We start from the raw sequence: 43,285 nt of genomic DNA on the forward strand, positions 1-43,285 counted from the left end.
CGACCAGGAGGCGACCGGAGGGCCGGAGGCATCGGTGCGGGCGCAGGTGTAGCCGATCAGGCGGGAGGGCTCGGCCTTCGCGGGGACGGTGGCGGCGTCGTTGCACACGAACGTGTACGTGATGGAGGTGCGGGGCACGTCGTGGAGCCAGGCCCGGTCGCCCTTGCCGGGGTTGATCTGCAGGCCGGAGTGCGCGACGGCGTCGGTCTGGGTGTGCGTGTGGGAGAAGACGACCAGCGCGCCGCCGTCTGCCGTCTTGAGGGCGTAGGCATCCGTGAAGCGGTTGTCGGCTCCGTCGAAGACGCTGGTTCCCTTGTCGCCGAAGCGCGTTGCGGCATCGCTGTGGACCTTGAGCTGCCGCTTGCTGGCCTTGGTCGGCTCGAACACCTTCGTTCCGGTGTTCGTGCCTCCGGTGGCGAAGTTGTCCAGCACGGCAGTACGCAACAGGTCGGCGTCGGCGGCCAGCTGCTTGTTGTCGTTGGCGGCGACGGTCGTTGCGTATCCTTCACGGTCGAGGGCGACGTCGGGCAGCTTCTGGCTGTCCAGGTCGACGACGGAGACCATCTCCCAGCGCTTGTGCTGGGGCCGTTCGGTGAACACGGCCAGTCGCGAGGGGGCCTTGCCCTTCTCGCTGGAGAGCGCGGCGGCGAACCAGCGTTCCTGCCCGTCGGCCAGGCGGGGGATGTACAGCTTGGCGCCGGCGACGTCGTAGGACCATGCCTCGTAGGGCTTGCGGTCCTTGGCGGGGAGCCCTTCGGCCTCGGTGTAGTCCGAGACGGACATCGCGTACAGCGGTCCGTCCTCGACGGTGTTGAGCAGGCGCCGGTCGCGGTCGGCGTTGGCCTCATTGTTGATCTTGGAATAGCGGGTGATGACGTCGCGGGCCTGGGCGGTGCTGAGGGCGGGCGCGAGCTTCAGGGCGGTGCTGGCGCTGGGCGTCGGCCGGGCCTGGGCGGTGCCGTCTTCGCCGGCGCACCCGGTGAGGGCCAGGGCGAGGCAGGCGGCGCCGATGATCAGCGGCAGGGTACGGCGGGCGGTGCGGATGGAGGCTCCAAGGGTTCGCAGGGGTAAGGAATCAGGGCGTGCGTCTGCCCGGTGGGGCGGCTTTCGGCGATGCCGGCGGGAGGGGCCATGGCGGGAGGGGTGACGCGTTGGCCGGGGTAGAGGGCAGTCGCGGTGCCGGTGTGAACGGAGTGAGGGCTCGCATGCGGTCCTCGGCTACGTGCAGGACCTCGGAGAGGTTGCGGATCTCAGCGGCTGCGTCGGCGAGGTCGTAGGACAGGTCGAAGCCGTCGTCCTCCTCGGCCTCCTTGGCCTTCTCACCGGCTGCTTCGAAGAACTCGCCGAGCTGCGCCAGCAGGCCGTTGATGGGATCCAGGATCTGGTGCAGCAGGGCGGCGGCATCCGCGTGTGACTCGGCTCCGTTGAGCCGGTCGGTCAGCTCGCGCAGCGCGTCGCCGTAGACGTAGACGGGGCCACCGCGTGGTGTGCCGGGAGCATCCCGGGCCTCGGGTGGAGGTGTCGGTCGGGCTGGGTGCACGTGTGGGCTTTCGTGGGGGAAGGCAGGGTGCGGTAGCAGTCCGAGCTGGGCGAGGCGGTGGTCGATCGCCTCGATCAGAGGTGGGGCGCTGCCGCCGTGGTGGACTTCGGGCCGCTGATGAGCACCGGGGTCGTTGGTGGGAGCCGAGTCGTAGACGACCTCGAACAGCGTCTGGTCGTCGGGGTGCTCGCGAGTGGCGATCCAGCCCTCCGGGTCTCCGGGCGGTCGCTCGGAGGACGGTTCCTGCGGCGGACTGATAATCAGGTAGCTGTCGTCGGGGAGTGAGACGCGCACGTTGTAAGTGTTGAGGCCGAACTCGATGTCGCACTGCAGTCCGCGTGCCCGCAGCGGCGTGATGACGTGTGCGTGCCGACGCCACAGCTCCTGCCACCACGTCGTGTGCACGTTGCGGTGGTCGGGAAGAGGCGCGAGCGGTACGGGGCGGGGTTCCGGGGTGGTCGTTTCGTCAGCGGCCATGGCTCCTCCTGCGGCTGCCGCCGCTTGCGGGCCGGAGGTAGGGGTGCGGGGTGAGGTAGTGCCGGTCGGTGGGGTTGGCGGTCCGGGGCAGGGCCAGGGCGTTCTCCGCGGTCTCGGTGAAGTGCGGGGCTGCGTGGCTGGAGATGGTCGCCGCCGAGGCGAGGTGCTTCAGGACGGTCCGGCCGGTCCGGGTGGTGTGGTGGGGGCTCCGGGCGAAGCCAGCGGCCAGCCGGAGGACATCGCGGGAGAGGTTCTGCGCGTCGGTGGCGTGCTGGAGCAGCGCGGTGCAGGACGGCGCGGCCGGAACGTACCCGTTCTCGTCGAGCAGCTCCCACCGCTGGGCGGCGTCGTGCAGTTTGTCCTTCACGGCGTGGAGTGCGTGGATGAGGTGCAGGGCGTCGTCGCACGGGAAGTCGGGGTTCACGGTTCTCTTGGTCAGTGCATGCGGGCGTCGGTGTCGAAGAGCGCCAGTTCGTGGCTGTGCAGGAGGTGCTGCACGATGAAGCTGCGTCCTGCGACCTTCCACAGGCCCCGGCCTCGGTTGAGGTGGGCGATGGCGTCCATCTCGACGGAGGTCAGGCCGAGCAGGGAGGCCGCGGCGTGGAGCTGGTCGGTCTCCTGGCGGTAGATGATCCGGGTGGAGCAGTCCGCCAGCAGGCCCTCGGCCAGGGCGCGGCCCTGTGATCCGGCGTCGCCGGCGGTGAGCAGGTCGGACAGCCGGTGGATCACCATCAAGTTCGCGATGCCCAAGCCCCGGGAGAGCTTCCACTGGGCCTGCATCCGCTGGAGCAGCCCGGCGTGACGCATCAGACGCCATGCCTCGTCGTACACGATCCAGCGCCGGCCGCCGTTCGGGTCGGAGAGTGCGGATTCCATCCAGGCGGAGGCGCAGGTCATCGCGAGGACGAGAGCGGTGTCGTCTCCAGAACCGCCGAGGCGGGACAGGTCGATGGTGAGCATCGGCGCGTTCGGGTCGAAGCTCACAGTGGAGGGGGCGTCGAACATGCCGGCCAGGTCGCCGTGGACCAGTCGCCGCATGGCGTGGGCCAGGTCGCGGGCTGCGTCGCCGAGTTGGCCCGACATCATCCCGGCGGCCTCATTGAGCGCGCTCGGGTTGTTGAGGGTGGCGGCGATGTCGCCGAGGAGCGGGGTGCGGTGTGTGTCGGCGGCGCGGGTGACGACGGCGTCGAGGGCGACGTCCAGGGCGGTGTGCTCCATGGGCATCAGGTCCCGGCCCAGGACGGTCCGGGCCAGGGAGCCGAGCAGGAGCAGGCGCCGCTTGCGGATCTCGCCGACCCAGTCGGCCTGGGCCACGCTGTCCGGGCGCGGGGCTGCGTCCAGGGGGTTCAGGCGTCCGGGCAGTCCCGGTCCGAGGGCGACGGACCGGCCGCCGAGGGCTTCGGCCACCGGAGTCCACTCGCCCTTCGGGTCGCACGGGACGTAGACGCGGTATCCGAAGGCGACCGACCGCAGCGCGAAGGACTTGGCCAGCGCGCTCTTGCCCTGGCCGATCACGCCGGCGAGGAGCAGGTTCGGGTTGGTGAACCCCTCGACCTTGCCGTACAGAGCGAACGGGTCGAAGACGAAGGATGCTTCGGCGTGAACGTCGCGGCCGATGTAGATGCCCTCGGCGCCGAGCCCGCCTTCGGCGAGGAAGGGGTAGGCGCCTGCCGCGACGGCGGTGGTCATACGGTGGGCGGGAAGTTTCAGCCGGTTCGCGCGGGCGGAGGCGGGCCCGGGGCGCCCGCTCGGTGGGTAGAGCGGGGCGGGCATCCGCTGCTCGGGGCGGGTGCTTTCGCTCTGATGGGCGCTGGCTTCCGCGCGGGCTTTGGCGGCGGCCTCAGCGAGCTGGCGGCGGGCGGCCTTGCGGCTGGCGCGGTCGGTGCCGTGGGGGGTGAACACAGGTGACGCGGACGCGCGGCGGGCGCGGCGGGCGGGCCGGTGGCTCATCGGGGGCCCTCGTTTCTGCGGGTGGTGCTCATCGCGCGCAGGCTGTGGTGTGCGGGCGGAGGTCGGTGGGGGTGGTTTTGCGGCGGATTGCGTGTCCGGCGGCGAGGTGGCGTTGGCAGATCGTCAGCACGGGCGGGCCATCGGGGACCCGTTCTGGATTGCAGGTGCTTGTCTCGGCGTCGGCCTGGGGTGTGCCGGGCAGCAGGTGGAAGGCGGCGTGGACTTCGGTGGTGGCCTGCCAGAGCCAGGTGTGGGCGGTGGCCAAGTGACGTCCGGCGGCCGGGTGGGGTGGCCGGGTGTGGTCGGCGAGCCGGTCCAGGAGCTGGAGCAGAGCGGCGAGGTGGGCGTGCAGTACGTCGATGTGCAGGCGGTCCATGGGCCTGGGCGGGTCTACGTCTGACGGGGCCAGGGCTCGCGCGTGGTGGCGGATTCCGGCGCTCGCGGCGCGGAGGTAGGGGTGCGCGTCGTCGGGGCGCGGGGGAGAGGTCAAAGGTGGTGGTCCTTCCTGCCGGTCGGCAGGGCGGCGACGGGCGTCCCGTCGCGGGTGAGTGCAGTGGCCAGGGCGCGTACGGGCGCGGCTGGCTCACAGGGCGGTGCGGGCGAGGGGGAGCGCGGAGAGGGCGAAGGCGTCCGGCTGCTGGTAGTTGAGTCTGCGGAGATCGACTCCGGAAGTGACGGCGTGGGTCTCTATTTGTGCGCAGGCGGCGTCCAGGAGGGCGTCGGTCTCGGCGGTGACGGTGACCAGGCCGGTCAGGGCCACGTCCGCGTGCCCGGCGATGAGCTGGCGTTCGCGGGTCTTGACGTCGGCGTACTCGACGGAATCCTCTTCGGAGTCGACCTGCCCGCGGCGGGCACGTTCGTTGGCGTCGGCGATGATCGCGGCCTTCTTGCGCTGGACGTCCCGCAGTGCCGACTCGAGCCCCTGCGGCACGTAGATAAGGGAGAGGCAGCGACGCACGCCGGCCGTGAACATCAGCCCGTGCAGGAACCCGGCCCCCATCTCGGTCCTCGGCCAGTTCTCCACCCAGTACGTCGCGTGCCGCGCGCTGTCGGTGGCGAGGCGGTCGTACTCCTCGAACTGCACAACGGGGCCGGCGGCGGCAGGGTCGGCCTCGGCACGACCGGTCTCGGACCACTGCTGGAGCGCAGCGAGCACCTTCGGGTCGTAGGCGGTGCGGATGACGGCGGCGATCTCCCGCGCGCTCAGCCATCCGGTGACCATCAGGCCGGCGTTGCGGGCGGCCTGGGCGATGGAGGCGGTGGTCTGCTCCATGACGGTGAACGCCCCGGGCAGCCCTCCGCCGGCCTGAGAGATCAGGCGGCGGGCGGCCTTGAGGTCGAGGGAGATGGCGAGGTAGGTCTCGTGCGGAGCGGCGGCCGGGCCGGCAGAGGCGACCAGTTCGGAGTAGACCTGTCCGGCGACGGGGGCCTGGGGTTGCCCGTTCTGGGTCCAGTGGCGGGTGAGCGTGTCACCGCTGTCGGGCACGGTGCGCTCCAGAACCTGCACGGTGGCGACGTTCCCGGTGCGGGCGATACCTGCCAGCGCGCGCCCCCAGCTGTTCACGTTGTGGTTCTGGGTGGCCGGGTCGAGGAGGGCGAAGGCCCGGCTGGTGACGCGGGCGATGGCGGTCAGGGTCTGCTGGTGCGGGTCATGGACTGCCGCAGCCTGGTTGGCGGAATCGCCGGGGGTGACGACCTTGAGGGAAGCGGCGGTGCCGGGCAGATGGAGGACGCCGTCCTGCCGGGGACGGGTGACGGGACGGGCGAGCCACAGGGTCTGGCCGGTACGGCGGCGGTGCGCGTACCGGGTGACGATCGGTGCCCAGTCGATCAGGGAGCGGCCGTGCCGACGGATCGCGACCAGCGCACCGGATGCCGCCCACAGCGGTGCCAGGGCGAGGGCGCCGAGCAGACCGGTGGAGATCACCGTCATCAGCAGCAAGGCCAGCGTGCAGGAGACGAGGACGAGCTGGGGCAGGGAGAGGCCGAGGAGGATGCCGCGGCGGCTCCGGTGTGGGAACTTCACCGTGACCGGGGCGACAGAAAGATCAATCATGGGCGGGTCCAGGAGGCGCGGGTGGAGCCCGGAGGCGGGAGGTAGCGTGCACGTCCCGCCCCCCGGAGTCGGGCAGAGGTCAGAGACCGGTCGAAGGCGGCGGCGGAGCCGACCCGCTCGACGCGGCGTCCTGTGAGCCGGAGGACGGTGGTGCGCCCTGCGGAGGTGGTGCCGTCGTCGGAGGAGTGGTCTGCCATCCGCCGCCCTGGCGGGACGCGGCGTGCGCGCTGGATCCGCCAGAACCTGGGGTGCCTCCCACCTGGCCGCTGGTGTCGTCGGACACGCTGGTCGGCGCGGGCTGGACGGCCTTCTCCAGGCCGGACTTGACGGCATTGCCGCCGGGCGAGCCTCCCGTACCACCGCCCTGCGCCCCGTCCTTGCCTTCTGTGCCTCCGCCGGTCGGGTTGGCGGCGACGTCGCCGGGGAATCCGCCGTCGGGGCCTTGCGGTGCGGCACTACCCATGGCGGCTGCTCCGGCTGCGGCGCCACCTGTTCCGGCGGTGGCCGCGGCCGCAGCGGTCTTGCGTGCCGCGTTTTCGGCGTGGGCCTTTGCGATTTGTGCTCCGGCGCCGCCGGCACGGTGGATGGACTCGCCGTCGGTGCCGTCGGCAGCCCAGTGCACGAACTTGAAGACCGCGTACGGGCACAGCAGCACAAGAATCATGATCACAATGCCGGACATGACGTCGGCGAGTGCGGCGATGCCGTCCTTGGACTCGGTCTTGCCCATGGCGGCGATGCCGAGGACGAAGATCACGGTCATCAGCAGTTTGCTGACCACGAGGGTGGCGGTGGCCTCGATCCAGCCCCTGCGCCACCGGCGGGCGACCTCCCAGCCGCCGCCCGCGGAAGCGAAGACGGCGAGGGTGACCATGACGAGGATGCCGACCTTGCGGACCATCATCACGCACCAGTACAGGACGGCGCCGATGGCGGCGCCCAGTCCGGCGACGACCGCGACGAGCCAGCCGAGGCCGGCCAGACCGGGGATCTGGTTGACCTTCACGATGCGCCGAACGGCGGACGCGATGTCGAGCTTCGCGGCTTTGAACAGGCCGTCGGAGATGGCGTCGACCACTTCGATGGCGACTGTGGTCAGGGCGATGGCGCAGAAGGCGAACAGGACACCGCTCATGGTGCCGGTGAAGGCTTGCGTCAGGGCTTGTCCGTCACGCCGGATAGCGGCCCGGACGAGCTGCGCGCAGAAGGTGGCGACCAGTAGGACCAGGCCCAGGGGCAGCAACATCTCGTAGTTGTCGCGGAACCATCCGGCGTTGAGGTCCACCTTCGTGGTGGTGTTGACCGCCTCGGCTGCCAGATCGGCTGATGCGGCAGCCAGTTCACCGGCAGACTTCGCCATCCAGTCACCGATGGCCTTGCCGGGGTCCGAGGCGAAATCGACCGCGTCGCCGACGGCGCACAGTTTGCCAGCCAGGGGGATGTCACAGAAACCCACGAGGAGTTACGCCTCCTTTCTCTTCTCAGGCGCGGGTCACTGCGTGACACTGGGGGCGATGGCGGCCAGGGTGCAGTCGTGGTTCGGGCGGCACTGGACGGCGAGAGTCACGGCTCGTTCCTCGGCTCCGCCGCCGCCCTTCTTCCAGCTGAGGGTCTGCTTGCCGTTGACGGTGACGACGTAGACGTACGCCTCGGTGATCGCCGACGGGTCGTCGGCCAGCGCCTGCTTGAACGCGGAGGGGTAGTGGCCCTCGGTGACGTGGGCGGTGGCGTGCTGATCCTGGTCGGCCATCCGCGACCACAGCACCGGATCGGGGACCTGGCCGGCGACCGAGGCCCAGTCGGCGTACTTGGTCTCGGTGGTCATCCAGGCCCGCATGCCGGCGAGCTGCTGGTCGCGGCTGGTGTCGCGGGTGTCGTAGGACCAGAGCATCTGAGCCGCTGCCTTGGCGTAGGCGACTGGCTCGGCGATCTGCGGAGGCTTGGGCACCGACCCGGGCCCGGAGGAAGGCTTGGGAGCAGCCTCGGAGTGGGACGGGGTGCCAATGGGAGCCGGTGGCGCGGCATCGTGAGTCTGGTGGCCGTTGCCGCCGCCGGTCAGCAGGGCAACGGCCCCGGCGAGGGCGAGCAGGACGGCGACAACGGTGGCGCCGATCGCGATGCGCTGGTTCGTCGACCAGCCCGAGCCGTACGAGGACAACGAAGAGGAGGGGAAGCGCTTCCGCATCAGTGGACCTGCGATCCCAGGCCGGAGAAGAAGGCCACGATGCCGTTCGCGGCACCCAGACCGAGGGCGGCGCCGGCGGCGACGACCGCGCCCTTCTTCCCGTTGGACTCGGCCTGGTGGCCACCGGTGTGGTGCCCCCAGGCCCATACACCGAGCGAGACGGCGAGGGCGCCGACGACGGCGATGATCCCGAACATGTTGATCGAGTTGACGACGTTCTTCAGCACGCTCAAACCGGGCAGGCCGCCGCCCTTGGGCGAGATTCCTGGGTCGTAGGCGAGCTGGATGACGCGGTCTGCGAGAGGGACGGACATAGGTGTGGCGGGGCTCCTTGCATACGCGGGCCCGGCGAGGGCCAACGGGAAGGTGAAAGCGAAGGGGGAGGCGCGCGAAGAGCGCGGAAGTGGCCGCGGTGCCGGGTCGTTCGGTGTGATGCCGGGCGGGGCGGCGTCAGAGGACGCGGCGGGCGGCGAGGATCGTCCAGTCCTTGATCGGGGTGATCCGGACCGGCTTGGTGGTGCGCGGCGCCTCGATGACCAGGCCCTCGCCCATGTACATGCCGACGTGCTCGGGCCGAGCGGCGGTGCCGCGGCTGAAGATCAGGTCGCCGGGCTTGAGGTGAGCGGGCGAGACCGCCTTGCCCTCGTTGACCTGCGTGTACGTGGTGCGGGTGAGCGTGATGCCGGCATGGGCGTACGCCTGCTGCATCAGGCTGGAGCAGTCGCAGCGGTCCATGGGGTCGGAGCCGTGCGCGTTCGTGCAGGATCCGCCCCACTGGTAGAGCGTGCCGAGTTGGTGCATCGCCCACTCGATGGCCTTTCGGGCCTTCGGGTCGGCCTCCTTGGGGATCGAGTAGCCCTTGGGGACGCTGCCTTCGGGGATGCGGCCGAAGCCGGAACCGTCCCGGCCCGGCGCGCAGCCGGTCGTGCTGGTCGACGGCTTCTCGCCCTGGTTCGTGTCCTTGTCGTCTGCGTCATCGCCGGTCCCTGGGAAGGTCTTGACGATGGCGCTCTGCAGCGCGGTGGCCAGGGTTTCCCACTGCGCGTACGCGTCTGGAAGACCGGACTTCTGCACGGCTTGGGCGGCCTGAGTGACGGTCATCTGCTGCCAGCCGTCCACCTTGAGCAAGTGCTTGTAGAACTGCTCGGAGGCGTAGACCGGATCGTGGATCTGCTGGGCGCTGCCCCAGCCCTGGGAGGGACGCTGCTGGAAGAGGCCGAGGGAGTCGCGGTCGCCGTAGCCCAGGTTGCGCAGTCGGCTCTCCTGCATCGCCGTGGCGAGCGCGATGATCTGTCCCTTCTTGGGGACGTCGAGGGAGAGGCCGGCGGCCACGATCGTCTGGGCGTTGGGGACCTGCTCGGCGGGCAGGTCCAAGCCCTCGACATGTACGTCTTTGCCGGAGGCGCCGTCGAGGATCTTGGTTACCTGCTCGGCGACCTTGTCGCTGTCGATGCCGGTCAGGCAGCCGCTGAAGGAGCCGCTGCTCTGCACGGCGTCGGCGGAGGAGGCAAGCATCATGCCGGTGCCGGCGAGCAGGATGGGGGAGAGGAAGACGACGCCGATGCCGGCGGCGAGCCCCTTCAACCTGAGCGGACCGCTTGCCGGTCAGCGGTTTCGGGCATGGGTGGGTAGCGAGACGTCATGAACGGCTCCTTGAAGGGTGCGGTGTCCGGCGTGCCGCGTGCGCGAGGCGTGGTGGAAGGCGCGGCGGCCGGGGAGGGCGATCGGAGGCGGGCCGGTGTGGGCGAGTTGCCGCTCGCTCCGTGTGTGGCCGTGCCGTGAGCTAGGTGTGCCGGGGCAGGGGGTACCTCCGTGAGATGTGGCAGGGGAGTAGCCAGCGGCGGTGTGCGCCGGGCGGTTCAAAAACAGTAGGCGGGGATCGGAGGTTGACCAAAAAGTTCGGCGGGAGGTGCCGGAAACCGGCACCTCAGCACGGCACTTCTTGGTCGTCGGCGGATTCGGCTCTACAGTTTTTGAACTCCTCCTCGCCTTCCTCCGCCTGTGGCCATGGGCTTCTGCACGCCCATTTCCGGCCCGCGAGGACTCCTGCGCGAGGCGGGGCTTCCCTCCGCGTTTCCATACCCGAATTGGGGTTCCTCTTTGCCTTTTTCCCTACACCAGGGCGACGCTCTGGCCGTTCTCTCCGGTCTCCCGGACGGCTGTGTCGACTCCGTCATCACCGACCCGCCGTACAACAGCGGCGGCCGGACCGCGAAGGAGCGCACCACGCGCTCCGCGAAGCAGAAGTACACCTCCGCCGATGCCAAGAACGACCTGGCCGACTTCACCGGCGAGAACATGGACCAGCGGTCCTATTCGTTCTGGCTGACGCAGATCATGACTGAGGCCCACCGGCTGACGAAGACAGGCGGGACCGCGCTGCTGTTCACCGACTGGCGCCAGCTCCCCACGACGACGGACGCCATTCAGGCCGCCGGATGGCTGTGGCGTGGTGTGTTGGCCTGGCACAAGCCGCAGGCCAGGCCCCAGAAGGGCCGGTTCACCCAGAACTGCGAGTTCATCGTCTGGGCGTCCAAGGGGCCGATTGACGGCTCCCGGAACCCGGTCTACCTGCCGGGCATGTACTCGGCTTCCCAGCCCTCCGGCGCGAAGCGCCGGCACATTACGCAGAAGCCCGTCGAGGTGATGCGCGAGCTGGTCAAGATCAGCCCTGAAGGCGGCACGGTCCTCGACTTCTGCGCCGGCTCCGGCTCCACGGGCGTCGCCGCCCTGCTCGAAGGCCGGGACTTCATCGGCGTGGAGAAGACCGAGCACTACGCGTCGATCGCGGCCGACCGGCTCACCGAGACGATCCGCGCAACGCTCATACAGGACGACGTGATTCTCGCAACCTGATCCGCGTCCTCTTGTGCCGCCAACGCAACCGGCTCCCTGCTGAGCCGCTGTCGGAGCACCGCCGGAGCGGACGTGCGCTTTCGCTGTCCGGTCCGTGCAAGGACGCTCTCGCCCTTCTCTATCCCGTGTCTCGTAGGAGGCCGAACTATCAATGTCCGAATCCGCAAATCCCTCTGACAGTGGAGAGTTGGAGCCGGTTCGCATTCCGGATCCGCAGTTGGAGGGAATCGAGGCGAGCGTACGGCGGCTCATGGAGCAGTCGGCGCAACAGGCTCAACAGCTCGACCACCTCGCCTCCGCGCCGGCGCCGAGCGGCTCCCCGTTCGCCGCGTTCGGCATGCCAGGACTCGGCGGGCCTTCGGCGCCCGCTCCGCCGGAGCCGCGCCCGATCCTGGAACTCGACGGGGAGGAACGGGAAGACGAACTCGACGCCCTCTCGGACTGGGTCGACGACTTCTTCCTCCCGGTCTACGGGGCGGAGGTCACCACCGCGGCGCCCTGGTGCCTGCAGTGGCAGGAGCACGACGACGTCGTGGCCTGGCTCCACGCCCTGTGGCTCGCCTACCAGCAGCACAAGGACCCCGAAGCCGGGCTCTCCGGGCTATTCGTGTGGCACCGCGACTTCCTCACCCACGCCGTCGCCGCTATCCGCGCGCCGGGCGGACCGCTGTCGGCCTGCATGACCTCCCCCGACCGGCCCGCTCACCGTCTCCTGCCCGGCCCACCGCCCTCCGTGCGTACGGAGACGGCAGCCATGGCGGAAGCCGCCGAGCCGGACGAGCCGACGTCATGACCGCGGGACAGGGCCAGCCCGCCTTCGCCCTGAGCTTCGACCCTCGCGCGCTGACCGATCTCCTCCAGGCCCCCAGCGATATCCGCGACCTCACCCTCGCCTACCTGCAGGAAGTCGTGAACGCGCAACGCTTCGGACAGCGCCTCGACGGCGACCTGGAGGGATTCCGGAAGCTGTTCGTGGACCGCCGCAAGGACTGGCGCGTCGTCTACGGCGTCCGCCCGGCACCTGCGGAATCCGCCCACCTCAAGGAGATCCACGTCGTCGCGATCCGGCCGCGTGCGGGCAACGACGTCTACGACGAGGTCGGCCGCCGCCTGGGGATGACCCGCCGGCCGCTGAGCGCCCGCACGCACGCGGCCCGCTCACGTTCCCCGCAGCTGACCACCCGCACTCCCGTGCCCCGGCCCGGTCCGCCGCCTGCCGCACTGCCGGGCCTGCCCCGTCCCGCACCCAACCCCGCGCACCACCCCACCTGCTGAACGCACGGAGCGTCGCCCATGTCCCCTTAAGCCGCGCCCCCCACCCGGCGTGCGGTCACGCAGCTCGACCACCGCATCGAAGCGGTCACCGGTCACGACATCGACACCCTGTGGGCCTACCGTGACCGCGGCGCCCTCGACGAACCACACGCCCAGCTGGTCGACCGGCATCGCACGCTGGCCAACGCCCAGATCGGCGTCACCTTCTACCTCAAGCTGCTCAACCGGCTCACGAGCGGTGAGTTCCCTGTCGACGGGGCCCTCTTCGTACGCATCGACCGCACCGTGGACCAGCTGGAGGAAGCCACCGAGGCGCGCGACGCCGCCGCCCACAAGGTGCTCTCCGCCCTGGAGCCCATAGAGTCCGCCGCAGCATCGACGCCCGACGGACCACCGCTTTCGACGGATGACCGGACGGCACTGCTCGCCATCGCCGGCGGTGCCAAGCTCCACGAGCACCTCCTGACCGGCCGGGCATTCGTGACCGCCTCCTCCGGCACCCGCATCCCCTACCCCCAGATGCAGAAACTGCAACGCGCCGGTCTGATCACCCGGGACACCAGCCATCCGGTGCACGCCGGCCAGCCCGTCTCCCTCAACGACGCCGGACGAGTCGCACTGCTCGATGCCCGCCGGACCCCCACGACGCAAGCGCCGAAGAGCCCGGCTCGCCCCGGCGCCTCGCCGTCCACTCCCGCGAAGCGGCGCTGAACTCCACCGATCCACCGAAAGGCTCTTCTTGTCGCCCACCGAACCAGCGTCGGTCCGGAAGTCCATCCCCCACGTCGACTTCGATCTGGACGACCTCGACTCCGACGAGGACAGGTACCTCGACTTCTACCGCAAGGTCGCTGTCCACGAGGACATGCTCGTCCCCCTCGCCGAACACCACGACGGCCCGAACAGCTACTACGTGCTGTTCGACCGCACCGCCACCTGGGGACACCCCGGCATGGCCCAGACGCTCGCCGTACATCTGCAACGGGAACACGAGAAACAGACGTTCAGCTTCGAGCAGGCCCCGCTGCCGCTGCCCGCGATGGCGCAGTCCTGGCTCATCCAACGCGGCTGCCCACCCGATGCCATCGACCTCGACCCCGAACTGGGCCCGCCTCCGGCGGACGAGCCCACGCGAGCACTGGAACGACGCCTCGCCGGCAACGGCGACCGCTACGCCATGGGCTACTCCTACACCAGCGACGACCCGGACGACATGGTCATCGTCGTGGTTCTGCGGGCCCTGGACGAGCAAGCCCCCAGCCCGTTCCGCGTGGTGGTCGAGGAGGTCGATACCGAGACGTGGACGCACACCCTGCGCGAGGGCGGCTTCGACACGGCCGGAGAGGCCCTGCAGTGGTGCGAAGACCGCCTCACCGGCAAGGCCGGGCCGCTCCCGCCGGTCCGCCCGGAAGTCACCGCCAACCGCCCTGCAGGCGTAGCGAAGGCCCCTGCCCCACACCCGCCCGGCCGTTCTCGCTGAGCGCTATTCCAGTCGCAGGCGGCGCAACATAGCCGACGATCGCCGGTTAGCCAAACCGGCGATTCTCCGGACTCTTATACAGCCGCCGGGACAACTACTCCCGCGGCCCCTTCCCCGCATTCCCTGTGCCTTCACGGAGGTTTCTTCCGCATGCGCTCCACCCGAATTGCCATATCCGCGGCGATGCTCGGCGCGCTCGCGCTGCCGGCGCTGTGCGCCACCCCCGCCAGCGCCGCGACCATACCCACCGCAGCAACCGCCACCCCTGCCGTGAGCTGCCACAACCTGCCGCCACTCCCATACACGGTGCACACCAAAGCCGTGACCATCCGGTCCAAGGCCAGCTCGAAGTCCACCGTGCTCGGCGTGCTCTACAAGAGCCACAAGTTCAGCGTTTCCAAGAAGAGCGGCAACTGGCTCTACATCACGGACAAGACGACCGGCGTCAAGGGCTGGGTCTCCGGCACGTACGTCTACCGCGACGTCCGCATGTGCCTGGACTGACTGACCGGATCCAGCACGTCCCGCCGAGCGGCGCGGGCACCGAGTACAGCCGTCCTTCGCATTCCCCAGACATTTGCCTTTCAAGAACAGGAGATCCCTTTTGGCCGACGGCATATCCGATGAGTCTGCGGATGTCGTGGGCGTGCTCACCGAACGGATCGAGGCCCGCTTCGGCATGGGCATGGACCAGTTGAAGGCCGTGGTCGCCGCCGCTCCGACCACGAACCCCGACGCCACCGACGTCGTCAAGTGGCATGGCCTTCTCGTCGAGGCCCAGTCCGTGCTGGAGCGCGCGGAGGACGACCTCCTCGCGGCTCTGCAGACCCAGCCCAGCGAGGTCGACGACCCGACGATGGGCCTCGCCCACCGGGTGAACGCCGCCGCCACCGCCCGCGACGGCCGGGCCATGGTCGTGCGGTGGCTCCTCGACCCGGACGCTCCGGGCAAGAAGGACCGCGCCGCAGAGCGCCTGGCCCGCCTGCGGCCCCGAAGCGGCCCGGCGGTGCAGACCAGCGCTCCCCACCGTCCCGCAGGGACACACGCGCCGGCGTCGGCGTGGCGGCCGGCAAGGTCCGCCCGATGAGCCGGGACAAAGCCAGCACCATGGACGGCGACCTGCAGAAGGTCTTCGGGAACCCGGTGCCCGAGCTGTACGAGGCGGTTGCCGGCCACGATGTTTCACCCGCGCTCGCTCGGGCCCTGGAGCTGCGCTCGTTCCTGGCGCTCACCGAGGAGCAGGTCGCCCGCGTCCGCGACCGCGTCCACGCCGACATGGATCCCGACCGTGACATGGACGAACTGTCGGCGGACAAGCTCCGCTTCGACGCGCAGTGGCTGGAAGCAGCGCTGGAGGCCCGCGACGGCTACCGCGCAGCCCTCGGCGAGCTGCTGCGCACTATGCCCCCGCCTGCCCAGCAGGCCCGGACTGTCCGCACGGCGCAGCTCAGGGCCACCGCAACCCTGCCCCCGTCTGCCGCCCCGGCACTCCTGCGTGCCGGGGCGGCCCGGGCCCGCCGACCGTGAAGGCCCCCTGATTGCCCCAACTCACGTCCACCGATATAGCCGGACGGATCGAGGACCTGTACGGCGCACCGCTCGCCGACCTCGAAGCCCATGCCCAGGATCAGCCACCCGGCATGCTTTCCGCCCTGCTCGGCATGCACGACGCTCTCGCCCTGGCCGAGCGCAGCATCGACTTCCACCGCGACCACCTCACCCAGCTCATCCACCCTGAGCGGCAGATTGGCCCGCACGAGGTCTCCCACCTCCTCGACGGCACCCGCCGGCTCGCCGAAGCCGTTGCCGTCCGCGAGGCCCAGGCCACGTCGGTCGCCGCCGTCCTGCAGAGCCTGGCCCGCGTTCCGGCCCCGACGTCTGCCTCTCCGACTCCCTCGCCGCCTGCTCCGGCCGCGCCCCTTGCGGCACAGAGCGCGGCGCACAGCCGCTGACCCCCAGGCGATCCACCTTTCACCCAGGAGTTCCTCCCTTGGCCATCACCGCTCTGCCCCCCGATGCCGACGCCGACATCGCCAGGGTCACCGAGGCCCTCGCCATGATCACCCCGCGCTGGAACGTGAGGATCCTGCTGGCCCTCTCCGGCCCGCCGCTGCGCTACAGCGAGCTGGCGGCCAAGGTGTCTTGGCTGCAGAACGGACAGCTCCACCCCAAGCTCACGGCGCTGTGCGACGCCGGACTCGTCGAGCGCACCGAACACACCGCACGGCACGTGACCTATGGCCACACCGAGCGAGCCACTGCCCTGTTGCCGATCCTGCCGATGATCGTCACCTGGGCCGAGGAGCACCTGGAGAAGGCCGATCGCCCGCTGGCCGCGATCGAGCAGATCGAGGACAGTCTCACCCTGCTCACCCGGCGCCACGCCGCCGCCATCCTGTGGGTGCTCAAGTCGCGTAAGGAGGTCAGCGGCCGGGTTCTGGCCCGGATCGTGATGCCCAGCAGCGACTGGACCAACATCTATCCGCCGTTGCGCCAGCTCGTTGCCGACGGTCTGGCCGACACCGAGGGGAACGGCCAGCCGTACCGGCTGTCCGCCGCCGGCGACGCCCTGGGCCCCGTGCTCGGCACGCTGTCCGCCTGGTCCGCCGGGCAGCCCCTCGACCAGGCGGCCCGCCACCCCGTCTGGGGGCAGCCGCAGGCCAAGAGTGCGCCGAGGCCGTGGGTCAGCAGCCAGTCACGGCCGGCGCCCGCAGCGCTGCCGCCCGCTCGGGCGGTTGGGTCGTTCCCGGCGTGGCACCACCGCGACCTCTTCTCGCACGCGGCCGTCGGCCGCCCGACGGCAGCCCTCCCGGCGGGAGGCCCGCGCCGATGAGCACTTCCTTCACTCCTGCCGAAGCGCGTCACGCTGTCGAGCTGCTGGCCTCGCGCTCCTTGATCCGTCTGGTCACCGAGATCGACGACAACGGCGCCATACCGCCGCGACGGCTCGCCGGCACCCTGCCCGACCTCTCCGTGCACCAACTGCGCAGTGCATCCGACACGGCCCGCGCCCACGGCCTCGTCCGGGTCGCGCCCGGCGCCGGTCTGGAACTCACGGATTCCGGAATGGAGCTGGCCGACCTGTATGACGCGCTAGCCCGGTGGGCGCGGCGTCACTCGGTCCCCGCCGCCGTCTGCGAGTTCAGCAGCCGTGTCCAGCATGTCCTCGGCCTGCTGGGACCATCGCTCACCCCCGGGAATGCCGACCGCCCCGGACCCCTGCCCGACGTGCGCCCCATCAGTGTGAAGGCTGAGGCGGACCTGGCCTGTGTCCGCACGCTCCTGATCCAGTGGCTGGTTGGCAACCCCCAGACGGCCAGGGCCGAGCCCGAGCGGGCCGCGTGAGCGCAGCGGTCACACCCCGGCACGCACGCCACACTGCCGGGCTGATGAGCAGCATCTACCTGCCGCGCGCGGCGGACGCGTTGGCGTTCGCAATGTCCACCTACGGTATCCCGTTGCTCGTCCTGGCCACGACTGGCTCCGCTGTGCTGACGGGGGCCGCGTTCGCCCTGGAGTGGATCCCGCGCCTGGCAGCGTTCGGGTGGGCCGGATCGATCGTCGACCGGCGCGGCGCCTCGGTGGTCTTCCACCTCGCCTCACTGGGGCGGGCGCTGGTTCTCGCCGCCGGCGCGGTCCTGCTGTACCTCTACCCGTCCGGTGCTGTGGCGAGCGCGACGGTGATGGTGCTGGCGGCGGCGACCGGCGTGCTCACCGAGTTCAGTTACATCGCTGTCGAGACCGCCGGAGCCGCCGCCGGCCGACGAGCGGGGCCTCGGGCTCACCGTGTCCAGGCTGCCCTGCTCGGCATCGACCAGACCGCGACCTTGGCCGGACCGGCGCTCGCCGGCGTGCTGCTGCTCGCCGGGCCACCATCGATGCTCGCGGTGGTCACCGTGCTCTCGCTGCTCGCCGCGCTACTCGCCCTGCGCACACCGCCCTCGCCCGTTGCCCCGGCCCGCGCACCGAAGGGGCGGCCCGGCGCCGGGCTCGTCACCGGGTGGCGCACCATCCGCGCGCTCCCTGCGCTCGGCTGGCTGGTGACCGGCCTGACCCTGTCCAACCTGGCCACCGGCCTTCTCCAAGCCGCCGGTCCCGTGATCGTCGTCCAGCACTTCGGGCAGTCCACCACGGCCGTCGGCCTGGTGTGGTCCGCAGCAGCGGCGGCCACCCTGGTGGCCGTCACCGTCTGCCGGTTCGCGTTGGACCGCCTGGGCCTGTGGCCCGTGGGAGCCGCCTGCTCCGTCATCGCTTCGCTCGCCTGCCTCGCCGCCGCCCTGGCCCCCGACTATCTGTCCTACCTGGTCATGGTCGCGGTCCTGATGGCAGCCGATGGCGGCCTGGCGGTCGTTCTGCGCACCCTGCGATCCCGCCTGATCCCCCCGGAGACGTTCGGCAGCACCCTGGCGGCCACCATCCTCATCCTCCTGCTGCCCTTCCCCGTCGCCGGCGTGCTCACCGCGCTCACCCCGCCCGACGCACTGGGCCACGTCATCACCGCCTGCGCCGCCCTGCAAACCCTCGGCCTGTTCTGCGCCTTCACCCGCCTGCGCACCGACCCCGCCCTGCGCACCTGACCCGGCTGTCCCCAGCCCGTGGAGAACCAGTTGACCATCGCCGCCCCCGGGTCGCACCGCGCGACCGGCCGCACCATCACCGAGCAGTTCCACGCCTTCGACACCCGCAACCCCCACGTGTACCGCGCCCTGGAACGCATGGCCGCCCGCCGCCTGGCCGCCGGTGCCACCCAGATCAGCCTCAAGGACCTCTTCGAAGACCTTCGCCGCAAACTCCCGTATGGCGTCGCCGGGCTGAACAACAACTTCACCGCTCTCTACGCCCGCCGCCTCATTGACGAACACCCCCACTAGGCCGACGCGTTCGAGCTGCGCCGCCGCCGCGCCACCTGAGAATCCCCCTTTTTTACCTGCCCTGCTGTCCCTCGATACGGAGAATCTCCTCTTGTCCGCTCGCCCTGTTGTACTTGTCGTTGCTCCCGGAGATGAGAACTACCGCGGCTATTGCCTTGAGCAGGTCGCCGACGCCTACGACGTCGTGCTGCTCACCGGCACCGAACCGTCGTGGGAGAAGCCGCACATCAGCGATCACGCCGTTGTGGACCTCAATGATCCTGCCGCGCTGCTGGCAGGAGGCCGATCCCTGGCCGGACGCCACGACCTCGCCGGTGTCATGACCTGGGATGAGTGGAGCGTGGTCCCGACCGCCCGCCTCGCTCGCCAGTTCGACTTGTCCACCACCGCACCCGAAGTGATGCAGGGGTGCCGCAACAAGGCCATCGCTCGGTCGCTGTTCGCCCGCCACGGCGTGCCTTCGGCCGCTTCGGTGAGTGTGCGTACCCGCCAGGAGGCCGAAGCCGCCGCCGAACGGATCGGCTACCCCGTGGTGCTGAAGCCTGCCTCACACGCGGGTGCCATCGGCGTGCTCCGCGTCGACGACCGCGACCAGCTCACGGCCGCCTACCAGGCAGCCGAACGGACGGCCGGTCAGGGAACCGAGAGCACCAGCGTCCTCGTCGAGGAGTTCCTCGACGGGCCGGAGATCTCCGTGGAGTGCGTCACCTACCGCGGCGCCACCACGGTGGTGGCGGTCAACCGCAAGACCATCAGCCCTCCGCCGCACTTCGAGCAGCTGGCCCACAGCGTGGACGCCGACGACCCGCTCCTGAAGACCGTCGCGCCGGCCGCCCGGGCGGCGATCAACGCCCTCGGCATCACCGGCGGCGTCAGCCACATTGAGATGCGGCTCGTCGACGGCAGGCCCCGCCTCATCGAAGTCAATGCCCGCCTGGCCGGCGACATGATCGGCCACCTCGTGCATCTCGCCACCGGCATCGACCTGCCGCGGGCCGCCGCCGACATCGCCTGCGACCGTGCCCCCGACCTCACGCCCACCAGGTCCTCGGCCGCTGCCATCCGGCTGCTGTACCCGGACACCTCCGGAACCCTCACCCACCTCACCTACGACGGGCCCCGCCCGCAGTGGCTGGACCGGGTGAACTTCCAGTGCCGCCCCGGCGACCAGCTCCTCCTCCCCGCCGACGGAGGAAACCTGTACACGGGCCGGCTCGGCTACCTCATCACCACCGCCGCCACCGGCCAGCAGGCGCGTGCACGCGCCGACCGGGCCGCTCGTGCCGTCACCGCGGTCCTCGACCGGACCCCCGGCACCCGCAGCAACGCGGCGTGAGCGCGGTGCCTGCAGCCGCCCGCCACAGCCGGGCGCTGCTGACCGGGTACTTCCTCGGCCTCGGCGCCATCATGGCGGTGTGGGGCGCCCGGATGCCCGCCGTGCAGCAAGCTGCCCACCTCGGCACCGCACGACTGGCCCTGGTCCTGCTGGCCGCCGCTGTCGGCATGGTTGCCGGACTTCAGCTCGGAGGCCGCTACGCCCGCCCGGCGCGGCTACCGGCCCTGCTCACCACTGGGTCCCTTGCCCTGGCCGGATGCCTCATCCTCGTGGGCCAAGGCGAGAGCCTGTCCGCGTTGCTGGCGGCGGCTCTCGCATTCGGTGTCGCCCACGGCGTCCTTGATGTAGCCGCCAACACCGCGGCCGTCCGCTGCCAGAACGCCTTCAACCGGCCCATCATGTCCGGTCTTCATGCCGCCTACTCCCTCGGAGCCCTCGCCGGCGCCGCCTTGGCCGCGATCACTGCCCATGCCCCGCACAGCACTCTCTTCACCGCAACAGGTGCCCTCCTGGCCGGCGTCGCGGTCGCTGCGGTGCCGGTCACCCGAAGCCTGAGCAGCGCAGACCGCCCCGCACTGCGCGTCGGCGCTGGAAAGCCGCCTCTGCTTCCGTCGCCAGGAAAGCTCTGGCTTCTGGCCGCGCTGGCCGCAGCGAGCCTGCTGGGGGAGGGAGCCGCCGCCGACTGGGCCGCCGTGCACCTGCACACCCTGGGCGCCCCGACGGCCGCAAGCGCCACCGCGTTCGCGCTGTACAGCGCGGCCATGGCCGTCGGCCGGCTGACCGGAGACCGGCTCACCGCAGCCTTCGGCGCCCCGACAGTCGTACGGGCCGGAGCCGTTCTCGCCACGGCCGGACTGACCATCGGCGTCATCGGGAGCAGTACCTCGCTGGCGCTGACCGGTTGGGCGGTCTTCGGACTCGGCCTGTCCACCACCGTCCCCTCGCTCATCACCGCGGCCGGTGCCGGCGGCGCCAAGGCCGTGGCCACGGTCACCGCCACCGGCTACCTCGGCCTCCTCGCCGGCCCGGCCCTCATCGGTGCCCTGGCCAGCGCCACCACCCTGTCCACGGCTCTGCTGCTGCCCGCCCTTCTGGCCGCCGCCGTAGCCGCCCTCGCCCACCGCGCCCTGGAGAACACCACCCCTTGACCTCCACCACTGCCCAGGCGGGCCTGGAGGCCGTCATCCTCGACTACAACGGCGTCATCGGTGTGCAACCCACTACCGACCAGTGGCTCCGCCTGGCCCGCACCGCCCTGTGGCCCGACGACGACCTCCCCGCCTTCCAGAACGCCTTCTGGAGTGCCCGCTCCGCCTACGACGCCGGCCAGCTCAGCGATCTCGCGTACTGGGCCCAAGTTCTCGGCCACCACCCCGGCGCCCGCCGGCTGCGTGAACTGCACGACGCTGACACGGACATGTGGACGTCCACCGACGACCGCGTCGTCGAGATCCTGCACCATGCCCACGCGTCCGGGCTGCCGCTGGTGCTGTTGTCGAACGCGCCCCGCCACCTCAGCGATGTCCTCGACCGTCACCCGTGGCGCCGTCTGATGACCCACGCCTTCTACTCGGCGCGGCTCCAGGTCTGCAAACCCGACCCGGCCGCCTACCAGCACGCGATGAACGCCACCGGTGCCACCGACCCCGACCGCCTCCTTTTTGTGGATGACCGGGCCGACAACTGCCAGGCCGCCCGCCTCCTGGGCCTGCGCGCCCTGCACTACACCGGCCGGCCCGCCGACCTTGCAGCCGCCCTGCAGTCCCCGAACTGACCCGCTTCCGCCTTCCTCAAGGATTCAGTGCCTCACGACGACCACGACACCATCGACGGCGACGTCTACGTCTCCCCACGCCATCTGGCCAGCTCCACCGCGGTCGGTGATCCCGGCCTCGACCCGCTGCGCGCCCTCGGCTGGGATCTGCACCATGACGACCTCGGCAACGCCTATCTCACGGCCCCCGACGGCAAGGTCCGTCTCGGTTACCTCCCCGAAGGCGACGACGACGGACTGTGGCGCATCAACGCCTATGAGGACGCTTTCGGCCCACCGGCCTGGGGCGTCTGCTTCAACGACGCCGCGCCCACCGAGTTCGTCACCACCTTCACTACCGCTCTGGCCGAGGCGTACCGGCAGGGCCCGGACCACTACCTTGCCCGCCCGCTCGCCGGAAGCGCCGACCGCGACCCGTTCCTGGCCGTCGACCCGCTCATCAACCGAGGCTGGCAGTTCAACCGCCCGCATCTGAGCACCTTCGCCATCACCTCACCCGACGGGCTCGCCACGCTGGAGTACACCACCGGCGACCTCGACCCAGCGATTGAACTGGACACCCGCGACGCGCGCTGGCACCTGTGGGCCGGCACCTCCTCAGCCCGGCCCTTCTGGTACGCCACGGCCAGCACCGACACTCCCGCCGCCCTTCTGCGGGCCGTGACCGAGGCCGTGGCCGACCCAGCCCCCTGCCTCGATGGCGGGACGACACCGACAGCTACGTCAAGGGCCACGCCCAGATGTCCCCGATCCTCCCGTCGAGTCCGCTGGCGCCCACCCCGCTCGACGTCCGGCGGGCCGCCGCGCCCCGGCCCGCGGCCAGCGTCCCGCGCTGGAGCACCACGAGCCGACCTGCCCTGTCCGGCCCACGACGCTGACCCCAGCCCAACTCCAACCGGAGACCCTCGTGTCCCTGCAGGCCCCCGAGTTCTTCACCGAGCTGTGCCTCCCTTTCCATGACCACGCCGTCGTGGGCAACACCTACTACGCCACTCCCGTCCCGGGCACGCCGCTACGGCTGCGGATCGATTTCACCCGCACCATCCACGCGGACACCTATGGCGGGCTGCGTGTCGCCGTCGTCCACCCGGACCGCGGGGAGATCGACGCGGTGGCGCTCAGCTTCCTGGACCACGGAACCTTCCACCGCCGCGACGAAGCCACCCACACCCGTCCGAACACCAAGCAGTACGGCACCTTCGGCACCCACCACCGCCCCGGCCGCCCGCCGTGGGACGGGGCCGTCACCACCGGACTGCGCGATGTCATCGAGCAGTACACCGCCGTCTGGTTTCCCGGCGCCTGGGCCGCCTCCGCGCCCAAGCGAGCGGCCGGCCGCACATCGCGCAACACTCCGGCCTCTCCAGTCGCCCCAGCCGGGGCGGCCCGCACCCGCTGACCCCGACCGATCAAGGAGTCTTCTTCCTCGTGCACGCACGTCTCGTCCGATCCGCCGCCGCCATCGCCGCGGCCAGCACCCTCACCTGGGCGCCGGCAGCGAGCGCCGAGCCCTCCGAACCGAGCCCCTCGACCTCCGCCGCCCCCGCTGAGAATCCGACCCCGGACGCGGGCAGCGTCGAGATCACCACCAGAGACACGGCCGGAGATGCCCTGCCCGGCGCCGTGTTCTTGCTGCTCGACTCCGCTGGCCAAGAAGCCGGACGCAGGAAGACCGACGCACAGGGAAAGCTGACCTTTTCCGACCTCGCGCCCGGCGTCTACCGGCTCAAGGAGACGGCCTCCGGCAGCCCGCTCCACGAGGTCGTCGCCGACCAGGACGTCATCGTCACCCCGGGCGCGACCACACGGCTGACGATCACCGACCCGTTCAAGGCCGCCAAGGTCCTCCTGCAGGCCAAGGACGACAAGACCGGCAAGCTCCTGCCCGGCGCGACCGTGAACATCGGCACCGGCACCTCGACGCTGCTCACCCTGACCACGGGAGCCAAGGGCACGGCCTCCGGAGAGCTGCCCATGTCGAGCCGGAAGACCCACTTCTGGGTAAAGGAGATCAAAGCCCCTGCCGGCTACGACCTGTACAAGCCCACCAAGACGTTCACCGCGGGTCCCGGCGCCCCGGTGACCGTGACCGTCACCAACGCCAAGACCACCACCACCCCGAAGCCCGAACCCTCGGGCAAGCCCACGCACACGCCCACCGACACCCCCGCCAGCCCAGGCAAGCCGAATAGCGGTATGGGAAGGGCCACGCCGTCCGCGTCGGGCAGCGACACACCGGCACCCGAATCCACCACCATCGCTGCCACCCCGGTCGGCGACTCCACACCGAAGACCCCGACGGGCACCCTCGCCCACACCGGTGCTGACGCCACACCGTGGCTGATCGGCGGAGCGGCCGTCCTGATCGCGGCAGGCGGAGGCGCCCTCGCCGTGGCACGCCGCAGCCGCACGGACAGCCACACAGACGACTCCACCGGGAGCTGACCGCACCCCCCTTCTTTGCTACACGGAGCGTGCTGCGACTCAATACACAGTGCCTTGATTCAGTTCACTTCTCGTTGGCGTCCCCGAAGGCGTGGCCGTAGCGCACCGATGGTGCCGAAGACCGTCGCCACCCGGTGGCTTTGCTGTCATCCAATTGAGGCGATTGACAGCGGACCCAGTCGTTCCGCCTTCGACGGTGTTGAACTGAAGTGCACTGATGGTTACTCACATTCGCCCTCCGTAGCCCCGGAGGTACTCGGCTATCCGTTCAAACTTGTCCGGGTCATCGCCGAGGTACCCGATCACAGAGTTGCACCGTCGATGAAGGATGCCTCTCACGCAATCACCGCGCGACGTCTTCCCCGGGGCAGCACGAGTGATCGTGGTCAATCACAACGTCCTTGTCGAACTTCCCGAGGTGTTGTCCGCATACCGGGCACCGACCGCCTTGACTCAGGTGGATCTCCGCGTACCTGTCGTACGTGATGCCGTGCCTCGCCGCCCTCCTGGCGATCTCCTTCTGGTCTTCGTTGCATTTGGCGCTGTCGCATACGTACGCCCACACGACTTCTTCTCCGCTGGAGACGAATCTGCGCTCGTTCCTTCCTCCGCAGCATGCGCACTTGGGCGTGCCCCTGATCACCGACATACCGACCTTCACTGGTCCCTTCTTCAGGTGTGTCGGCTGTATTCCGCTGGCAGGACTAGCAGGCGCGCAGGTGGCATGCCCGCCTCGCCCCCAGTGCGTTTCACGCAGCGGTTCCATCGCCCACAGGATGTGTGTGGTATAGACGCTGAAAAGCCTTGATCAGCTCGTGCTCCACCCATGAGGCGCTGTGGCTCAGTGGGTGAGCCGGATCGCGGTCGGGAGCCAGCGAATACGCGCTGAAGCTGTCTTGCGCCATTAGCCACTCGTGCGCCGGGTGCCCAGCCCAGCGCTCGTGAGGACTGTTCTTGATCCTGCCTCGATGTTGGCTGACGCGGCCCCGCACTCCACGCTGCTGCTCTGCCTTGCCGAAGTGGACGATCGAGGACTCGCCGACCGGATAGGTGATGGGCTTACCGCCACCGGCCAGGAAGACATAGACGCCGATCTTGGTGGGGATTCCGGCTGGCCACTCCTCGATCAGGTCGAACATATCGCCGAAGGCCGGCCAGCCGTAGGCCCTCAAGATCTCGGTGTTCAACTGCTGCGGTGTGAATTCAGGGTGCTCGGTCACACAGAAATCCTAGGTACGGCCACTGACAACGAGGTTGTCCCTTGACCGTCCTTCCGCGGGTTCCGGGCTCCGCCACTGACCGATGCACACGATCTCGAAGGGCGTCATCGCGAGCAGGCTCGTCGACACCCAACTCAGTCCGCACAGGTCAGCGGTCTACTCACGACTAACTGCGCTGCCGAAGGACAGCAGTTGTCCTCTGACATCCGATGCAGTCGTGCGAGGTGAGCACGTTCCTGCATGCAGGGCCGTTGCCCGCGACGCCGACATGGTTGAAGACGCAGACCGACGAGAACCTCAAGCGATCTGGTCCGGGAGTGTCGAGTTGAGGACGAAGGGAGTAATCGCTGCAGCGGTGAGCGGGGAGGACAAGTACGCTCCAAGGGTGTGGAAGTCGATACGGCCAATCGGAGTGTCGGCGTGTTGGTCAACGGGGAATCGGTCGCCGAGTCGGCGGGGAACCGCCACAAGGTCACCTATGTCGGCCAGATTCACCCAGTAGCGGACCCCGGCAGGTCGGGCACCCCGATTCGCGATGGGTGCGGGCACCAGGTGATCAAAAATCCCGCCTGGTAGGCCAAGGGGAGAGCCCAGGGTTACGAAGCAGTCCACGGTCAGTTCCGGGTGAGCATGGAGGGCCTCATACGCGACGACGGAGCCGAGGGAGTGCGCCAGCACCACGCGGGGGCGCACCCGCCGGATCGACTCGGCTACGGCGGACCGGGAGGCAGCTCGTACTTGCGGAACGTGGAGGTAGCGGCGGACCTCACCCGCCAGTTGGACGGCGAGCCGGATGACCGTCCCGATGGGGATGTTGCGGCGTTGGGAAACCCAGGACAGGACCTGCCGCAGCGGTGCAGTAATCAGTCCCTGCCGTTCCTGAAAGGTGGGTGAACCCAGAGCCAGCGCCCAAGCGAGGACTACGGACTGTTCTCGTTCGTCGATGGCAAGTACATCCGGCACGACAGCTTGCCGCTCCCCGGCGTGGGCGTGGTGAGCGTAGTACGCGACGTGCAGGGCGGGGAGTTGGTGGGCGCCAAGCCCGGCGGCCGAGAAGCCATGCTGAAGTTTGACCCGCCACTGCCCAGCTAGTTCGGTGGCCGCCTGTTCCGGCGAGCGGCCGCTCAGGTGGTTGCCGATGCCGTGCACTGCGACGATCGTCACTGCTCTGGTCCTTCCTCCAAGTGGCAATGAACGGAGTACGCCGGGAATCGCCACGGACCGCCGGTGGTCACACCGTCGACCTTACTGATCTCGTAGATGTGCGCTTCCAGCCGCACGACCTCAAATCCGTCGGGCGTCAGTACGTCGACGAGAGCATCGTGGAGTTGGGCAATCGTTGCAGTGATGGGGCGGTTGTATATCAGGCCGGAGGAAGGCGGCAGTCCTCTCTCCCATTCGTCGGCGGTGTGCAACTCCCATCCGTCTGCGCGGGCATCACCACATAGCAGTTTGCCCGGCAACCAAGCCAGGACGTGGGTGACGTGGACGGTCGGCCGCGTCGGACGGAGCTCCGGCGCCGTTGCGGAGCAGGCCCAGCCGAGGGCCGTGACATGGCCGGCCTTGCTGCCTACCAGCACGCCGTTCTCGTAGGGGGCGATCGTGTGTACTCGATCCGGTACTGGGGCCGGCGGTCCGAATGGATCGCCGGATTCGACATCCCACGCCTGAACCTCCGCCTCGCTGACAGCGGCCACGAGTACCGGCCTGCCGTTCACTTGGCTGACAGCCATCGCCCGAGACCCGGCCACGGGGACGGAACCCACGAGCGAGGCCGTCACAAGGTCCCAGATCCGCACCTGATCGTCGTCCGATGATTGCTCGGCAGCGAAAAGGCGCTCGCCCTGCATCGCGATCGCTCCGATCCGGTTCAGCGTGATCGCTTGCCGCAGGGTGCTGTCAGCCAGGGACCAGAGACAAACCCTGTGTTCGTTGTGGACGCTGATCAGGAGCGACTCGCCGCCAACGGCGCCTGCGACCAGCTCTGTGACCGGCCCCTCCACGCTGGCGAGGAGATGGGAAGGCGACTCCTTGATCGTGTCCCAGACATGGATACCGCCGTCGGCACCGCCGACCACGGCCCACACCGAATCGCCGTGCGGCACAGCGGCCAATGCGGTGGCCGGGGCGGGGAGGCGGACCGTCGATTCCAGGGCATCCTCACGGACGTTCCAGGTGTCGAGCTCATTCTCCGTGGTCACCGTGACGATGTAGGACGCGTCGCTGGCCGTCACGGTGGTGGCATGGCTGAGCCTGCCCAGGTCGGTCAATTCGCGATCCTCGATGCCGGTATTTAGGTCCCAAGCCTTGATCGTGCCAGACACGAGTTCGGCGCTGAGGGCGAGCTCCGCGCCGCCGAGCCGCATGGTGCCGAGCATTGTGGCGGGATGCCAGTGGTTTTGGCCGTGACCGAAGCGTGGGCAAACGTCGAGGTCCCACACTCGCATGTTGCCGTCGCGATGGGCGGTCAGCGCGAGCTGAAAGCGGTTGATGCGGCGGATATCCCCTAGCGCCAGCTTTCTGTCCTCTGGGCGTGTGACGACCTGGACGGTGTCACCGTTCGCCCGGACCGCGTACGTGCCGGGGGTGTAGGCGACGAGGGAGAACAGCGGGGCCGGCGCGTTGGTGCGCTGGATCCGCACTGCTTGGAGCCCGCCGGCCGATGTGAGGCAGACGGGCCGACCGTCCAGTTTGCGCAGAACCCTCGGTCCGTCATCTTGAGGTTCGGCGCAAACATAGTGGATTGCGAGGGAACCGTCCGCGGACTCCACTGCGAGTAGCGAGGAGATGGTGGTGTTCCCGGCGTTGACGGTGCCGAGGGTCTTGCCGAACGACTCATTCAGCAAGCCGATCCGGCTGACGTCACCATTGACCCGACCAACTACTAGGACGGTTTCATCCCCAGTGTCAGCGACTGCCAGGGCCGAGACCTCAGCGCCGTCGAGGTGCGCGTCGGCAACGTTCGTACCTGTGGCCAGATCGTGGAGTCGCAGAACGTTCTGGTCAGTCACCAGGGCAATGACCACCCGCTCCTCCAGATCCACGATCACCATGTGAGTGATGGCATGTCTGTCTGTTTGGAGTGTTGCGGAATACCGGAGGACGGCGCCGGTTCGGCTCGGTGTGATGTCCCACACTTGAAGGGAGCCGTCGGTGCCGCCGAACGCGGCGAGGAGCCGTCGATGGACAGCTCCTAGGGCCAGGGCTGACACTGTGGTGCCCAACTCGTCCTTGGTGATGACGTGCAGCAGGGACTCCTCAGGCAAGCCCGTACTCCAGCGCGTGCAGAGCACCGCTTGTTCGTCTTGGAGATGGCGCGCCAGTCCGGTCGCCCGGTAGGCCACAAGGCTGTGCTGAAGCCTCGCACGCCGTGTCTCCAGCAATCCGTCCTGCCCGAAGAGGCTGCCACGACCGAATGCTTTCTGGTACGCGGCTCCGGCTCGGCGCGCCGTGGGGGTTTTCGTCCTGTGAACGGCTTCCCAGATGCTGTTGCGGTCGGCGCGGACTAGGTACTCCGGGTGTAGGAACAACTGGTCGACTGCGGATCCGTCCGGCACAGCGACGGCATGATCCATAAGGTGTCGTAGCAGATAGGGTGCAGCGAGGTCCCACCGAGGCCCCTCAGCGGCCCACCGTCCGGGGACGGCCGACAGTAGTTCGTGGAAGAGCTTGTCGGCGAGCCCGTCGAGTTTGGCCCCGGCGTCACGGAAGTGTTCGGTGATCGTCTCGTGGAAGAACCGGTAGAGCTGACGTCCGTCCGAGTCGATGTTCGTCCGTAGATAGAAGCGGGCGGTGGCCAGCTTCTCGCGGGCTTCACCTGGTGTCAGCGGGCGGAACTCCTGACCTGCGGCCATGGCGGCAGCGGTGGCCGCTGCTGCCACAAGCTCCAGTGGCATACCCTGACCCCGCGCTTGTGCCAGCCCCACCATCACGTGCCGCATCCACGAGTCGCCGTCCAGCGTGGTCTGCAAATGCAGTTCGAGCAGCTGCGGTAGGTTCTGCGGCAGCCGGGCGACCGCCTCGGCAGGTTTCAGGGGTACGCCGGCCAGCAGGAAGTCGGCGAAGAGTGCTGCGACGAGGAAGGTGCCGCGATCGCGGCTATGAGCGATCTCGGTGGCGACCGCACGGGCTACGGACTCGCGGAGGGCCTGGTCGCTGTAGCCGGGTGCGCTGTACAGGATGTCGGCGATGTAGGTCGTGAGGTCGTTCGCAAGGTCCTTGACATTGGAAGAGGTGTCCAAATTGAGCACCGTTCCGCGGGCGCCGGGCGCTTCCCCAAACCGGTGGCCGTCCGTCTGAGGCGGGCGCATTCCTACAAGCGCTCGGAAGGCGGGGCGGCCGTCGGAGCGGAGCGTGCGCAGGAGCTGGGGTAGCAGATCGCGGACGATGCGGTCGCTATCCAGGGCTTCGTCAATGGCATCGAGGATGAGTATTACCGGTTCTGGCAGGTCCTGGGCGATGTGTTTGAGCTGGTCAAGAGCTGGCTCACTGCTAGCGGCGGCAGGCTCCGTGTCCTCGGGAGTCAGTTGGGCCATGATCGAAGCGATCACGTCGTCCGTGCTCCGGTGCCGGGCATGGACCGCGACAAGAGTCGGGTACCGACGTTCCGGGCGGTACTGAGCAGGAATGCGGCCAACCAGCCCGGCGCTCAGCTCGGCGAGCTGGTTGTGCGAGAGGAAGACCGTTACCCCTAGCAGCGCCGACTTTCCGGCCCCAGGGCTTCCGGTGACCAGCAACAGGGTGTCGTCGCTCGCCAGCCAGGAGCGAATCTGGGTCAGCTCACGGGTTCGCCCAGTGAATAGGCAGGCCATGATCGCAGCGGCGTCGTCCAGGCGGCCGGACGCCCGGGTGAGGAAGTGGACTGGATCCAGACCGGGGTCGAACTCCGCCGCTAGTTCCCGGACTGCAAATCGCAGTCGGCTCCGAAGACGCTGCCAGCCGTCAGTGCTAAACGCCGGGTTGGCGAAGAACTCCGGTACCGGCAACGAGGCGGCTCGGCGCGGCGAGTGCACCACGGTCTGCGGATACCCCTCGCCGAGGCGGACCAGCTCCCGTGCGATCTCGTCGGCGACAGCCTCCACCGGCACGTGGGACAGAGTCGGAGAAATGTCCCAGTGTCCCAAGCGGAGCCGCTCCAGCGCTTGGGCCGTGGCCTTGGTGAACCGTGCGTCAAAGGCGCTCTCGTCCGCTGTGCAGGCCGCAATCACCCAGGTCCTACGATCGCCCTCGGGAACGTCCTGGAACAGCTGGTAGTCCGTCGCGGCCCCTGCACCGCAAACATCGAGCAGGAACAAGACGGGAGACTGGTTGGAGCCGTGCTCGACCTCGTTCAGCCATCGACCGACATCGAGCGCTGACTCCGGGAGGTCGGTCGGACGGCTGTCGTGCACGGGCAGGTACAAGACGCGGCCACGAAGGGCCCCGTGACCGGCAAAGTGAACGATACGCGGCCCGCCCGTCGAATCGTGCCTCAGTTGCTGCCAGCTCTCCTCAATGCTGACCCGGTCCCCGTCGATCACCGGTTCACCGACGTTCAGTCCGTCGAAGCGCGAAAGCACCACGGCGAGTTGACGCACCTGCGGTTCAACCGACGGCAGCGGACGTAACCCCTCCGACATGGGGTTCCACTCGCCGTCGGCCACGCTCTTAAAGGTCCCAACCCCGAGCAGAAGTGCTCGAACCATCATCCCCCCGTGCCCGTACGCTTCGGATGCCAGGCTATCGGGATTGAGGCTGGTCATCCCTAGACTCCGGCGATGACCTCGGACTCGAGCCAAGCGACCCTATGTCAGCCGACGCCTGCGGAGGCTGTGGGGTAGTCAACCCCGGTGACAACGTCCTTACGCCGATACGGCAGGGTGCCGATCATCGCTCGGCGCCCTGCCCAACGGATCCGGGCGCCCGGACTGCTGGCCTGCTCCGATGGCTGGCCACCGGTGCGACCCGTCGGCGAGAAGGCGTTACCCGAGGAACGGAGCGAGTGCCTTGGCTGTGGCGGAGCATTTGAGGTAGGAGGCGACCTTGTGGAAGCTGAAGGCGCCGATGCCAGCCGAGACGTTCGAATCGACGTCGTCGAAGTGGTTGGTGAGGGGTTGGGGGATGGCGACCAGGTCTCCAGGGTCGGCGATGTTGATCCAGTGGCCCACCGTCTGTGGCCGTACTCCCTTACCCGATCTGGGGGTGTGCTGGAGGTGCGGGAAGACGATGTCCGGCATAGCCAGCGGCGACCCGATGGTGAACAGCACATCGACCTTGTGGGCGTGCCGCCAGAGCGTGTCGTAGGCGACGACCGATCCTAGTGAGTGGGCGATCAGAATTGTGGGGGACTCCTTGGCGATGGCGTCCGCCAGCCGCTGTTGCACCGCCTGCCGCGCGGGGGAGTGCAGGTAGCCGACGAGCTCGGGGAAGTAGGACGCCACGAACCTGCGGACGAGCTTGCTGTCCAGCCCTTTGCGATGAGCTACGGCATCCGCGACCCAGCGGACGGGCGTCAGGACCCGGCCCTGCGCCTGGTCCAGATCGAGGCCGTGCAATTCGCCCCATCGGCGCGCGGCGTCAGCGGCCTGGGGTGACAGGTGGTCGACGTCGGCAGCGGCACTCTGCGCGGCGGGACCGGTGGGACGCAGCAGGTCCGCGTAGTACAACAGGCGCATGTCCGCTGCATCCACGGGAACGGGCAGCTCACGGTTGAGGGCCTGGTGCCAGACCGCACCGAGGCGGGAGGCCGCCGCTTCGGGAGTGCGCGTCGGGTCGTACTGATTGACGCCGTGGATGGCGAGAATGCGGGTCATCGGCTTCCTTCTGCTCAGTGTTCCGGCGGGGTCGGCTGGTTTGACGGGGCGAACACGGAGACCTCCCGCCCATAGCCGATGGCGAGGACGCCGTCGGCGTGGGCGACAGTCTGGACGTAGTCCGGGAGGTCGATGCGGTGGAGCGGGGTTCCGGTCGAGGTCTCCCAGATGCGGACGGTGCCGTCGGAGCTGCCAGAGACCAGGGCGTCCACATGACCGACCCGGGAGAAGGCGAGTGAGCGCACAGGGCCGGTGTGGCCCGGCAAAGTGCGCAGTACCGTGCCGTTATCCAGGCGTCGCAGCGTGATCCGGCCGCTGTCGTCACCTGCAGCGGTGACCGGCTCATCGGCGACCGAGCCGATCGCCACCGCCTTGACCGGCGTCCCATAGCGGTGGCTATGCAACTGGCGCCCGTCGCGCAGGAGCAGTGTGCGGCAGGTGCCGTCGTATCCTCCGCTAAGGAGCACCGTTCCGCGTGCGGTCGCGGCGACGGCCAGTGCGGACACTCCGGCATCTCTGCCACGCCTGGGCGGGGCGAGCAGTCGCGGTTCCTCACCGGTGCCCGGGTACCAGACGGCCAGCGCACCGTCGTTCCTGCCCGCGACCACCTGGAACCCGAGCCGGTCTCTGGCGAGGATCGCCAGCGCGGTGACTGCGCTGGGGCCGGGGCCCGTGCTCTCCCTCGGCTCCGGCGTGCCGTACTCCCACAGGTGCAACCGGCCCTGCTCGCCGCCTGCGGCGATCCAGGTGAACCGGCTGTCCGTGAGGACGTCGGCGGCCTGGAGGGGCTGCCCGTCGGGATCCGTGAACTCCCGTACGTTTTCACCAGTGTCCGCATCGAGCACCCGGATGGAGGCGTCGCGGCAGGAGGTGACGGCGTACAGCCGGCCATCGATGTGGTGGAGGCCGAGGGTGCGGACCCAGTTCGGATGTTCGCCGGGGAGCCGGGCCGGCCGGCGGTTGCGCAGGTCCCAGGTACGCACGGTCCGGTCCTTCGATACGGTCACGGCTACCGGACGGGTACCGGATAGGGCAGGCGCGACGCGGGTGACCCCACTGGTGTGACCGGCGAGGACGTCCCGCAGTTCGCCCGTCTCCGCATCCCAGGAACGGACCGTGTCGTCCTCCGAGGCGGTTAGCAACACGCGGTGGCCGTTCACAGTCGTGGTCACGAGATCCGTGACGGAGCCGGCGTGTGCGCGCTCCTCGCGGAGCAGCCCGCCGGAGCCGAGGTCCCAGGTGCGCAGCATGCCGTCGCGGTGGCCCGCGACAGCCCGCCAGCCATGCGTCGATGGGTGGATTTCGATGGAGTCGACCTCGTTGCGCGCCCCTCGGGGCCGCCGGCCCTCGGTGACGGCCGGGTGCAGCAGGGAATGGACGAGCAGGCCGCTGTGTGCGTGGAAGGCCGTACAGGCTCCGCTCTCATGACCGATGATCGCCACGCACTGGCCGTTGATGTCCTGGGTGGCGAGGGCGGTGATCCGGTCCGCCGTGTCGCCGCTGCGGCGCAGCACGTTCCGGTACCGGAGCTCGCCGCCGGGCAGGGCGAAGGCACTGACGTAGCTGCCTTCGGTGACGGCCAGCGCGAAGCGGCTGCTCCCTTCGCGGCAGACGGCCACGAACCGCACCCGCTGTCCTGCGGCCCGCACCGGTCGGGGAGGTTCCGATTCTGCACGCAGGTCGGCCACGTATGGGAAGGTCTCGGTGGCCATGGCGATCAGACCGGAGTCATCGAGGGCGAGCTGCCTGACGGGAGATCCCACGGACACCGAGCCCAGCGGATGGCCGGTTGACAGATCCCACCGGGTGATCCGGTCGCTGCCGGTCACTAGGATCGGTCGGCCGTCGAGAAGGGTGGAGGCGAGGCTGGTGACCGGCGAGCCGTGAAGCAGTACGTGCCGGGTCCGGCCGGTGGTGAGATCCCAGATCCGAGCCGTACGGTCTTTGCTGCCCGTTGCCGCCACCAGATCGCCGACGGCCTCGGTCACGGTCAGTGCGGTGATGGCCTCGGCGTGACCGGTCAGGGTGGCGCCTGCCGACGGGGAGACGTTGGTGGCGCTCGACCACATGCAATGCCACGGAAGCACGCGGCCGCCCGGCAGACGTTCCATGCTCGCTGCCAGGTCCCCGTGGCCGAGGCGCAGGGCGTCGAGGGCAAGGATCTGACGTCGCGCTCGTGCATCCACCCGTTGATGCCAGCTGACGGAGGCGCAGTACACGTCGAGCAGCTGCTGGATGAAGCCCCCGTAAACGTCCCGGAAGGGGGAGAGTGCCGATGTGACGGACCTCGGGTCCGCGTTCACGAGGTACTCGCCGTCGGAAAGGAGTTCGCCGAGCAGGTCGCTACCCACCCGGGCCGCGTGCTCGGCGGCATGCCGTCGTAGGTAGGGATCGGCGAGGTCCCAACGCCGGCCGGCGCCCGAGCGCGGCAGGCTGGACAGCAGGCGTCGGAAGACTGCCTCCTCGTCCCGGCTCATGACGCCGTCACCGGGCCTGCGCCCGATCCTCCTTCAGGCCCGTTGGCTAGTGACTCGGCCGACGGGCCGGACCCGGCGCGCGGGTGCCGATGCAGATGGTCTACCAGCTCCTGGTGGAAGAGCCGGTAGAGCGTCGTCCCGTACGTTGGGTCGACGTCGTGCCGGAGGTAGAACGCCACGTGGTCCAGCGCTGAACGCACGTCGGCACGGGTCGGCCGTGCCTTCCGGGGGTGGAACTCGGGCGCTACATCGGCGATCGCATCGGCGGGCATTCCACTGCCCGCACTGAAGGCCAGGGCCGCGAGGACCGGGCGTGCCCACGGATGGGTATGTTCTTCGCTCAGCTGTGTCTCCAACAGGGCGGCGAAGGTCAGGGGTAGACCGCTGAGCGCGCGCTCGAGCTTCTCTTCGGTCATCGGGGCCGCAGCCTCGAGGAACCGGGCAGACAGCTGGGCCATGAGGAACTCTCCCCCTTCGGCGTGGCTCTCGATGCGCTCGGCCGCGCCCTTCGCGACCATGCCCCGCTCCTTACCGCGGGTGAAGTAGGTGTCCGTATCACTGAGCATCTCGTCGATGTAGTGGGTCAGGGCGTCCTTGAGCCCGGCCCGGTCGACGGCGTCCAGATCGACCAGCGACTGGCGGGCGTCGCCAGCAGCCTCAGCCAACTGGGGAAGCTTGTCCCAATAGGGGCGCACACCCACCAAGAGCTGGCATGCCCGCCGTCGGCCGCCTCCCCGGTCCTCCCGGTTCGCCAGCGGCAGCAGCAGCTCCACACTGATCTGGACGCTCTCGGTGGCTTCGTCCAGGGCATCCACCACGATCAGAGGTTCCTCCGCCAGCCCGGCTACCGCGTCCACCAGTTTCTGAGCGGTCCAACCTTCCGGCGGCAGCGGAAGGTCGAGCTGGGCGGCGACCGCGTCGACAACCTGACTCAGGACCATGCCCCGTGCGTGCACCGCGGCCACTCGGGAGCGGGGATCGGGACGGAGCTTCTTCGGGATGCTCTGCATGACCGGCCTGAGTCCCTTGGCCAGTTGCGGGTGGGTACAGCAGACCACGACGCCCAGCAGCGCGGACTTGCCGACACCAGGGCTCCCGGTGACGACGCATAGCGTCGCACCTTCCTCCGCGCCGTTCTCTAGCCAGGCGCGGATCCATTCCAACTCCGCCTCCCGACCGGAGAAGTGGCAGGTCGGCTGAGCCTGCTGCGCCGTATCGCGCCCGGACGCGCGTGACATGTAGTGATCCACATCGAGCGAGGGATGCACACTGCCGACGATGAACTCCTGCAGGGCCCGGTAGTTATTCAGCCCCAGGACCTCTGCGGGGTCCTCGCGGAACCACGGGTTGGGCAGGAACTGGGTCACGAGCCCGTACAGGTCGCTGGAGACGACCTCCTGCACCGGATGGCCCGCTTCCGTGCACAGCTGCCTCACCCGTTTGTGCACCGCGTCCTTGAACCACGTGAGACGAACGAAGCGCTCGCTCGGGTGGATCTCGCTGTGGCCCTGAGCCACGCCTCTGAGGACATCACTGACCGCCTGGGAGAAGCGTCCTTCCCATGCCTGCTCGTCGGACGGACAGGCCGCGATGACGAACGCGCGGCGGTCCGGGAAGGTGACGTCCGTGGTCGGATCGATGCCTGCCCCGCTGTGACAGACATCGAGCAGCAGCAGGATGCGCCCGGAGCACCGGTCCGCGTCGGTGAGGAACCGTGTGATCCCGAAAACTGTTTGGACGACGTCCCGGTGGTCCGAAGGCAGTGAGTCCTTGGCGACGATGCACAGTTCCTGCGCTCTCCGCAGGATGAAGCCGTGGCTGAGGACATGGACGATCGCGTCCCCGCCCTCCCTGATCTCGCTCAGTAATTGGTCCATGCGACGGGCGACCGTCGAGTGATCCGGGTTGTGCAGGTGGTCCGGAGGCCCGGCCAGCACTCCCGACAAGCGCTGGGCAACGAGCACACCGAGGTCCTCGGCGAAATCGAGATCTGGCCAGGCCGATCGTTCTGGCGGGTCTTCCGGATCCTCGCCCTCGCCATCGTCATCCGCCGGTGCAAGCCGGAACTTGGACATCGAAAGGACCACGGCAAGGTCGTCGGCCTTCCCCGTCCCCGGTAAGTCGCCCCCAGCCACGCTTCACACCTTTGCTGCCTCGCCCGCGATCGCCGCAGAACAGGCTAGGAGACGGAGCGACTACCGGGATGGGATTTCGACAACCTTTCCTTTGATTGGGCCGGCCCTGGAGTGAGAGGTGGTCCTGCTCGTACGAGGTGCGCATTGCTCCAGGCGGGTGGCGGTGTGCCGGGGGCAGAGGGGCCGGGCTGCCGAGAGGCTGTCCAGGCGGGGCTGCACTACTTCACTTTCACCCTAAAGAGTGAGCAGAGTGGGCTGGGGAGTCTCACCAGATCCGTGGCCAGTCGGCCACGGGCTGGCCAGCGGTCGCGAGATTCGGCCACGCCGTCTGAGATCCCACACGTCCTGTAGGTTCTCGTCGTTTCGTGTCATAGCAGGGCGCAGTGACCTTTGGCTTTTCCGGTCGTCTCACGGTTTGGTCCGAGCGTTGTGTCTCACGGCCGTGTCACTCACTCAGAAGTGGAGCTGCGGCCGCGCAGGGGCTAAACACCCAGGTTCCCCCGTAGTCGGGCAAACACTGCCGAGGTCCTCGGGCTGCTGGCGCCACGATGCCAACGGCCTTCGCCAACACGCGAACAACACTCATGGAGCTTCCGACCGCGAGACAATCGATCTTGGCTCTCCCCGCCGTGCAGGTGGATACCGGGCAATGAGGGCTGCTAATGACGCTTCAGGGTGTCTTTGCTGTTGGCTCGTCACGGGGGATGAACTGCACTCCATTGATGATCACGGTGCCGTCCGCAGGGCATTGACCGTCATCACCAGTTGCTCCGCGTCGTGCGGACGACACTCGATGTGCAACGTCCGGACGCCCCGCTCGCCGGGGCCGGGGCGGATGTGGACCGTTCCCTCTCCGGAGGGGGGACAGCTCCTCGGTGTGTATCTCTACGGGCCTGTTCGGCTGCCTCGTCGTTCTTGACTTGGTCGAGCAGATCCCGGGTGGCCCGCCCCGCATGAAGTGCGTATTCGAGTGGGACCGTGACGGGGAAGGGTGGGTCCGTCCATGAGGTGCGGAGCGAAACTCCGTGATCAACGCGTGTCGTGTCCGGCTGTGCGCGACAATCGCTCCTCCGGGCGCGGTGCCCGGTAGGCACGATGTACGGGGCGGGGCGATGGAAGACGTACGGGAACTACTGGCCGAGTACGGTCAGTACCACAGCACCGAACTGTCGGAGCCGGACCGTCACGGGCTCCTCGTCAACGTGGTCATAGCCCTAATCCGGTGCACCGACGAGGAAGCAACGGTGGACCACGGGGCGCGGGACGAGCCGACCGTGTTCTTTGAACTTGCCGGACGCGACTACGCGATCACCGTAACGTCTGCATCCGGACCCGATGTGGCCAAGGCCGCCAGGGCCGCCGCACGGGCCCGTGATCAACGCGGGCTTGGGCCGGGCGTGCGGTGGGTCCTTGTGTGCGCGCGAACTCCAGGGCGTGCGGTGGACGATGGCCTGCGTGCAGCCCTGAGCGGGCACGGCGTGCTGCTCGACCAGGACCATCTGGAGGCTGCCCTGTGTGGCCTCGCACCGCTCGCGACGCTGATCCGTTCCGCTTTCCGCATGCCGCGGTCACCGCACACACCGCTGCACGAACTCCTGCTGCAGGAACCGGAGGAGCCGATCCCCGCCCTGGCCTTGCCGACGCGTCCGGCAGGACCGGTCACTGTGTCTGCCCGAACGGCACCGGGCATCACGGCCTCCGTGGTCCTGGCCGGGGAGGACTGGCCGCTGCGGCCGAATGGTCTTGCCTGGGAATCGTCGGCGCGAGCGCTGATCACCACCGAGTCGGGGCTTGCGGAGGTGGATCTGCAGCGGGGTGGTGTGCGGTGGCGGCTGCCGTTGCCCGGTGTGCACGGCGCCGCCGTCGTGCTGCCGGGCGGAGGCGTTTGCGTACTGTGCGGGTCGGCGGTGGTGATGTCGCGTGACGGCGTTGTTCGAGCGGTGGGCGGCGGGTTCGAGGCGAACTCCAGCCTGGTGCTCGGCCCCGATGCGAGCATGTGGGTGCTGTCCGGATCCGGAGCGACGCTCGGTGCCGGCACCGGATCGACCCTGGCGCTTACCCAGCTCGGCGACCAGGTAGGCGATCAGCGGCGGTTCCCCATCGCCTTTGACGCGGCGGTGCGGTCGGCTGCCTGGCTTGACGGGCGGCGCTTCTTCCTTGCTGCTAGCGGCCACAGTGCCGTCGTCGACCTCGCCGTCGGCACGAGCGTCGGTGGGCGGGAGGAATGGATGCAGACCCCGGTGTCTTATCCCGGGCACATTGTCCGCAGCGACAACGGAATCGTCCTGGTGGCCGGGAGGGCCGGCTCCGGCATCGGCGTGGAAGTGCACACGCTCGACGCGGCGGTTCGCAGGGACGACCCGGTCGCCGAGGTACAGCTGGGCGAGGTGTTCGGCCTCGCCCAGAGCCGGGAGGGCGGGCCCGCATACCTGCTGGGTTCGCTGCCTACGAACGATATAGGCACCATCCACCCCGTCCTCATGAAGATCACCGGCCACTTCCCCTCCGGCTCTCCCGCCCTTGAGGCAAAGCGCACGCCGCCGCCCGCCGTCGATCCGTGCGCCGCGGTACGCCAGCAGGCCCGCGGCGTGAAGAAGGACTACGCGCTGGAGAAGTTCCCGCTGCCGGACGGCGAGGGTGGCATGGGCATTGTGCACCAAGCCGTGCACAAGCCGACGAACACAGTCGTCGCGTTCAAGAAGCCGAGGTCACTGCGCGAGAACCTGACTGCACGGATGTTGCGCGAGATCGAAGTCGCACAGGCCCTTGGCGGCAACCGTCACGTCATGCCGGTCCTTGACTTCAGTCCCCGGGCCGAGTGGTTCGTCATGCCGCTGGCCCAGGCCACCGCCGAACATCTCCAGCCGCAACTGCAAGACGACGGCCAGGAGCTGAGGGCCTTGGTGGACGCGGTCGCTGCTGCCCTGGCCGACGCCCACCGCCTGGACTACCTGCACCGGGACATCAAACCCGCTAACATCCTGCAGCTCCACGGGCGTTGGGTCCTGGGCGACTGGGGCATCGTGCGCCGACCCCGCGGGCAGACGACCAACCCCAAGCGCACTGGCACCAAGATCGGCACCGCCGAGTTCGGCGCCCCCGAGCTGTCCATCGCGCCTCACCACGCGACGCCCGCGAGTGACATCTACAGCCTGGGAAAGGTCATCGGCTGGCTGCTGACCGGCACCGACCCTGAGCCGAACATTCCTCTGCTGCCGCCACCGGGGCCGTGGCGCAGCGTCGTGCGGCAGTGCTGCTTCCGGGATCCGTCGCAGCGACCGCAGACGATCGCCGAGTTCCTCGACCTGGTCGAACGCGAGGCGTCCCAGGACCTGAACCTGCCCGTCGCGCGGGCCCAGCAGCTCGTGGCAGCAGCCGAGGAGGGGGACACCAGCGCCGTCAGCCAGCTGCTCTCGCTCGTTGCCGATCACGGCGACGACTACGAGCTTTACCTGGACGTCCTGCCGCGACTAGACATCGACCTCACCGCGCCGCTCCTGCTCGCCAACACCGAACAGGCCCTCAGCCTGATCCACGCGATAACCGGGCACGTCCAGGGCGACGGCACCGGCTGGCCCCACTGGAACGAATGCAAGAGAGCCATCGTGTGGCTGCGCGACATCGCCCGCCACGCCGCCCAGGAGGAGGAGTGGGACGTGCTGGAGGAGGCGGCCCGCGGTATGTGCACCTGGGACGCTGCATCGAATGAGTTCGACCAGCAGATCGCAACCCGAGACTGGCTGCGCCATTTGCACGGCCAGGCCGCTCAGATTCTCGCCAGTGTGCTGCGGGAACACCCTGGCAGCGCACGTTACTACTACGAGCTGACTGGCGAGCGCGGCGTGGACATCGCCATCCGTAGCGCCATTAACTCCGCAGCCAGCAAATGACCACGCAGGTGTCGGCACGACAACCGCGGCCCTCGCGGCTTGTTCGCATATGCCAGACGAACTACCTGTGGGCGGTCCGACCCATGCTCGACCTGTTTCAACGAGTCATGGACTGACCGTCCAGCCTCAGCTTCGTGGCCGATCGGCCGGCAAGTGGCCGTCAGCCGTGAGATTCGGTCACGGAATCTTAGATCCCACAGTGCGGGACCTCGTAGCTCGCGTCCTACAGCGAGGCTGGGACCTGCGGCTTCTCAAGGCGTCTCACACTGTGTCGGATGGGGCAGTCTCACGGGCCTGTCCCTATCCTTGATCGACTTCGGGCACTCCCGCCTCGGTGAGCATTGCGAAGAAGGCCGCGATGGGGCCGGTGCGCTCGGACCGGTCCGTGGTGAATACCAGCCGTTGAGCTGCCCTGGACAGACCCACGAAGAAGGTCGATGTCCCTTCACGCGGGTCACTTCCGAGCGCCCACCACTGCCTGCCGTGAATACCAAGGAAGAACACGGTGTGGTATTCGAGGCCCTTGCTGCGGTGGGTGGTGAGCAAGACGACGGCATCGGCGGACTCGAACTCGTCGAGCACCACACCCCAGTCGTCTGCCCCGTCAAGCACCGTCTCAAGGCGCGCCTCGAATGCGCCAGTGACGAGATCGAACTCCTCACCGGGTGCAGTGGCCTTCATGTAGCGGCGCAGAGCCGCGCTGTCCACGAGATCGAGCACCGTTCGGACGGCGTCGGCCGCGGACGTGGTCGACGGAAGGTGCGCCTGAAGCCAGGCACGGAGCCGGGTGGTCAGGTCGCTCAAGTCCTCGCCGACACGCTGCTGGGCCGTCTCGTCATCGGTTGCGCCGTGTACACGCTCCAGAGTCGCAGATACCTCCTGCCACACTGTGGCGAGTCCACGAGACTGGTGCGCCAGCCGGAGTAGCCCCACGAACAGGCGAGTCGTATCGCTCTTCAATAGATCCTGGAGGGTCATCTTGCCGACCCGCGCGTCATCGTTGCGGACTCGGATGCCGTGCGCGGCGAGGCGAGCCCGAAACAGCGGCTCGAAGTCTTTGACTTTCTGCCGTGCGATGAGCGCGAAGTCCGCCGGCGTACGGTCCGAGACGGCGATGTCCCGGGCGATCCAGTCGGCGATGAACCTCGCCTCGCTACCTCCGCCGGAGAACGTCCATAGCACGGCTGGCTCGTGCCCGTCCTCGGTAGTCGCCTTCGAGGTGGCCCGCACTGTGGTCGGATCGAGTTTGCGGGCGATCACGTGCTGGAGTTCGACTAGGGCGTCGCTGGAGCGGAAGTTCCACGCCAGCCAGTAGGTGGTGGCTTGGAACGTGCTGGTGAAGCGCTGGACGGCCTCGGGCACAGCGCCGGCCCAGCCCATGATCCGCTGTTTGCTGTCCCCGACCGTGGTCACCGCGGCCTCCTCGCCGAACACTGATGCGAGGAAGGAGAACTGCGCGCTGGTCGTGTCCTGGAATTCGTCGACGAACACTATGGGATAGGTCATCCGTAGGGCACGGCGGAGCCTCGGCACCGCACGAACCAACAGCTCGGCGAGCCGGTTGAGCATGACGAAGTCGACTTCCGCCTTCCCCGGCCGCAAGTAGCGGGCGCGCCACCACTCGCGTGCGGCGTAGGAGACGGCGTCGACGGCATCGTCCGCCGGCACACTCTCGGGCAGGCTCCATCCCCCGACGATGTCGGAGACGAAGCGTCCCGGCTGGAACCCGACCTGCCTGGCCAGCGCCTGTGGCGCCGAGAAGGCGACGGTGTTGAGGAAGGCCCTCACCTCGGAGTCGGGCGCCATGCGGATGTCGTACCCGTGGCTCATCCGCCAGTCTGGCGGAAGAGCCGGCGCGAACCGATCCACCAGCCCCTTGGTGAATGCGTCGAAGGTCATCGACGCGAAGCGGCTGGCGTGTGCCGGGACGCGGGTGGCGACGCGGCGCCCGAGGTTGGCGGCAGAGTCCCGCTTGAAGGAGATCGCCAGAATGTGCTGCGGCCACGGGCACAGACCGGTCTGCAGGAGATAGGCGGCGCGCTGAGCAAGGAACTCCGTCTTGCCCGCGCCCGGCCCGGCCACGACCGCCACATTCCCGGTGTCCCGCAGGGCCTGCCACGCGGCCGGCTCCAGATCCTCGATACCGGCTGGGCGCCAATCCTCCACCGGCACCAGGGTCATTGGGCGCAGCGTCGGCGTTCTCGTCGGGACAAGGCGGTTGGAAGCGCTCACAATGACACCTTCTTCCGGATGTGCTCCACGAGGGCCACGAGCACCTCCGGCGCATTCAGCCGGAGCTCCTCGTCACTCAGGCGGCCAAGTGCGCTCAAATGGGTGCTCGGTTTCGAACGCGACAGGAACAGGTAGCGATACCACCGCAACCACTCGGCCCGTGACTCATTCCAGTAGAGCGGCCTGGTCCCCTTCTCTCCTAGCCTCGATCTTGCGTGACGGTCCGCCGACGGAGTCGGTGGACCGTTTTCGTGCCGTGGGCTGAGGCGGGGCAGGCCAGGGGCCCGAGTGTCGT

The 43,285-nt window shown here is 68.9% G+C and carries 38 protein-coding genes and 1 pseudogene (1 of these 39 only partly in view); 20 read left to right on the forward strand and 19 right to left on the reverse strand.

What is annotated here, in order from left to right:
- The 10 genes from AB0L56_RS21880 to AB0L56_RS21925 form a co-directional block, all read right to left on the reverse strand.
- Positions 1–783, reverse strand: partial view of a hypothetical protein gene (locus AB0L56_RS21880; RefSeq protein WP_365425506.1) — the 5' portion only. Its footprint begins 12 nt before the window's first position; the window shows 783 of its 795 coding nt (coding positions 1–783); its start codon is at positions 781–783; its stop codon lies beyond the left edge, outside the window.
- A gap of 292 nt (positions 784–1,075) precedes the next feature.
- A complete protein-coding gene (locus AB0L56_RS21885; protein WP_365425508.1) occupies positions 1,076–2,017 on the reverse strand; it encodes a hypothetical protein in 942 nt (313 codons plus the stop codon).
- Entirely contained in the window at positions 2,007–2,441 is a 435-nt protein-coding gene (locus AB0L56_RS21890; protein WP_053634909.1) for a hypothetical protein, read from the reverse strand. The genes AB0L56_RS21885 and AB0L56_RS21890 overlap by 11 nt, the downstream gene beginning before the upstream one ends.
- A gap of 11 nt (positions 2,442–2,452) precedes the next feature.
- On the reverse strand, positions 2,453–3,967 hold the full coding sequence (locus tag AB0L56_RS21895) for an ATP-binding protein (RefSeq protein ID WP_365425510.1): 1,515 nt from the start codon (positions 3,965–3,967) through the stop codon (positions 2,453–2,455).
- A gap of 28 nt (positions 3,968–3,995) precedes the next feature.
- Entirely contained in the window at positions 3,996–4,457 is a 462-nt protein-coding gene (locus AB0L56_RS21900; protein WP_365425512.1) for a DUF6238 family protein, read from the reverse strand.
- 93 nt (positions 4,458–4,550) lie between these two features.
- Complete coding sequence (locus AB0L56_RS21905; protein ID WP_365425514.1) at positions 4,551–6,023, reverse strand: SCO6880 family protein; 1,473 nt, start codon at positions 6,021–6,023, stop codon at positions 4,551–4,553.
- Between the two features lie 79 nt (positions 6,024–6,102).
- Positions 6,103–7,479, reverse strand: a complete 1,377-nt coding sequence (locus AB0L56_RS21910) for an ATP-binding protein (protein WP_365425516.1) — start codon at positions 7,477–7,479, stop codon at positions 6,103–6,105.
- Between the two features lie 36 nt (positions 7,480–7,515).
- On the reverse strand, positions 7,516–8,208 hold the full coding sequence (locus AB0L56_RS21915) for a hypothetical protein (protein WP_365425518.1): 693 nt from the start codon (positions 8,206–8,208) through the stop codon (positions 7,516–7,518).
- Positions 8,208–8,522, reverse strand: coding sequence for a DUF6112 family protein (locus AB0L56_RS21920; protein WP_365425520.1), 315 nt, complete (start codon positions 8,520–8,522; stop codon positions 8,208–8,210). The genes AB0L56_RS21915 and AB0L56_RS21920 overlap by 1 nt, the downstream gene beginning before the upstream one ends.
- A 136-nt stretch (positions 8,523–8,658) precedes the next feature.
- Positions 8,659–9,792: an NlpC/P60 family protein gene (locus AB0L56_RS21925; RefSeq protein ID WP_365425522.1), complete on the reverse strand. Its 1,134-nt coding sequence runs from the start codon at positions 9,790–9,792 to the stop codon at positions 8,659–8,661.
- A 516-nt stretch (positions 9,793–10,308) separates the two neighbouring features.
- Here AB0L56_RS21925 and AB0L56_RS21930 point away from each other — a divergent pair.
- From AB0L56_RS21930 to AB0L56_RS22020, 19 genes and pseudogenes are all read left to right on the forward strand, one after another.
- Positions 10,309–11,064, forward strand: a complete 756-nt coding sequence (locus AB0L56_RS21930) for a site-specific DNA-methyltransferase (protein ID WP_365425524.1) — start codon at positions 10,309–10,311, stop codon at positions 11,062–11,064.
- A 250-nt stretch (positions 11,065–11,314) separates the two neighbouring features.
- A complete protein-coding gene (locus tag AB0L56_RS21935) occupies positions 11,315–11,857 on the forward strand; it encodes a DUF4913 domain-containing protein (protein ID WP_365425582.1) in 543 nt (180 codons plus the stop codon).
- Entirely contained in the window at positions 11,854–12,339 is a 486-nt protein-coding gene (locus tag AB0L56_RS21940) for a hypothetical protein (RefSeq protein WP_365425526.1), read from the forward strand. Before AB0L56_RS21935 ends, AB0L56_RS21940 begins: the two co-directional genes overlap by 4 nt.
- A 75-nt stretch (positions 12,340–12,414) precedes the next feature.
- Positions 12,415–13,050 (forward strand): hypothetical protein, encoded by a 636-nt coding sequence (locus tag AB0L56_RS21945; protein ID WP_365425584.1) that lies wholly within the window; start codon positions 12,415–12,417, stop codon positions 13,048–13,050.
- 28 nt (positions 13,051–13,078) lie between these two features.
- Positions 13,079–13,819, forward strand: a complete 741-nt coding sequence (locus AB0L56_RS21950) for a hypothetical protein (protein ID WP_365425528.1) — start codon at positions 13,079–13,081, stop codon at positions 13,817–13,819.
- A gap of 150 nt (positions 13,820–13,969) precedes the next feature.
- Positions 13,970–14,323, forward strand: coding sequence for an SH3 domain-containing protein (locus tag AB0L56_RS21955; protein ID WP_365425530.1), 354 nt, complete (start codon positions 13,970–13,972; stop codon positions 14,321–14,323).
- A 100-nt stretch (positions 14,324–14,423) separates the two neighbouring features.
- Positions 14,424–14,906, forward strand: a complete 483-nt coding sequence (locus AB0L56_RS21960; RefSeq protein ID WP_365425532.1) for a hypothetical protein — start codon at positions 14,424–14,426, stop codon at positions 14,904–14,906.
- Positions 14,903–15,346 (forward strand): hypothetical protein, encoded by a 444-nt coding sequence (locus AB0L56_RS21965; RefSeq protein ID WP_365425534.1) that lies wholly within the window; start codon positions 14,903–14,905, stop codon positions 15,344–15,346. The genes AB0L56_RS21960 and AB0L56_RS21965 overlap by 4 nt, the downstream gene beginning before the upstream one ends.
- Positions 15,347–15,357: 11 nt before the next feature.
- Positions 15,358–15,771 carry a hypothetical protein gene (locus tag AB0L56_RS21970; RefSeq protein ID WP_365425536.1) on the forward strand — a complete coding sequence of 138 codons (414 nt, stop codon included), beginning with the start codon at positions 15,358–15,360 and terminating at the stop codon, positions 15,769–15,771.
- Between the two features lie 38 nt (positions 15,772–15,809).
- Positions 15,810–16,652, forward strand: a complete 843-nt coding sequence (locus AB0L56_RS21975; protein WP_365425538.1) for a winged helix-turn-helix transcriptional regulator — start codon at positions 15,810–15,812, stop codon at positions 16,650–16,652.
- Positions 16,649–17,164 (forward strand): regulator, encoded by a 516-nt coding sequence (locus tag AB0L56_RS21980; RefSeq protein ID WP_365425540.1) that lies wholly within the window; start codon positions 16,649–16,651, stop codon positions 17,162–17,164. Before AB0L56_RS21975 ends, AB0L56_RS21980 begins: the two co-directional genes overlap by 4 nt.
- A complete protein-coding gene (locus AB0L56_RS21985) occupies positions 17,161–18,396 on the forward strand; it encodes an MFS transporter (protein ID WP_365425542.1) in 1,236 nt (411 codons plus the stop codon). The genes AB0L56_RS21980 and AB0L56_RS21985 overlap by 4 nt, the downstream gene beginning before the upstream one ends.
- 30 nt (positions 18,397–18,426) lie before the next feature.
- Complete coding sequence (locus AB0L56_RS21990; RefSeq protein WP_365425544.1) at positions 18,427–18,690, forward strand: hypothetical protein; 264 nt, start codon at positions 18,427–18,429, stop codon at positions 18,688–18,690.
- A 91-nt stretch (positions 18,691–18,781) separates the two neighbouring features.
- The gene (locus AB0L56_RS21995) at positions 18,782–20,026 is read left to right on the forward strand and encodes an ATP-grasp domain-containing protein (RefSeq protein ID WP_365425546.1); all 1,245 of its coding nucleotides are present in this window, start codon (positions 18,782–18,784) and stop codon (positions 20,024–20,026) included.
- Positions 20,023–21,174, forward strand: a complete 1,152-nt coding sequence (locus tag AB0L56_RS22000) for an MFS transporter (protein WP_365425548.1) — start codon at positions 20,023–20,025, stop codon at positions 21,172–21,174. The genes AB0L56_RS21995 and AB0L56_RS22000 overlap by 4 nt, the downstream gene beginning before the upstream one ends.
- Positions 21,171–21,800, forward strand: a complete 630-nt coding sequence (locus AB0L56_RS22005) for an HAD family phosphatase (RefSeq protein ID WP_365425550.1) — start codon at positions 21,171–21,173, stop codon at positions 21,798–21,800. The genes AB0L56_RS22000 and AB0L56_RS22005 overlap by 4 nt, the downstream gene beginning before the upstream one ends.
- Positions 21,801–21,827: 27 nt before the next feature.
- A pseudogene (locus tag AB0L56_RS22010) lies at positions 21,828–22,678 on the forward strand (DUF317 domain-containing protein).
- Positions 22,679–22,707: 29 nt separating this feature from the next.
- Complete coding sequence (locus AB0L56_RS22015) at positions 22,708–23,199, forward strand: hypothetical protein (RefSeq protein WP_365425552.1); 492 nt, start codon at positions 22,708–22,710, stop codon at positions 23,197–23,199.
- 29 nt (positions 23,200–23,228) lie between these two features.
- Entirely contained in the window at positions 23,229–24,245 is a 1,017-nt protein-coding gene (locus AB0L56_RS22020; RefSeq protein ID WP_365425554.1) for a SpaA isopeptide-forming pilin-related protein, read from the forward strand.
- Between the two features lie 225 nt (positions 24,246–24,470).
- Here the strand turns inward: AB0L56_RS22020 and AB0L56_RS22025 are convergent, their stop codons facing one another.
- The 8 genes from AB0L56_RS22025 to AB0L56_RS22060 form a co-directional block, all read right to left on the reverse strand.
- The gene (locus AB0L56_RS22025; RefSeq protein ID WP_365425556.1) at positions 24,471–24,584 is read right to left on the reverse strand and encodes an endonuclease domain-containing protein; all 114 of its coding nucleotides are present in this window, start codon (positions 24,582–24,584) and stop codon (positions 24,471–24,473) included.
- A gap of 4 nt (positions 24,585–24,588) precedes the next feature.
- A complete protein-coding gene (locus AB0L56_RS22030; RefSeq protein WP_365425558.1) occupies positions 24,589–25,011 on the reverse strand; it encodes an endonuclease domain-containing protein in 423 nt (140 codons plus the stop codon).
- Positions 24,995–25,465 carry a hypothetical protein gene (locus AB0L56_RS22035; protein ID WP_365425560.1) on the reverse strand — a complete coding sequence of 157 codons (471 nt, stop codon included), beginning with the start codon at positions 25,463–25,465 and terminating at the stop codon, positions 24,995–24,997. Before AB0L56_RS22035 ends, AB0L56_RS22030 begins: the two co-directional genes overlap by 17 nt.
- A gap of 297 nt (positions 25,466–25,762) precedes the next feature.
- Positions 25,763–26,629, reverse strand: a complete 867-nt coding sequence (locus AB0L56_RS22040; protein WP_365425562.1) for a serine peptidase — start codon at positions 26,627–26,629, stop codon at positions 25,763–25,765.
- Positions 26,626–31,206, reverse strand: a complete 4,581-nt coding sequence (locus AB0L56_RS22045) for an NACHT and WD repeat domain-containing protein (RefSeq protein WP_365425564.1) — start codon at positions 31,204–31,206, stop codon at positions 26,626–26,628. The genes AB0L56_RS22040 and AB0L56_RS22045 overlap by 4 nt, the downstream gene beginning before the upstream one ends.
- Before the next feature lie 219 nt (positions 31,207–31,425).
- Complete coding sequence (locus AB0L56_RS22050) at positions 31,426–32,256, reverse strand: hypothetical protein (RefSeq protein WP_365425566.1); 831 nt, start codon at positions 32,254–32,256, stop codon at positions 31,426–31,428.
- Between the two features lie 14 nt (positions 32,257–32,270).
- The gene (locus AB0L56_RS22055; RefSeq protein WP_365425568.1) at positions 32,271–34,733 is read right to left on the reverse strand and encodes a hypothetical protein; all 2,463 of its coding nucleotides are present in this window, start codon (positions 34,731–34,733) and stop codon (positions 32,271–32,273) included.
- Positions 34,730–36,868 carry a hypothetical protein gene (locus tag AB0L56_RS22060; RefSeq protein ID WP_365425570.1) on the reverse strand — a complete coding sequence of 713 codons (2,139 nt, stop codon included), beginning with the start codon at positions 36,866–36,868 and terminating at the stop codon, positions 34,730–34,732. Before AB0L56_RS22060 ends, AB0L56_RS22055 begins: the two co-directional genes overlap by 4 nt.
- Positions 36,869–37,980: 1,112 nt before the next feature.
- Between AB0L56_RS22060 and AB0L56_RS22065 the strand changes: the two genes are divergently transcribed.
- Positions 37,981–40,758 (forward strand): protein kinase, encoded by a 2,778-nt coding sequence (locus AB0L56_RS22065; protein WP_365425572.1) that lies wholly within the window; start codon positions 37,981–37,983, stop codon positions 40,756–40,758.
- 300 nt (positions 40,759–41,058) lie between these two features.
- On the opposite strand, the gene AB0L56_RS22070 is transcribed toward AB0L56_RS22065, so the two are convergent.
- Positions 41,059–42,990 carry an ATP-dependent helicase gene (locus AB0L56_RS22070; protein ID WP_365425574.1) on the reverse strand — a complete coding sequence of 644 codons (1,932 nt, stop codon included), beginning with the start codon at positions 42,988–42,990 and terminating at the stop codon, positions 41,059–41,061.
- Positions 42,991–43,285 lie beyond the last annotated feature (295 nt).

The sequence above is a fragment of the Streptomyces sp. NPDC052079 genome (assembly GCF_040680275.1).
In the GTDB taxonomy this organism is placed as follows: domain Bacteria; phylum Actinomycetota; class Actinomycetes; order Streptomycetales; family Streptomycetaceae; genus Streptomyces.

Excerpts from the sequence above, each read along its gene's own strand:
- AB0L56_RS22055 (WP_365425568.1), bottom strand. The coding sequence starts at position 34,733 with ATGAGCCGGGACGAGGAGGCAGTCTTCCGACGCCTGCTGTCCAGCCTG.
- AB0L56_RS22045 (WP_365425564.1), bottom strand. The coding sequence starts at position 31,206 with ATGACCAGCCTCAATCCCGATAGCCTGGCATCCGAAGCGTACGGGCAC.
- AB0L56_RS22065 (WP_365425572.1), top strand. The coding sequence starts at position 37,981 with ATGGAAGACGTACGGGAACTACTGGCCGAGTACGGTCAGTACCACAGC.
- AB0L56_RS21885 (WP_365425508.1), bottom strand. The coding sequence starts at position 2,017 with ATGGCCGCTGACGAAACGACCACCCCGGAACCCCGCCCCGTACCGCTC.
- AB0L56_RS21940 (WP_365425526.1), top strand. The coding sequence starts at position 11,854 with ATGACCGCGGGACAGGGCCAGCCCGCCTTCGCCCTGAGCTTCGACCCT.
- AB0L56_RS21895 (WP_365425510.1), bottom strand. The coding sequence starts at position 3,967 with ATGAGCCACCGGCCCGCCCGCCGCGCCCGCCGCGCGTCCGCGTCACCT.
- AB0L56_RS21905 (WP_365425514.1), bottom strand. The coding sequence starts at position 6,023 with ATGATTGATCTTTCTGTCGCCCCGGTCACGGTGAAGTTCCCACACCGG.
- AB0L56_RS21935 (WP_365425582.1), top strand. The coding sequence starts at position 11,315 with ATGGAGCAGTCGGCGCAACAGGCTCAACAGCTCGACCACCTCGCCTCC.
- AB0L56_RS22050 (WP_365425566.1), bottom strand. The coding sequence starts at position 32,256 with ATGACCCGCATTCTCGCCATCCACGGCGTCAATCAGTACGACCCGACG.
- AB0L56_RS22030 (WP_365425558.1), bottom strand. The coding sequence starts at position 25,011 with ATGGAACCGCTGCGTGAAACGCACTGGGGGCGAGGCGGGCATGCCACC.
- AB0L56_RS21965 (WP_365425534.1), top strand. The coding sequence starts at position 14,903 with ATGAGCCGGGACAAAGCCAGCACCATGGACGGCGACCTGCAGAAGGTC.
- AB0L56_RS21920 (WP_365425520.1), bottom strand. The coding sequence starts at position 8,522 with ATGTCCGTCCCTCTCGCAGACCGCGTCATCCAGCTCGCCTACGACCCA.
- AB0L56_RS21915 (WP_365425518.1), bottom strand. The coding sequence starts at position 8,208 with ATGCGGAAGCGCTTCCCCTCCTCTTCGTTGTCCTCGTACGGCTCGGGC.
- AB0L56_RS21980 (WP_365425540.1), top strand. The coding sequence starts at position 16,649 with ATGAGCACTTCCTTCACTCCTGCCGAAGCGCGTCACGCTGTCGAGCTG.
- AB0L56_RS21955 (WP_365425530.1), top strand. The coding sequence starts at position 13,970 with ATGCGCTCCACCCGAATTGCCATATCCGCGGCGATGCTCGGCGCGCTC.